44 protein-coding genes are annotated in these 45,820 nt (G+C 69.4%); 23 read left to right on the top strand and 21 right to left on the bottom strand.

Going from position 1 to position 45,820, the window contains the following annotated elements:
- Positions 1-466 precede the first annotated feature (466 nt).
- The 4 genes from ON30_RS22895 to ON30_RS22910 all read right to left on the bottom strand — a co-directional run bounded on the left by ON30_RS22895 (position 467) and on the right by ON30_RS22910 (position 4,734).
- Positions 467-961 carry a MogA/MoaB family molybdenum cofactor biosynthesis protein gene (locus ON30_RS22895; RefSeq protein WP_218006296.1) on the bottom strand — a complete coding sequence of 165 codons (495 nt, stop codon included), beginning with the start codon at positions 959-961 and terminating at the stop codon, positions 467-469.
- 122 nt (positions 962-1,083) lie between these two features.
- Positions 1,084-2,448 (bottom strand): S1C family serine protease, encoded by a 1,365-nt coding sequence (locus ON30_RS22900; protein ID WP_083911609.1) that lies wholly within the window; start codon positions 2,446-2,448, stop codon positions 1,084-1,086.
- A gap of 121 nt (positions 2,449-2,569) precedes the next feature.
- Positions 2,570-4,045 carry an ATP-binding protein gene (locus tag ON30_RS22905; RefSeq protein WP_040710021.1) on the bottom strand — a complete coding sequence of 492 codons (1,476 nt, stop codon included), beginning with the start codon at positions 4,043-4,045 and terminating at the stop codon, positions 2,570-2,572.
- 2 nt (positions 4,046-4,047) lie between these two features.
- Complete coding sequence (locus ON30_RS22910; protein WP_040710023.1) at positions 4,048-4,734, bottom strand: response regulator transcription factor; 687 nt, start codon at positions 4,732-4,734, stop codon at positions 4,048-4,050.
- 491 nt (positions 4,735-5,225) lie between these two features.
- On the opposite strand from ON30_RS22910, the gene ON30_RS22915 reads away from it, so the two are divergent.
- The 6 genes from ON30_RS22915 to ON30_RS22940 all read left to right on the top strand — a co-directional run bounded on the left by ON30_RS22915 (position 5,226) and on the right by ON30_RS22940 (position 10,529).
- Positions 5,226-7,832 carry a sensor histidine kinase gene (locus tag ON30_RS22915; protein ID WP_245554173.1) on the top strand — a complete coding sequence of 869 codons (2,607 nt, stop codon included), beginning with the start codon at positions 5,226-5,228 and terminating at the stop codon, positions 7,830-7,832.
- Positions 7,829-8,239: a roadblock/LC7 domain-containing protein gene (locus ON30_RS22920; protein ID WP_040710026.1), complete on the top strand. Its 411-nt coding sequence runs from the start codon at positions 7,829-7,831 to the stop codon at positions 8,237-8,239. The genes ON30_RS22915 and ON30_RS22920 overlap by 4 nt, the downstream gene beginning before the upstream one ends.
- A gap of 7 nt (positions 8,240-8,246) precedes the next feature.
- Complete coding sequence (locus ON30_RS22925) at positions 8,247-8,621, top strand: DUF742 domain-containing protein (RefSeq protein ID WP_051029813.1); 375 nt, start codon at positions 8,247-8,249, stop codon at positions 8,619-8,621.
- The gene (locus ON30_RS22930; protein WP_373282619.1) at positions 8,602-9,231 is read left to right on the top strand and encodes a GTP-binding protein; all 630 of its coding nucleotides are present in this window, start codon (positions 8,602-8,604) and stop codon (positions 9,229-9,231) included. The genes ON30_RS22925 and ON30_RS22930 overlap by 20 nt, the downstream gene beginning before the upstream one ends.
- A 12-nt stretch (positions 9,232-9,243) precedes the next feature.
- Positions 9,244-10,014, top strand: coding sequence for an MHYT domain-containing protein (locus tag ON30_RS22935; protein ID WP_063719927.1), 771 nt, complete (start codon positions 9,244-9,246; stop codon positions 10,012-10,014).
- A gap of 68 nt (positions 10,015-10,082) precedes the next feature.
- Positions 10,083-10,529, top strand: coding sequence for a hypothetical protein (locus ON30_RS22940; protein ID WP_157183811.1), 447 nt, complete (start codon positions 10,083-10,085; stop codon positions 10,527-10,529).
- Between the two features lie 397 nt (positions 10,530-10,926).
- Here the strand turns inward: ON30_RS22940 and rpmF are convergent, their stop codons facing one another.
- Genes rpmF through mrf form a run of 3 tightly spaced genes read right to left on the bottom strand, consistent with a single transcriptional unit; the run spans position 10,927 to position 12,663 of the window.
- Entirely contained in the window at positions 10,927-11,100 is a 174-nt protein-coding gene (gene rpmF, locus ON30_RS22945) for a 50S ribosomal protein L32 (protein WP_040710028.1), read from the bottom strand.
- Between the two features lies 1 nt (position 11,101).
- Positions 11,102-11,368, bottom strand: a complete 267-nt coding sequence (locus ON30_RS22950; RefSeq protein WP_040710029.1) for a type B 50S ribosomal protein L31 — start codon at positions 11,366-11,368, stop codon at positions 11,102-11,104.
- A complete protein-coding gene (gene mrf / locus ON30_RS22955; protein ID WP_245554174.1) occupies positions 11,365-12,663 on the bottom strand; it encodes a ribosome hibernation factor-recruiting GTPase MRF in 1,299 nt (432 codons plus the stop codon). Before mrf ends, ON30_RS22950 begins: the two co-directional genes overlap by 4 nt.
- A gap of 101 nt (positions 12,664-12,764) precedes the next feature.
- On the opposite strand from mrf, the gene rpmB reads away from it, so the two are divergent.
- The 6 genes from rpmB to ON30_RS22985 all read left to right on the top strand — a co-directional run bounded on the left by rpmB (position 12,765) and on the right by ON30_RS22985 (position 16,205).
- Complete coding sequence (rpmB, locus tag ON30_RS22960; RefSeq protein WP_040710030.1) at positions 12,765-13,001, top strand: 50S ribosomal protein L28; 237 nt, start codon at positions 12,765-12,767, stop codon at positions 12,999-13,001.
- Positions 13,002-13,010: 9 nt separating this feature from the next.
- Positions 13,011-13,181 carry a 50S ribosomal protein L33 gene (gene rpmG, locus ON30_RS22965; protein WP_040710031.1) on the top strand — a complete coding sequence of 57 codons (171 nt, stop codon included), beginning with the start codon at positions 13,011-13,013 and terminating at the stop codon, positions 13,179-13,181.
- Positions 13,181-13,486, top strand: coding sequence for a 30S ribosomal protein S14 (rpsN, locus tag ON30_RS22970; RefSeq protein WP_040710032.1), 306 nt, complete (start codon positions 13,181-13,183; stop codon positions 13,484-13,486). Before rpmG ends, rpsN begins: the two co-directional genes overlap by 1 nt.
- A 26-nt stretch (positions 13,487-13,512) precedes the next feature.
- Complete coding sequence (gene rpsR / locus ON30_RS22975) at positions 13,513-13,767, top strand: 30S ribosomal protein S18 (RefSeq protein ID WP_011211513.1); 255 nt, start codon at positions 13,513-13,515, stop codon at positions 13,765-13,767.
- Positions 13,768-14,207: 440 nt separating this feature from the next.
- Positions 14,208-15,182 carry a beta-ketoacyl-ACP synthase 3 gene (locus ON30_RS22980; RefSeq protein WP_051029817.1) on the top strand — a complete coding sequence of 325 codons (975 nt, stop codon included), beginning with the start codon at positions 14,208-14,210 and terminating at the stop codon, positions 15,180-15,182.
- A gap of 33 nt (positions 15,183-15,215) precedes the next feature.
- Complete coding sequence (locus tag ON30_RS22985; RefSeq protein ID WP_040710034.1) at positions 15,216-16,205, top strand: AvrD family protein; 990 nt, start codon at positions 15,216-15,218, stop codon at positions 16,203-16,205.
- Here ON30_RS22985 and ON30_RS22990 read toward each other — a convergent pair.
- Positions 16,179-16,784 carry a TetR/AcrR family transcriptional regulator gene (locus ON30_RS22990; protein WP_063719928.1) on the bottom strand — a complete coding sequence of 202 codons (606 nt, stop codon included), beginning with the start codon at positions 16,782-16,784 and terminating at the stop codon, positions 16,179-16,181. The genes ON30_RS22985 and ON30_RS22990 overlap by 27 nt on opposite strands.
- Positions 16,785-16,933: 149 nt before the next feature.
- Here ON30_RS22990 and ON30_RS22995 point away from each other — a divergent pair, with 149 nt between their 5' ends.
- The 5 genes from ON30_RS22995 (at position 16,934) to ON30_RS23015 (ending at position 21,277) form a co-directional block, all read left to right on the top strand.
- Positions 16,934-17,560 (top strand): AAA family ATPase, encoded by a 627-nt coding sequence (locus ON30_RS22995; RefSeq protein ID WP_040710035.1) that lies wholly within the window; start codon positions 16,934-16,936, stop codon positions 17,558-17,560.
- A 69-nt stretch (positions 17,561-17,629) separates the two neighbouring features.
- Positions 17,630-19,234: an MFS transporter gene (locus tag ON30_RS23000; protein WP_063719929.1), complete on the top strand. Its 1,605-nt coding sequence runs from the start codon at positions 17,630-17,632 to the stop codon at positions 19,232-19,234.
- Positions 19,235-19,237: 3 nt separating this feature from the next.
- Entirely contained in the window at positions 19,238-19,909 is a 672-nt protein-coding gene (locus ON30_RS36315) for an HAD family hydrolase (protein WP_051029819.1), read from the top strand.
- A gap of 18 nt (positions 19,910-19,927) precedes the next feature.
- Positions 19,928-20,716 carry an AAA family ATPase gene (locus ON30_RS23010; protein WP_051029820.1) on the top strand — a complete coding sequence of 263 codons (789 nt, stop codon included), beginning with the start codon at positions 19,928-19,930 and terminating at the stop codon, positions 20,714-20,716.
- A 90-nt stretch (positions 20,717-20,806) separates the two neighbouring features.
- Positions 20,807-21,277 carry a hypothetical protein gene (locus ON30_RS23015; RefSeq protein ID WP_040710036.1) on the top strand — a complete coding sequence of 157 codons (471 nt, stop codon included), beginning with the start codon at positions 20,807-20,809 and terminating at the stop codon, positions 21,275-21,277.
- Positions 21,278-21,343: 66 nt separating this feature from the next.
- Here ON30_RS23015 and ON30_RS23020 read toward each other — a convergent pair whose 3' ends face one another.
- The 7 genes from ON30_RS23020 to sucC all read right to left on the bottom strand — a co-directional run bounded on the left by ON30_RS23020 (position 21,344) and on the right by sucC (position 30,255).
- Complete coding sequence (locus ON30_RS23020; protein ID WP_040710038.1) at positions 21,344-22,234, bottom strand: TIGR01777 family oxidoreductase; 891 nt, start codon at positions 22,232-22,234, stop codon at positions 21,344-21,346.
- 323 nt (positions 22,235-22,557) lie between these two features.
- Positions 22,558-24,153, bottom strand: coding sequence for a bifunctional phosphoribosylaminoimidazolecarboxamide formyltransferase/IMP cyclohydrolase (gene purH / locus ON30_RS23025; protein WP_051029821.1), 1,596 nt, complete (start codon positions 24,151-24,153; stop codon positions 22,558-22,560).
- On the bottom strand, positions 24,140-24,817 hold the full coding sequence (gene purN, locus ON30_RS23030) for a phosphoribosylglycinamide formyltransferase (protein ID WP_051029822.1): 678 nt from the start codon (positions 24,815-24,817) through the stop codon (positions 24,140-24,142). Before purN ends, purH begins: the two co-directional genes overlap by 14 nt.
- 103 nt (positions 24,818-24,920) lie before the next feature.
- Positions 24,921-26,756 (bottom strand): cell division protein PerM, encoded by a 1,836-nt coding sequence (locus tag ON30_RS40410; protein WP_051029823.1) that lies wholly within the window; start codon positions 26,754-26,756, stop codon positions 24,921-24,923.
- A gap of 122 nt (positions 26,757-26,878) precedes the next feature.
- Complete coding sequence (locus ON30_RS41775; RefSeq protein WP_040710040.1) at positions 26,879-27,985, bottom strand: DUF5336 domain-containing protein; 1,107 nt, start codon at positions 27,983-27,985, stop codon at positions 26,879-26,881.
- 174 nt (positions 27,986-28,159) lie between these two features.
- On the bottom strand, positions 28,160-29,074 hold the full coding sequence (sucD, locus tag ON30_RS23045; RefSeq protein WP_040710042.1) for a succinate--CoA ligase subunit alpha: 915 nt from the start codon (positions 29,072-29,074) through the stop codon (positions 28,160-28,162).
- Positions 29,075-29,088: 14 nt separating this feature from the next.
- Positions 29,089-30,255, bottom strand: a complete 1,167-nt coding sequence (gene sucC / locus ON30_RS23050) for an ADP-forming succinate--CoA ligase subunit beta (RefSeq protein WP_040710044.1) — start codon at positions 30,253-30,255, stop codon at positions 29,089-29,091.
- Between the two features lie 597 nt (positions 30,256-30,852).
- On the opposite strand from sucC, the gene ON30_RS23055 reads away from it, so the two are divergent.
- Together ON30_RS23055 and ON30_RS23060 are read left to right on the top strand one after the other, a co-directional pair.
- Positions 30,853-32,202: a M23 family metallopeptidase gene (locus tag ON30_RS23055; RefSeq protein ID WP_040710045.1), complete on the top strand. Its 1,350-nt coding sequence runs from the start codon at positions 30,853-30,855 to the stop codon at positions 32,200-32,202.
- 73 nt (positions 32,203-32,275) lie between these two features.
- The gene (locus ON30_RS23060; RefSeq protein ID WP_083911610.1) at positions 32,276-33,667 is read left to right on the top strand and encodes a DUF1731 domain-containing protein; all 1,392 of its coding nucleotides are present in this window, start codon (positions 32,276-32,278) and stop codon (positions 33,665-33,667) included.
- 93 nt (positions 33,668-33,760) lie between these two features.
- Here the strand turns inward: ON30_RS23060 and pcrA are convergent, their stop codons facing one another.
- Positions 33,761-36,430, bottom strand: coding sequence for a DNA helicase PcrA (gene pcrA / locus ON30_RS23065; protein ID WP_040710046.1), 2,670 nt, complete (start codon positions 36,428-36,430; stop codon positions 33,761-33,763).
- 395 nt (positions 36,431-36,825) lie between these two features.
- On the opposite strand from pcrA, the gene ON30_RS23070 reads away from it, so the two are divergent.
- Positions 36,826-37,119 carry a chorismate mutase gene (locus tag ON30_RS23070; protein WP_040710071.1) on the top strand — a complete coding sequence of 98 codons (294 nt, stop codon included), beginning with the start codon at positions 36,826-36,828 and terminating at the stop codon, positions 37,117-37,119.
- Between the two features lie 139 nt (positions 37,120-37,258).
- Here ON30_RS23070 and ON30_RS23075 read toward each other — a convergent pair whose 3' ends face one another.
- Entirely contained in the window at positions 37,259-38,713 is a 1,455-nt protein-coding gene (locus ON30_RS23075; RefSeq protein ID WP_040710047.1) for an NAD-dependent succinate-semialdehyde dehydrogenase, read from the bottom strand.
- 65 nt (positions 38,714-38,778) lie between these two features.
- On the opposite strand from ON30_RS23075, the gene pgi reads away from it, so the two are divergent.
- Positions 38,779-40,419, top strand: coding sequence for a glucose-6-phosphate isomerase (pgi, locus tag ON30_RS23080; RefSeq protein WP_040710048.1), 1,641 nt, complete (start codon positions 38,779-38,781; stop codon positions 40,417-40,419).
- A 3-nt stretch (positions 40,420-40,422) separates the two neighbouring features.
- Here the strand turns inward: pgi and ON30_RS23085 are convergent, their stop codons facing one another.
- Positions 40,423-40,983: a potassium channel family protein gene (locus tag ON30_RS23085; RefSeq protein WP_051029824.1), complete on the bottom strand. Its 561-nt coding sequence runs from the start codon at positions 40,981-40,983 to the stop codon at positions 40,423-40,425.
- Positions 40,984-41,155: 172 nt separating this feature from the next.
- Here ON30_RS23085 and ON30_RS36325 point away from each other — a divergent pair, with 172 nt between their 5' ends.
- Together ON30_RS36325 and ON30_RS23095 are read left to right on the top strand one after the other, a co-directional pair.
- Positions 41,156-41,509 (top strand): hypothetical protein, encoded by a 354-nt coding sequence (locus ON30_RS36325; protein WP_051029825.1) that lies wholly within the window; start codon positions 41,156-41,158, stop codon positions 41,507-41,509.
- 252 nt (positions 41,510-41,761) lie between these two features.
- Entirely contained in the window at positions 41,762-42,421 is a 660-nt protein-coding gene (locus ON30_RS23095; protein ID WP_157183812.1) for a hypothetical protein, read from the top strand.
- 119 nt (positions 42,422-42,540) lie between these two features.
- On the opposite strand, the gene ON30_RS23100 is transcribed toward ON30_RS23095, so the two are convergent.
- The 3 genes from ON30_RS23100 to ON30_RS23110 form a co-directional block, all read right to left on the bottom strand.
- On the bottom strand, positions 42,541-43,197 hold the full coding sequence (locus tag ON30_RS23100) for a nucleoside/nucleotide kinase family protein (protein ID WP_245554175.1): 657 nt from the start codon (positions 43,195-43,197) through the stop codon (positions 42,541-42,543).
- 239 nt (positions 43,198-43,436) lie between these two features.
- Positions 43,437-45,059 (bottom strand): acyl-CoA dehydrogenase family protein, encoded by a 1,623-nt coding sequence (locus ON30_RS23105; RefSeq protein WP_040710050.1) that lies wholly within the window; start codon positions 45,057-45,059, stop codon positions 43,437-43,439.
- Positions 45,046-45,684 (bottom strand): TetR/AcrR family transcriptional regulator, encoded by a 639-nt coding sequence (locus ON30_RS23110; protein ID WP_040710051.1) that lies wholly within the window; start codon positions 45,682-45,684, stop codon positions 45,046-45,048. Before ON30_RS23110 ends, ON30_RS23105 begins: the two co-directional genes overlap by 14 nt.
- Positions 45,685-45,820 lie beyond the last annotated feature (136 nt).

The raw sequence follows: 45,820 nt of genomic DNA on the forward strand, positions 1-45,820 counted from the left end.
AAACCGTGCGTAACGGGCTGGCAACGCGAGTGCGTGATTGACCCGATTGTGATGTAGGTCACGGTACATAATCCGTCAAATGACTTGACGTGCGAAAACGCTTTTCCGAGTCCGCGGAATTTGCCGTCGCGAAATCTCGGGTTCGCGGAAAGGTCATCCGACGATTACTACAGAAATGCGGACATGATGGTCCGCATCACAGCGAGTCCTCGGGCGCGTCCAGGCGGCTTACGATCCCCATACGTACGTCACTACGGAGTAGATGCGTAGATGACGGTCAGCCGTGGTGCGGCGGCACCTGGGCGCGGTACCAGTCGTCGGGATCGGAACGAGCGGCCGAGTCGGCGTCGCGCTCGTCGGAGGTGGTGTCGGGCAGCGACTCCCCGAAGATCCGGGCCAGTCGCGCGGCGTCCCGCGCCCGGCGCTGGGCCGGGCGCGGATCGTCGGAAGAATCGGCGGCGGAGATCTATTCGACCAATCCGGACAGCTCGCCGATGACCTTCACGGCCAGCGGGCCGAGGGTTGCCATACCGTCGCGGACGGCGGCGCGGGTGCCCGGCAGATTCACCACGAGGGTGCTGCCGGAGATGCCCGCCAGGCCGCGGGAGAGACCCGCGTCCAGGGAGCCCGCGACCCGCCCCGAGGCGCGCAGGGCTTCGCTGATGCCGGGCAGTTCCCGGTCGAGCACCTGCGCGGTGGCCTCCGGGGTGACGTCGCGCGGGGACATGCCGGTGCCGCCGACCGAGATCACCAGGTCGACGCCGCCGATCACCGCGGTGTTGAGGGCGTTGCGGATCTCCACCTCGTCGGCCTGCACCGACACCGAGGCGTCGACAAGGAATCCCGCTTCGGTGAGCAGCTCGGTGACCAGCGGGCCGAGCGAATCCTCACCTCCGTGCGCTGTCCGATCATCGACCACCACAACCAGTGCGCGCCCCGCCACAGGAGCATCGATTTCCATGGTGCTCACCGTAGCGCCTGCGGTGAGCAGGTCGACCGCGGCGCTGGTCAACTCGGGTTCCAGGCCGGTGGCGCCGGCCAACTCGGCCGCCAGGCGCGGGTAGCCGTCGCGGGTCGCCCGCCTCACCGGGCGCCGTCCACGGGCGCGGCGGACAGCGTCACCTCGACGGTCTTCGGGTTCGCGCCGCGTTCGTCGGTGTAGGTGACCTTCACCTTGTCGCCGGGCTGATGCGAGCGGACCGCGGCGATGAGCGCGTTGCCGGAGTCGATGGGCCGTCCGTCGAGCGAGGTGATGACCGCGCCCTCCGGGATGCCCGCGGCGGCGGCCGGTCCGCCCTGGGTGGATTCGAGGACCTGCGCGCTGGTGTCCTGCGGGCGCAGCTTGATGCCGATCTGGGCGTAGGTGGCGTGCCCCTTGTCGATCAGTTCGGTCGCCACCCGGCGGGCTTGGTCGACCGGGATGGCGAAACCGAGGCCGATGGAACCGCTCTGGGCGCTGGCGTCCGCGCCGAGGCTGGCGATGGCGGTGTTGATGCCGATGAGTTTGCCGTCGCCGTCGACCAGCGCGCCGCCGGAGTTGCCGGGGTTGATCGCGGCGTCGGTCTGGATGGCGTCGATGACCGGGTTGACCTGACTGGTGGCGGCCTCGCCCTGGGTGGAGACCGGCCGGTTGAGCGCGGAGACGATGCCGGTGGTGACCGTGCCCGCCAGTCCCAGCGGCGAACCGATGGCGATGACCGGTTGACCCACCTGCAAGCCGCTGGACGCGCCGAGTTCGATCGGGGTCAGCCCGGTCTTGCCCTGCACCCGGATGACGGCGAGATCGGAGACCGGGTCGGCGCCGACGACGGTCGCGGGCGCGGTGCTGCCGTCGGAGAAGACGACCTCCATCTTCGCGTTCGCGCCGCCGCCCGCCGCGACGTGGTTGTTGGTCAGGATCAGGCCGTCGGAGGACAGCACCACGCCGGAGCCCTCCCCCTCCGCGCGATTGCCGGCGACCTTGATCATGACCACGCTGGGCAGGACCTTCTGGGCGACCGCCTGGGTCGAGCCCGCGGGCGCGTTGGACACGTTGTTGACGTTCGGGCGGGGCGCGTTGAGCGCGTTGCTGACCGAACCGCCCGGATTGTCACCGTCCGCGACCAGCGCGCCGACCGCACCGCCGACACCGCCGCTGACCAGGGCCAGCGCGACCGCGCCCGCGATCAGTCCGGTGCGCAGTGGACGGCGCGGCGAAGAACCGGCGGGTGTGGCCGCGAGGGGCGCGCCCGGCGGCGGGTAGGCGGGCGGCGGATAGGACGGCCCGGGGTAGGGCCCGGGCCGCGGTGCGGCGTACTGCGGAGCGGTGTGCTGGGTCTGCCCGCTCCAATAGGCGTGCTGGTCGGTGTGCGATGCCGAGGCGGGCGGGAACTGTTCGGTCGGGTGGCCGCCCGTACCGGACTCCGCGCCCTTCGCCTCGCCCTGGCGGTTCTGGAAATCCTCGGTCATGGCATCTCGTTTCTCGTCGACATCTGTCTCCCAGCGTGCCGAGGACGGCTTAGAGCGAACTGAGACGGCGCTTGCAGTTGTCCGAGATCTCGACGCTACCCGGCGGAAAACGCGGGGTGCGCTACTCGGCGTCGACGCCGGCGACGTCGGCGGGGACCGAACCCTCACCGGGCAGCACCATCCGCATGAGCGTGCCGCCGCGCGCGGAGGTGTCGATGGTGATGGTGCCGCCGTGCTTGGTGACCACCTGTTTGACGATGGCCAGGCCGAGCCCGGAACCGGGCATCGAGCGGGAGGCGGTGGTCCGGTAGAAGCGCTCGAAGACCAGTTCGCGTTCGGGGCCTGGGATGCCCGCGCCCGCGTCGTCCACGGACAGTTCCAGCAAGCCGCGGCCGGTCTCGCGCATGCTGACGAAGACCTGGGCGCCCGTCGGACTCCACTTGGCCGCGTTGTCGAGGATATTGAGGACCGCGCGTTCGAGTCCGGCCTCGTGGCCGTAGACGAACCAGGGCCGCAGTTCGGCGACGAAATCGATGCCCGCGCGGCGGCGTCGGGCGCGTTCCAGAGCCCGTTCGGTGACCTCGCCGAGGTCGACGCGCTCGTAGATGGCCTCGGGCGCGTCCTCGCGGGCCAGGTCGACCAGATCGCCGACCAGCGTCGAGAGTTCCTCGATCTGGGCCATGACGTCGGAGCGCAGTTCGGCCATGTCCTCGTCGGGCACGCTCGGCGCGCCGGGGCGACTGGAGGCGATGAGCAGTTCCATGTTGGTGCGCAGCGAGGTGAGCGGTGTGCGCAGTTCGTGGCCCGCGTCGGCGATGAGCCTGCTCTGCCTGTCGCGCGATTCGGCCAGCGCGCGCAGCATGGTGTTGAAACTCTCGGTGAGCCGGGCCAGTTCGTCGTCGCCGGTGACGGGGATCGGGGTGAGGTCGTCGGTGCGGGCGATGCGTTCGGTGGCGGCGGTGAGCCGGGCGACCGGGCGCAGGCTGGTGCGGCCGACGGCGGTGCCCATCGCGGCGGCGGCGATGACGCCGCACCCGCCGACGACGAACAGCAGCCACGACAGCCGGTCGAGGACTTCGCGGGTGGGTTCCAGACGTTGGGAGATGACCAGCGTCGGCCCGGAATTCGCGCGCACCGCGAGCACGCGCTGGTTGTCGGCGGTGCGCAGCGAGGAGTTGCGCTCGCCGCGGGCGACGTCGATCTCCGGTTCCCCGACGGGCGGGGTGGTGCGCTGCGGCGGGGCGTAGGGCCGGTATTCGGGGCCGTAGATCATCGCGATGCCGCTGTCGGTGTAGAAGGCGGCGGCGACCATGACGTTGAGGGTGTTGAACCCGTAGGCGTTGCTGGCGATGATCGCGTTGGCGCGGTCGTGCAACTGCTGGTCGACGTCGGCGTAGAGGGCCCGAGCGACCAAGGCGTAGGCGGCGATCGAGGTGACCGCGACGGCCACGGCCACCAAGGAGGCCGCCAGCAGCGTGACCCGCCAGCGCAACGACACCGAACGCGTCAGCGGCATGGGCGGGCGCATGTCCGCCGGTTCGGGCGAGCGCGGCCCGAGGGGCGCGATGGTGGTGCGCCGCGGGACGGTGCGCCCCATCATCACGGCGGTGTTTCGCGCAGCACGTAGCCGACCCCGCGCACGGTGTGGATCAGTCGGGGTTCGCCTTCGGCCTCGGTCTTGCGGCGCAGGTAGCCGATGTAGACCTCGAGGGCGTTGCCGGAGGTGGGGAAGTCGTAGCCCCACACCTCCTCGAGGATGCGACTGCGGGTCAGCACCCGGCGCGGGTTGGCCATCAACATCTCCAGCAGCGAGAACTCGGTGCGGGTCAGGCTGATGGAGCGTTCGCCGCGCGAGACCTCGCGGGTGACCGGGTCCAGGCTCAGGTCGGCGAACTGCATCGCCTCCGAACCCTCGCCGGGATCGGCGGCCCGACGGCGCAGCAACGCGCGTAGCCGGGCCAGCAATTCTTCGAGCGCGAAGGGTTTCGGCAAATAGTCGTCGGCCCCGGCATCGAGTCCGGCAACCCTTTCCGAGACCGAATCACGCGCTGTCAAAACCAGAATCGGCAGATCGTCGCCGGTGCTGCGCAGCCGCCGGCAAACTTCGAGCCCGTCCAGCCGGGGCATCATGACGTCCAGCACGAGGGCATCCGGCCGCTGCGCGGTGGCTTTCTCCAGGGCGTCGACGCCGTCCACGGCGAGGTCGACCGAGTAGCCGTTGAAGGTCAGCGACCGGCGCAGCGATTCACGGACGGCGCGATCGTCGTCGACTACCAGAATGCGCATGCCACCAGTTTGACCGCACCGACTGAGAGTCGACTGAGAGGGTCGGGTGCGACACGCCGCGCGGCCGGCGGCACGACGGCAGACACCCGGCTACCCCGGATGACCAGCGGCTTTCTAAGGCATCGGCCGATTCACCCGAGCGAGCAAACCTCATTGTGCACGAAACATGTTCTGTTCAGCCATATTCGAGATTAATCAATGGGGGTGCCCCAGATTGCCGTTGCCCAGCTCGCACGGTATGTTCCCTGCGGTAAAAAGAAGACCTCGAGTTGGTTCTCAGCAGGTTCATCCCATACTTATGTTGAACAGCCACAAGCCACCGGGGACCCCGCGCGGAGTGGAGGCGACGGAAGCGGATGGAATCATCACCGCGTTCCAGGCAATTCAGGCTGTCCAACTGGTCCGTCACCCGCAAGGTCGGGGTCGTACTGCTGCTACCAGTGGTACTCGCCTCGACATTCGCGGTGTTGCGAATCAATGACGAACTTCGGATGATCTCCGAGCTGGACGCGGCCGCGGAACAGGCACGGATCATCCGTCCGATGCTCGCGTTCGGCTCGGCCACCGAGCAGCTCGCGGTAGCCGCGGCGACCTCGTGGGAGGAACAGCCGGAATCCGCGATCGACAAGGTCGCGGGCAAGTTCGACCAGGCGTCGGCCGATCTGGAGACGGCGCTGAAATCGACCAAGGCGCCCGAGAGCGTCAGCAAGGAACTCGATCTGGCCCTGGTGGCCGGTCGGGCCATGCGCAACAACCTGCGCAACTCCTCACCGGTCACGCTGGCCCAGCAGTCCGACGACGTGGCGGCCCGCATCGGTAACGCGATCGCGGTCTCGACCACGATCGAGGAGCTCACCATTCAGCGATACTTCCTGCAGCTGGGTGTGACGACCAACGCTCGTCGCCTGCTGACCCAGCAGTATCTGCTGATCGGATCACCGGGCGCCGACCGCAATCCCGCGGTCCGACCGACCGTGCTCACCACCGCCGGTGGCGAGCTCGTGTTGGTCATGCAGTTCGCCCAGCTGCAACCGTCCTCGGCGTTGAACGCCAACACGTTGACCGACGCCATCAACACCCGGCTCGGCGCGTTCGGCCAGAACCTCGGCGACCCGACGACCAATCCCGCCGTCGTCGAATCACTGCGCACCAGCGCCACCGCCTACGACCAGACCACGGTCAGCCTCGTCGACATCATCGACTCCAAGCTGACCGACCGGACCGCCGAACTGCGCGGCATCGTGCTGCGCGATATCGCGATCGTGGTCGCGACCCTGCTCGCCGGTCTGGCCCTGGCCCTCGCGGTCGCCCGCTCGCTGGTCGTCCCGATCCGCCGCCTGCGGCACGGCGCGTTGCAGGTCGCCCACGTCGACCTGCCCAACGAGATCGAGGTCGTGCGCTCCGGCGGCGCGACACCCGACACCTCGCGCATCGACGTGCACACCACCGAGGAGATCGGCCAGCTGGCCCGCGCCGTGGACGACATCCACAACGCCGCGCTCCACCTCGCCGGTGAACAGGCCCGTCTGCGCCTGCAGATCGGCAGCATGTTCGAGACCCTGTCGCGGCGCAGCCAGTCGCTCGTGGAGCAGCAGCTCACCCTCATCGAGGAACTCGAACACGACGAGGACGACTCGGACCGGTTGCAGAGCCTGTTCCGCCTCGACCACCTCGCCACCCGCATGCGCCGCAACGGCGACAACCTGCTGGTGCTCGCCGGTACCGCGCTGCGGCGCGGACACCTGCCGCCGGTGCCGCTCTCGGACATGCTCTGGAGCGCGGTCTCGCAGGTCGAGGACTACCAGCGCGTGGAGATCGGCGCGGCGCCGGACGGCATCGTCCCCGGTGAACCCGCCGTCGACATCGAGCACCTGCTCGCCGAACTGATCGACAACGCGCTGCGCTACTCGCCGCCGACCACCCCGGTGGCGGTCTCGGTGGCCCGCGCGGTGGACGGCGGCTACCTGATCGAGATCATCGACCGCGGTCTGGGCATGTCCAACGAGGACCTGCAGACGACCAACGACCATCTCGCCTCCGGTGGTGAGGTCACCGTCGAGACCGCCCGCCGCATGGGTCTGTTCGTCGTCGGTCGCCTCGCCAAGCGCCACAACATCACGGTCAACCTGCGCCGCACCGCGGCGATGGCCCAGCAGCCCGGCATCACCGCGAGCGTGCACCTGCCCGGGACCTTGGTCTCGCCGGTGCCGATCTCGCCGGAATCCGGTCCGCAGCACGCCCCGCCACAGCAGATCGCCCCGCCGGAGTCGACCGCGCCGCAGCCGCGCATGTTGGTCCCGGTGCCGAGTCCGGCGCTGCCCGAGCACACCTCCTCCTTCGAGGTGAGCGGCGCGGGTCTGCCGCAGCGGCGGCCCGCGATCCGGGTGGCGGCGCCCGCCGAACGCGAGCACTCGGGCCCGCACGCGGTGGTCGACGTCGAGACCACCGATCCGGGTCGCGCCCGCGGGTTCGACCGGCGCGAGGACCGTGACCGCGGCCACGAACCGCTGGCGCTGCCCTCCAAGACCGGCAACGACCGCCGGGCCCCGGAGCCCGCCCCCGCGGTCGACGTGTGGGCCGAGACCTCGACCTACGCGACCGAGAGCTACGCCAACTACGGGCGCGAGACCCGTGACGGCTACGCCACCGAGAGCTACACCCCCGAGAGTTACGCGCCGGAACCGGCGTCGCGGACCCCCGAACCGGAACCCGTCCCCGCCACCGTCACCGCGACGGGGCTGCGGCCGGTGAATCCGGAGTCGCCGACGCCGATCTACCAGCGCATGGTCTCCGAGTGGCTGGTCGAACCGGCTTCCTCGGGTTCGGAGAACAACGAGCCCGCCGAATCGTGGAGTTCGCCCGCCGACGCGGGCTGGGCGGCCGCCGCCGAGGCGAGCAACCCGACCACCTCGGGCCGCACGTCCGGTGGACTGCCGATCCGTCAGCCCGGAGCCCAGTTGGTGCCCGGCGGGCTCGCTCCCGTCGAGGAGGCCAACACCCGGAATCCGGATGAAATTCGTAACAGCCTGACCAGGCATCTCAGCGGGGTCCGCAGTGGACGGGCCGACGCCCAGTACAACGATGGAGGGCTTGCATGAGCGACAAACCAAGCACCACGACGGACGAGAACCTGAACTGGCTGGTCACCCGGTTCACCCGGGACGTTCCCGGTGTGACGCACGCGGTCCTGGTCTCGGCCGACGGTCTGCTCCAGGCCACCAGCCCGCACCTGCCCAGCGACCGCGCCGAGCAGTTGGCCGCCGTGACGGCGGGTCTGGCGAGTCTGTCCGCGGGGGCGGCGCAGTTGTTCAACGGCGGCAAGGTCATGCAGTCCATCGTCGACATGCAGCGCGGCTACCTGCTCGTGATGACGGTCGGCAACGGCTCGCACCTGGCCGTACTGGCGAACAAGACCCACGACATCGGACGTATCGGATACGAGATGGCACTGCTCGTGGACCGGGTCGGGTCGGTGGTCTCGGCCACCGCCCGTACGGCTGTCTGAGAGTGCGATGTCCAATCCTTCCGGCGGGGGGCCGGGAATACCCCCGACCCGTGTCCGCCCTTATGCGCTGACTTCCGGACGTACCGAGCCGGCGGTCGACCTTCCCTTGGAGGCGGTCATCGAGACCGTCTCCTACACTGCCCATTTCGAATGGCCGGTCGGCGATCTACGCACCGATATCGTGCGGCTGGGAACCGCGCGTCTGTCGGTCGCCGAGATCTCGGCCAAATTGCAGCGGCCCCTCGGCCTGGTCCGGGTCGTGATCGGTGATCTCGTGGTCGCCGGAACGCTGCGGGTGCATTCGACGCTGAGTGACCAAGCTACCTATGACGAGCGCCGAATACTGATGGAGAGGACATTGCGTGGACTCCGCGCCCTATAACGCCCAGCCCTACGGCTCGGTCCCGGTGGACAACCGCACCGCCTCGACGAAGATCGTTGTCGCCGGCGGTTTCGGCGCGGGCAAGACGACCTTCGTCGGCGCGGTATCGGAGATCGTCCCGCTGCGCACCGAGGCGATGGTGACCGGTTTCTCCGACGGCATCGACGATCTCGCCGCCACGCCGGGCAAGCAGACCACGACCGTCGCGATGGACTTCGGTCGCATCGTGCTGCCGGGCAACCTGGTGCTGTACCTGTTCGGCACGCCGGGGCAGCGCCGGTTCTGGTTCATGTGGGACGACCTGATCCGCGGCGCGATCGGCGCGGTGGTGCTGGTCGACACCCGCCGTATCGAGGACAGCTTCGCCGCGGTCGACTTCTTCGAGGCGCGCGGCCTGCCGTTCCTGGTGGCGGTCAACCGTTTCCCGGACGCGCCCCGCTTCCCGGTCGGCGAACTGCGCGAGGCGCTGTCGGTGCGCTCGGGTGTGCCGATCGTCGACATCGACGCCCGCAACGCGATGGAGGTGCGCCAGTCCCTCGCCGCGGTCACCGAATACGCCATCCAGCGCCTGGCCGATCAGCAACGTGAACAGCCCGTCGGCCAGGGGTAGAGGAAACCGTTCGTGAGCTATTTCGCTATGGGCTATTGGGTTCTGGCCCTGTCGGTGCTCGTCTCGGCGGCGGGCGCGCTGGTCGGATTCACCTGTATCAGGGAGTCCAGGAAGTCGGTGACCGCCCGGTTCCGGACCGTGTGGTTGACCGCCGCCGCCGTGTCCATCGGCGCCATCGGTGTGTGGCTGGCGATCTTCGTGTCCATGCTCGGGGTCAACGGCCCCGGTGAGACGGTGTTCCGCTACGACGTGACCCGATTGCTCGGCGCGGCCGTGCTGTCCGGGCTGTCGATCTTCGCGGGTCTGATCTTCCTCGGCCGCACCGTCCAGTGGCCGCGCCTGGTGGGCTGCGCGGCGGCGATGACGGTGGGTCTGGCGCTGACCATGCACGTCGGGATGGACGCGATCCAGGTCCGCGGTTCGATCGAATTGAACTGGGGCCCCGTGATCGCTTCGATCGCGCTGCTGGCGGCGACCTCGGCGCTGGCGCTGTGGTTCGTGCTGCACACCTGGCCGGTCCCCGCGATGGGCGGCGCGGCGATCGTGTTCGGCTTGGCCGTGATCGGCGCGCACTACCTGTGGCTGGCCGGTCTGGATGTCCGCGTCGACACCCGTATCTCGGTGCCCGACGGGGAGGATCTGTTCACCTTCCTCGTCCCGATGTTCGTGGTGGGCATGCTCTCGCTCGCCATCCCGATCACCGCGGTGCTGGTCGCGCCGGACCGTCGCGGTGTGCCCTCGGCTTCGGCGAGTACACGCAACGAACCCGAACCGGCTCGCTGATCCGGTCCCGTGTGGACGCGGGCGCGGACCGGATCGGCCAGGACCTTTTCACACGGGAGGAACCGGACGTGACGCCGGAGCAGGAGGCCGTACTGCGCGACATCCAGACCCAGTTGCGCGGACCGGATCTCGAAGGGTGGCCCCAACTCGGCGCGGAGGCCGACGGACAGGCCCGATCCCTGGTGGAAGGTGTCGCGGCGGCGCTGGGCCGTATCGAGGAACTGGAATCGCATGCCGCGGCGCTGCGCGCCCAGGTGGGCGAACTGCGCACGGAGATCAGCGAATTGGAGGCCACCGCGGCCGAACTCGCCGATGAGGTGCGTCGCCTCGAACAGCGTCGCCTGCCGTGGCCGCTCTCGCTCGTGGAGGGCCCCGCGGAGTTCGTCGGCGCGCAGTTGGGCCGCTTGGAGGCGTTGGTCGCGGAACTTTCCGGCAACTCCGAGGCCGCGAAGACCGCGGCGGTGGCGCCGAAGCGCTCGGATCGGGAGACGGGCGCCGGATCGGGCGATCGGTAGGTTCGCGGCGGGCGGGCCCGCGTCCGCTCGGCTTTGGTCGATCGCCGCGGTCCTGTGCTCGCGCCCGCACCCGCACCGCACGCGAAAAACACCGGCTACCAGGGTGTTTCGAAGAAGCGGGGCGACCAGCCCCGGACTTTGGCGATGAGCGGGTTCTCGCGGTGATCGGGAGAACCCGCCCTCTCGCATGAGGGTACGCGCCCGGAACAGCGATTTCATCATTTCTCGAAGACTTTTACCGAGGCCGAAATCAAACTCCGAGTATGTATTTCATCGCAAGGTTACCGAGCCGCAAGCAGCAATTCAGAATACGTGCATGTGATCCACATCATAGCGATAACCGAAGTGTTGCCCGCTCTTTCATGATCGACATGCCCGGATGCCAGACACGCCGGAGTTATCGGCGATCGAGGTCGACCAACCCCCGCTGAACGGCCTTCACCAGTCGCCGGGGCACCCGATACTCGACGCCCGCGACCGTCACCGTGACGAGATCCGGTGCGACCGCTTTCCACTGCGACCGCCGACTGCGGGTGTTGGACCGCGACATTCTGCGCTTGGGAACCGCCATCTCAGCCCTCCCCTCCCCGGCGCGCGCGCCTGCCGTACTTGCGCTCGAACTTCTCCACCCGGCCCTGGGTGTCCAGCACGCGGTGCGCGCCGGTCCAGAACGGATGCGAATCCGCGGTGACGTCCACGACGATCAGCGGATAGCGCTGCCCGTCCGACCATTCCACGGTCCGCTCGCTGGTGACCGTGGACCGGGTGAGGAACCGCTTGCCCGTCCCCGAGTCCTCGAAGACCACCGGATGGTAGTCCGGATGAATCCCTGCCTTCACTGTCCTTCTCCTCTCTGCCGATTCGGCTGGGCCGCCTCGGTCGGTTCGCCGTCCCCGCACGGGTCGGCATGCCAGTCGCCGAACGGGTCGTCCCACAGCGCCACGCGCTCGGGCGCCCGATCCACCAGGCGCAGTTCGTCGTCCTCGACCAGCGCCCAGTGCAGCGCGGTGCGGATCTCGGCCGGATCGGCGTCGTGGACCAGCACCACCAGCGAGATGTCCCGGTCGCCGAAGCGCTCGTCCCAGCGCAGCGCCGCCAGCGCGCGCCGCGTCGGATCGGCCTGGGCGATCTCCTCGGCATCCATCGCCGCCAGCCAGCGCCCCGCGCCGCCCACCCGCAGGCCGCCGCCCGCGGACTCGAGCCACACGACCTCCTCGGGTTGGGTCGCCAGCCACATCCGGCCCCGCGCGGTGACCACGCCGTCGAAGAGCACGTCGAGGGCCTCGTGCAGGCGCGCGGGATGGAACGGCCGGTTCGCGGCGAATTCCAGCAGTGTCACACCACATTCCGCGCCCAGCGGCGGCTGACCGCGCAGCAACGGGGCATGCGCGTCGAAGATCCGCCCCCGGCGCGCGTCGGCGGGCACGCGCGTCAGCAGGTCCTCGATCTCGGCCGACCCGCACGCCGCGGAGTCGTCGAGCCAGGCCACCGGGGCTTGCGGGGCCAACCGTGCGAGCACCGCGCCGAGACGCTCCCGATCGTCGCCGCCCGCGACCGCCACCGCGTCGGCGAAATCCACTTGCCCGACGGCGACCTGGGCCACGGTCCGGTCGTCGTCGGCGGTGGCCAGTCCACGGTCGGCGAGGGTGTCCTCGCCGGTGGCGTCGGCGAGCCAGTGCGCGCCGTCGAGGCAGGCGAGCACGGCCTCGACGCGGACGTCGCGACCCGCGGGGCCGTCGACGCGGCCCACGACACCGCCGATCACGACCTCCTGGATCGCCCGGCAGACCGCCTCGGCCTCGAAGGCCGGGTCCAGCGCCAGCACGATGCGCCGCACCGAGTCGCGGGCCGCCAGACGGATCAGCAAGGGCAGCAGATCGGCGCGCAGCGTGCACGAGACGCATCCGTGGGCCAGTTCCAGCACCTCGGTGGTCTCCGCGTCACCGTCGCGCACCGTCCGGCGGACCACGCCCTGCCCCAGTTCGGCCAGGTCGTGGCGGACCACGACGGTGCCCGCGGCCGCGAGCAGCGCCCCGGCGGCGCGGTCGACCAGGGCGACGGCGGGCACCGAGAAGCCCGTGACCAGCACGACGGGTGTGCGGCGATCGGGTGCGGCCGGTTCGGACACCACCACGGGAACCCCTTTCGATAACGATTTTCATTTGCCGGACGCCGAGAGTACAGTCTCGAACGGTCGTTGTCGAAAATGATTTTCATCTACCGGAAGGAGTCGGGATGTCGGCCCACTGCCAGGTCACCGGGCGCGCCCCGGGCTTCGGCAAGTCCGTCTCGCATTCGCACAAGCGGACCAGCCGCCGCTGGAACCCCAACATCCAGCGCAAGACCTACTACCTGCCCAGCGAGAACCGACGCGTCACGCTGACCTTGTCGACCAAGGGCATCAAAACCATCGACCGGGACGGGATCGAGGCCGTGATCGCCCGCATCCGCGCCCGGGGCGAGAAGATCTAGGAGTCCGCCATGGCGTCCAAGTCCACCGAGATCCGGCCCGTGATCCGCATGCAGTCCACCGCGGGTACCGGCTACACCTACGTCACCCGCAAGAACCGGCGCAACGATCCCGACCGCCTCGTGCTGCGCAAATACGATCCCGTCGTGCGCAGGCACGTCGAGTTCCGCGAGAGCCGCTGATGGCCAAGAAGTCCAAGATCGCCCGCGATCGGCAGCGCCGCGAGGTCGTGGCCCGCTACGCCGAGCGACGTGCCGAGCTCAAGGAACTGCTGCGGAATCCGACCACTCCCGCACCCGAGCGGGACCGTGCGCGCTCGGCACTACAGCGACTGCCGCGTGATGCCAGTCCGGTACGCTTGCGCAATCGGGACGCCGCGGACGGACGTCCGCGCGGTCACCTCCGGAAGTTCGGACTCTCCCGGGTGCGTGTGCGCGAGATGGCCCACCGGGGCGAGCTCCCGGGCGTGCGCAAGTCGAGTTGGTAACCACCGATCCCGCAGAAGGAAACCACATGGCAGTCAAGCGAGCACCGTCGAAGAAGGTACGCGCCGAGCAGGCCCGCCGTCCCAAGAAGAACCCGCTGATCGCCGCGGGCATCGAGACCGTGGACTACAAGGATGTGAACCTGCTGCGCACCTTCATCTCCGACCGCGGCAAGATCCGCAGCAGGCGGGTGACGGGGCTCACACCCCAGCAGCAGCGTCAGGTGGCGGTGGCTGTCAAGAACGCCCGCGAGATGGCCCTGCTGCCATTTACCAGCCGGTAACCGGCCCGCGGACACGAAAGCGAGCCCGCACGGCGGGGGTGCGGGTGATGTTCACCCGCACCCCCGCCGTTGCCGTATCCGCCCCCCGGGGCGAAAACACCCGATCAGGGAATACATAGTTATCGATCGAGGTCGCGCCAATTCGCCCGATGCGACTTCGTGATCTGGCAGAACTCCCCCCGACCGACTCGACCACCCTGGACAGACGACCATTCGGTTAACTTTTCGCAAGCGTTAGCCGACCGCCCGACCGGGTGCCGATTATCGAGCGATGTCAATGGTCTATGAAAAAACGTGACCTTCATCACAGTATGTCGTTATACAGGCGTTATAGCGATGTGATCTGATTCCGTAAATGAACGGCAGTGATACATTGATTCATACATAATTGACACATATCACCTCTCGGGGGTGGAAATATGACGGCGCTTGCGGCCGGAATGTTGACGATCGGTACCTATCGTCCCGATCGTGTCGTTCCGAATTCCGAACTCGCACCCGAACTCGGGGTTGACGAAGAATGGATAATAACGCGTACCGGAATAACTGAGAGAAGATTTGCGGGGGGGCACGAAACCGTAATCTCGATGGCGACCGAAGCCGCTCAATCGGCTTTGTCCGCCGCACGCATGTCCGCTCGTCAGGTCGATGTCGTGATGCTCGCGACCTCCACCCATCTGAATCAGACCCCGGCGGCCGCGCCCATCATCGCCGCGGCACTCGGCTGTGACCGCCCCGCGGCCTACGACATCTCGGCCGGTTGTTCGGGATACGCCCACGGCGTGGGCCAGGCCACCGCACTCATCAACTCCGGTCAATCCGACACGATCCTCGTCATCGGTTCCGAAAAGCTCAGCAACGTCATCGATCTCGGCGAACGCTCGGTCGCCCCGATCTTCGGTGACGGCGCCGGAGCAGCCCTGATCACCCGTACCGAGACCGGTCACATCCGGCGCACGGTGTGGGGCAGTCTGGGCGAGCAATCGCATCTGATCCGCCAGGAACCCACCTGGGAAGACCAGCGCGCCGATCCGGAGACGACCCCCACGCCATTCCTGCGAATGGAAGGGACAGAAGTTTTCCGTTGGGCCACCGTCGCGGTTCCGAAGATTGTTTCGGAAATCGCCGAAGCCGGTGGGGTCCCTTTGCGGGACATCGAAGTCTTCGTGCCGCACCAGGCAAATCTCCGCATTATCGACGGGGTGGCACGGAAATTGGGTTGGCAAGACGAATCCGTGGTCATCGCGGACGATGTCCGACGTGCCGGAAACACCTCGGCCGCCGCACTTCCGCTGGCCATCGAGGACCTCGTGTCATCCGAACGAGCCAAACCGGGACAACTTGCGCTGCAGGTTTCCTTCGGCGCGGGCTTGTCTTATGCGGGTCAGGTTTTCGACCTTCCACGGGTCGCCTGACCGATTTGTTCGAATCGGAAAGTTGTCAGTGCGATGAGCGTTTTATTCTCCAGTTACGACGAGCCTCTCGGACCCCGCTCCGACCGTTATTTCGGCGAGGGTTACAAGAAAGTCAGCCCGGAGCTGTCCCACTTGCGCCTCGGCCGGTCGATTACCCCCGGCGCCGAACACAGCGGGGTTGCTCGCCTCACCTATCCGGCGGCCTGGTCGCGTAAGCAACACGGGGAACTGGTTCCCCACGTGAGCAGCGTCGACACCATCATGCTGGCGGCCTCGCTGTGCGACGCGGCCACCTCGCGGGCCCGTGGCCTCGCGCCCGAACAGTCCGCGCGGATGTGGGTCAGCCACGCTTCGGTGCGCGCGGGCGCCGCGCCCCACGAGGACCTCGACAACATCCCGGTCACCGCGACCGTCACGGCCACCACCGACGTGGCCGACGACGAGTCCGAGACCACCTTCAAATTCCAGGTCGGCAACCTCGCCGGCAATCTCACCCTGGTCCACCCCACCGGCGTCGCCCGTGCCGATGACGGCGGGTTCGAGGAGATCGCCACCCTCGGCGACCTGTACGGCCCCGCGCCGCACTACTACCTCAACGGCGTCAAGGACCACACGCTGACCGCCACCGATCTGACCGTCTCGCCCGACGCCACCCGCATCACCGGCCATCAGCGGGTCAGCACCGGTGTCGAGGGCGGTTACGTCGGCGCGGAGTCGGCCTACTGGGATTCGGTGTCGCCGATCGACGCGGTCGTGGGCGCGGCGCAGCTGTCCCAGATCCTGCTGTACCAGATGGATTCGCTGACCCGCACCAGCAGCAACACGCTGTGGATGCGCAAGCTCGAGTTCTTCGCGGTCCGTCCGGCGCGCCCCTCGGCCGACACCTTCGACGGCACGGTGGAGTTACGACGCGGCTCGGTCATCGATCGGGGCGGTCAGCGCTGGCGCAGCGCCGACCTGCTGATCAAGGAGTTCCAGGGCGTGACCGGCTCGTGCCTACTTGCCCATCAGCTTCCGGACTGAGGGACCGTAGGTATAGCCGACGTGCTGCCCCAACGCGCAGTCCGCGAGCGCCGCGAGCGCGGGTTCCTCGCTCGCGTGCTCCGGCGCGTCCATCGCCAACAGGGCGTTGAGCAGCATGCCGTTGGCGATGAACTGCTGAACCTGTTGGGGCGGACTGCCGGTGCGCTCCACCAGCAGGTTGAACAGCGTCACCAGGCAGCGCCGGGCGGCCGCCGCGATCTGCGGATGCGCGGCGGCGGCGCTGAAACCCTGCAACAACACCACGAGGACGTCACGGTCCTCGACGAGGCGGCTGTAGACCGCGCCGAGCCTGTCCCACACGTCCGGGGCGGTGGCCGCCGCCGGATCGTCGAGTTCGACGGCGAACGCGGTGATCATCTCCTCGACCGCGCGGTCGAACACTTCCTGGAACAGGTCGGCCTTGCTGCCGAACATGCGGACGACGTAGGGCTGGGAGACGCCCGCCTCGAGCGCGACCAGATCGGTGCTGGTACCGGCATAGCCGCCCCGCGAGAAAGCTCGCCCCGCCGCCTCCAGAATCCTCTCGCGCCGCTCCACCGCGCTCAGTCTGGCCATCATGTTCTCAAGTTACCACGGCCAAATATTGACAAGTTATCGTTTGATTACTACATTTCGCGGGACATTGTGAAGCAACTCGGACGAGTCGCGCCTTTCGCGCGCCCGATGCGAGTTCAGCGGAGCGATCACCGCGATACGAGGACTCCCCGATGAAGGATTCACCCGCGTTACGACTGGCCGTCACCGGTGCCCCGGGCAGTGGGAAGACCGCGGTGTGCACCGCGTTGTCCTTGGCCACCGGGCTGTCGTACGCGACCATATCCTCGGCCTCCGCGACAGCGGCGGCCGACCGTAGGCTCGCGGCCACCGTCGACGCGCCGATCAGGGGTTTCGAGCAGCGGGTGGATTCCGAGGCCAGATTCGGCTCCGGATTCGTCTCGGACGGTTCGGTCCTGCACGAGTGGGCGGTCGCCGAGACCGTGCGCCGTACCCGGCGACTCGGCCACTGGCTGCGTCGCCCGCAGGACCTGCCGTACCGAATCTTCGAACAGCGTTACCTTCTCGCGCACGCGGGCATCGTGGCCCGACGCGCGGGCATCGCCTACGACGGTTTCGTCCACCTGCGACTCGACCGGGACACCAGCGCGCCGCGGGATTCGGAGTTCCGCGCCGAACTGGACAGGATCCTGCTCGACACCCTGCACGACACCGGTATCCCCTACCTGGTGATCGGCGGACCGCTGGAGGAGATCGTCACCCGGGTGGCCGGGATGTACCAGCTACCGCACGTCATTCCGGTGACGGATGCGGTCAACGCCGCGCTCAAGGCCGCCTGAAGCCTCCTCCCGAACGTCCCGACCACGTTCGGTTCCTCCCTCCCGCACCGTAATTCAGAAGGGTTACCCATGGCCACACCCGGTGCCTACGCCCGAACACCACAACGATCCGACAGCGCGATCTGGACGCTGGTCGTCGTGGCGCTGGCGACCTTCATGCTCATGTTGGATCTGACCGTGGTCAACGTGGCGCTACCGGATATCCGCGCGGCCTTCGACTCCTCCTTCGAGGCGTTGCAGTGGATCCTGGACGCCTACGCGCTCGGCCTGGCCGCGGTGCTGCTGGCGGCGGGCTCGCTGGCCGACCGCATCGGCCGCAAGAAGGTCTTCGACGCGGGCCTGGTCATCTTCGTGTTGTCCTCGCTGGCCTGCGGTCTCGCGCCCAACGACGTGGTGCTGATCCTCGCGCGCCTGGTGCAGGGCCTGGGCGGGGCGATCCTGTTCGCCGTCGGCCCGGCCCTGCTGGGTCACGAGTTCCGCGGCAAGGACCGCGGCATGGCCTTCGGCGTGTTCGGCGGCGTGGCCGGTCTGGCGATCGCCTTCGGCCCGCTGATCGGCGGCGGCCTCACCGAATCGCTCGGCTGGCGCTGGATCTTCCTGGTCAACATCCCGGTGACCATCGTCGCCTTGGTCATCGGCTACCTGAAGATGCGCGAATCCCGCAGCGACGCACCGCCGCCGGTGGACTGGCCGGGCATGCTGAGCTTCTCCTTCGGCCTGTTCTTCCTGGTGCTGGGCTTCATGCGCGGTCAGGCCGACGGGTGGGGCAGCGCGCGGATCATCGGTTGCTTCCTGCTGGCCATCGCGCTGCTCGCGCTGTTCGCCTGGTTCCAGATCAGCCGTCCCGGCCGGGCCATGTTCGACCTGAGCCTGTTCGAGAATCGGACCTTCAACGGTCTGTCCGTGGTGACCGCGCTGTGCGCGCTGTCGGTGATGCCCGCACTGTTCCTGCTCATCTCCTACGTGCAGAACCTGCTCGGGTACTCGGCGCTGGCCTCCGGCGTGCGCTTCCTGCCGTTGACGCTGCTGCTGTTCGTGGCCGCGGCGCTGGCGGGCAGCCTGGTCGCCAAACTGCCGCCCGCCCTGCTGGTCGGCGCGTCCCAGTTGCTCATCGCCGCGGGCCTTTTCGCGGTGCTGCTGGTCGACGTCGGCGACAGTTGGACCGCGCTCATCCCCGGCATGATCCTGATCGGGCTCGGCATGGGCCTGTTCAACCCGCCGCGCGCGGCGTTCTCCATCGCGGTCACCACCTCCGACAAGGCGGGCGCGGCCTCCGGCATCAACGAGACCTTCCAGCAGGCGGGTCTGGCGATCGGCATCGCCGCGGTCGGCGCGTTCTTCCAGAACCGGGTCGGCAGCGCGTTCACCGAGAACGAGACGGCCACCGCCGTTTTCGGCGACAAGGCGAGCGAAGCGGGCGACGCGGTCGCCGCGGGCGGCCCCTCGGTGCTGGCCGGTCCCGACCTGGGCGCCGCGGCGGAGGCCGTGCGCTCGGCCGCGGAGTCGGCGTTCGTCAGCGGTCTGCACAACACGATGGTGCTGGCCGCGATCGTCGCCGCGGTCTCCGGCGCGATCGCGCTGACCACCCTGCGCAGCCGGGATCTGGACGAGGCCGCCCTGGCCACACCCGGCGTGCCGACCGAGGACCCGTTGGCCAAGTCCCCGGTGGCCTGACCCATGCTCGCGACCAGGCCCCGTTTCGCGTTCACCGATGTCGACCACACCCTGCTGCGGGTCAGCACGCTGCACCATTTCGCCGAGTTCTTCTTCGCGGCGACACGGCGCGGCGCGGTGTTGGAGACCCATCGCACGCGGATGCGGGTCCTGGCCGAGACCGGCGCGGACCGGGCGGAGTTGAACCGGAGCTACTACCTGCTCTGGGCCGACATCCCGGTCGCCGAGGTCGACGAGGCCGCGGTGGCATGGCACGAACAGCTGTGCGCCGCGGACCTCTACCGGCACTCGGTGCGCACCCGGTTGCGCGAACTCCACGCGGAAGGGGTCAGGACCGTGCTGGTCTCGGGTTCCTTCCACGCCTGCCTGCGCCCGATCGAACGGGAGCTGGACTGCGCGGGCGTCCTGTGCACCGACCTGGAGGAACGCGACGGCGTGTTCACCGGGCAGGTGCGCAGATCGCTGATCGGCCCGGCCAAGCGCGCCGAGGTCGAGACCTTCGTCACCTCCTACCCCGGCCACGACCTGGCCGAGGACTTCGGCTTCGGCGACCACATCAGCGATGTGCCGGTGCTGGAGAGCGTCGGACATCCCACGGTGATACCCGTGGACCCGGCCCTGGAGACGGTCGCGCGCGAGCGCGGCTGGGAGGTCCTGCGCGATCATGAGCGCTGATCGATCGGAGACAGCACGGTGTACCTAGTCGGCGGACAACAACGCGACCACATCAAACTCGCGATATCGGGGACCTACGGAACCGGGAAGAGCACCACCACCGAGGCGCTGTCCATCGCGACCGGCATCCCCCGCACCCACGCGCTCACCTCGCGCGAACTGCTCGTCGACCTCGCACCCGGCAAGACCGTCATGGAGCTGAACTCCATCGAACTGCTGCAACTGGGCCTGCGCCGCTTCGAGGAGCGGGTGCACAACGAATCCCTGGACGGCTCGTTCATCTCCGACGGTTCGGTGGTGCACGAATGGGTGTACGGCACGGCCCGGATGGCGGTCGGCATCAACCCCGGCGCGGGGTTCGCGTTGCGCGCGATCAAGAAGGTCGCGGGCATCGGGCGCAAACGGCCGCTGCTCGAGTACACCGACATCTTCGGCGACATCGTCAAGGAGCGGGCGCGCCACCTCTACGACGCCTACGTCCACCTCCCGGTGGAGTTCCCGATGAAGGCCGACGGGCACCGCCCCGTCTCCGAACCGTTCCGCAACCTGTCCGACGACAGTCTGCTGAAGGTCATCAGCGAACTCGGCCTGCCCTACGAGGTGGTCGGCGGCACGGTGCAGGAACGGGTCAGCAAGATCATCGACCTGTTCGACCTGGACACCGTCATGCCGGTCGAGGACGCCATCGCCGAATCGAAGCGGCGGGTGGCCGAGGCCACCGCGGTCCTCGAGGAGGACGACCGCTTCCAGGCCGCCCAGCGCAAGAAGTCGTTGTGGCGCAAGCTGTCCTACGCCATGCGGTATTGACAGCACCCCGAACCAACTCTCCGCCGACGTGGGACCCCGAGGGACAGCACCGGGGTCCCACGTCATTTTCTCTGGTCTAGGGTGAGGCCCATGGATCGGACCACGAGGACACGTCCGGCCGTCGGCCGAGCGGCGGCAGGCATCGCGGCGGTCGCCGCCTTGGTCGGACTGGTGAGCGGATGCGGCGACGCGGCGGACGACGCCGCCGTCACGACCGCCCCCACCGGCACGCACAGCACACCGACCGAGAGCGCGGACGCCGCGCAGGGCCGCGTCTTCACCGCCGATCCCACCATCACCCGACCGCACGCCGTCCCCTTCACCACCTGGACGCCGGTGGGCGCGGATCGGATCGCGATCGGGTTCGAGACCGGATCGCCGGAATGCTACGGGGTGGACGTCTCGGTGACCGAGAGCGCGCAGGCCGTCGTCGTCGAATTGCGTTCGGGCGCACGGGCCGACGCGGCGGGCCGGATGTGCACGATGATCGCGGTGTTCGGCACGCTCGAGGTGCCGTTGTCCTCCCCCGTGGGTGAGCGCGCGGTACTCAGCGCGGTGTGACGCGCCGTCCCCCGGATTCCGACACCGGCCCCCACCGGCCCCCGGACATCCACGGCGCGGCGCCGATCAGCGCGGCAGCGCCCAGGACAGCGCGCTGTCCAGCGTCTCGTGCTGGAAGCGGAATCCGTTGCTCTCCAGGATCTTCGTGCGCATCTTGTGGCCGTGCAGCAGTTCGGCCCCGGCCTCGCCGCCGATCATCTTCAGCACGCCGCCGGGCAGGGTCAGGAACACCGGGCGGCGCAGCGCGGCACCGAACGCCTTGGCGAACCGGGCGTTGGTGACGGCTTCGGGCGCGACCAGGTTGACCGGGCCCGCGACCGTGCCGGTCATCAACAGCTTGACCGCGCCGATCCAGTCCGGCAGCGAGATCCACGGCATGTACTGCTTGCCCGAGCCGAACTTGCCACCCAGGCCGAGCTTGAAGATCGGACTCAGTTTGGTCAGGACCTCGGAATCGGCGGCCAGCACATTCGAGGTGCGCAGCAGCACGACCCGCGCGCCCGCGGCGACGGCGGGCGCGGTGGCCTCCTCCCACTCCTTGCACATCGTGCCGAGGAAATCCGCGGCGGGCGGATCGGTCTCGTAGACCTCGCGTTCGCCGGTGTCGCCGTAGTAGCCGGCCGCCGATGCGTTGAGCAGCACCGGAACACCGGTCGCGGCGACGGCCTCGGCGAACACGCGCGTCGCGCCGATCCGGCTCTCGCGCAGCAGTTCCTTGTATTCGGGGGTCCAGCGGTCGCCGGCGATGGCCGCGCCGCACAGGTTGATCGCGACGTCCGCCCCGCTGAGGGCGTCGCGGTCGAGAACGGGGGTTTCGGCGGTGGGGTCCCACCGGAGTTCACCGGGCTCGGTCGGCTCGCGTCGCACGAACCGGACCACCTCGTGGCCGTCGGCCCGCAGGCTGGTCACCAGGTGATTGCCCAGGAAGCCGGAAGATCCCACTACAACTATGCGCATGACCGATATTGTGCACCACGACAAATCGGACTCGCGCGTCGTGTGACCGGCTCCGAGCCCCGCGATCGAGTGCGCCAATCGTGCAGGTGCACAATGGTACCCAGCGGGATACCCGGTCAAACACCTACTTCGCGCGCGGTGATCGCGACGGTTGTGAATAGTCATGGTCCCGCGCGAATCCCGCCCGCGCGGCGAGCGGATGCGCTGCCCCGCACGCGAGCGCATACTCCCGAACGGAGGCGACGGTGGCCCGGTGTTCGCCCGGCCCCGGGACGACGAACGCCACGCCGCACGAGGCGACGTGGCGTCCGGAACGGGATCGCTCAGTGCGCGAAGTGCCGCGCACCCGTCAGATACAGCGTCACCCCAGCCGCGCGGGCGGCGTCGATGGTCTCCTGATCGCGCACCGAACCGCCGGGCTGCACGATCGCGCGCACCCCCGCCTGGATCAGGTGCTGCGGGCCGTCCGGGAACGGGAAGTAGGCGTCGGAGGCAGCCACCGACCCCTTCGCGCGCTCACCCGCGCGCCGCACCGCAAGATGCACCGCGTCGACCCGGTTGACCTGCCCCATGCCCACACCGACCGACGCGCCGTCGTCGGCGAGCAGGATCGCGTTGGACTTCACCGCGCGGCAGGCCCGCCACGCGAAGACCAGATCGGCCAGCGTCGGCTCGTCGGCGGGATCACCCGCGACCAGCGTCCAGTTGGCCGGATCGTCGCCCTCGGCGTCGAGCACGTCGCGCTGCTGCACCAGCAGGCCACCGCTGACCGGACGCCATTCCGCGCCGACCCGACGCGGCGGTTCGGCGATCAGGATGCGCACGTTCTTCTTGCGCTGCAGCACTTCCACCGCGCCGTCGGCGTAACCCGGCGCGACGATGACCTCGGTGAAGATCTCGGCCACCTGCTGGGCCATCTCCACGGTGACCTCGCGATTGGCGGCGATCACACCGCCGAACGCGCTCACCGGATCGCAGGCGTGCGCCTTGCGGTGCGCCTCGGCCACATCGCGGCCGATCGCGATACCGCACGGGTTGGCGTGCTTGACCACGGCCACCGCGGGCGCGTCGTGGTCGTAGGCGGCGCGACGGGCCGCGTCGGCGTCGGTGTAGTTGTTGTACGACATCTCCTTGCCGTGCAACTGACGGGCCTGCGCGAGCCCCACCTCACCCGCCGCCGTGTACAGCGCCGCGGACTGATGCGGGTTCTCGCCGTAGCGCAACACCGCCGAACGCTCCCAGGTGCCACCGAGCCAGGCCGGGAACTCCGCCGTGTCCTCCGCACCGGGCACCAGCGTGTTCACCATCCAGCTCGCCACCGCCACGTCGTAGGCGGCGGTGTGCTGGAACGCCTTGGCCGCCAACGCCGTCCGCTCCGACAGGGTGAACCCGCCGGACTTCACCGCCGCGAGCACCTCCTCGTAATCGTCGGTGTCGACCACCACCGCCACCGACGGATGATTCTTGGCCGCGGCCCGCACCATCGACGGCCCGCCGATATCGATCTGCTCGACGCACTCGTCGGCGCCCGCGCCGCCCGCCACCGTCTCGGTGAACGGGTACAGATTCACCACCACCAACTCGAAGGCCGCCACACCGAGATCGGCCAACTGCTCGAGATGTTCGGGCCTGCGGGTATCGGCGAGGATGCCCGCGTGCACCCGCGGGTGCAGAGTCTTCACCCGGCCGTCGAGAGTCTCCGGGAAACCGGTCAGATCCTCGACCCGGGTGACCGGAACGCCCGCGTCGGCGATCCGCGCCGCGGTGGAACCGGTGGAGACCAGTTCGATCCCCGCGTTGTGCAGACCCGTCGCGAGCTCGACGAGCCCGGTCTTGTCGTACACGCTGACCAGCGCCCGCGCGATCGACTTGCGCTCGCCACCCGTGCTCGCCCGTTCGCTGCCCTCAGTCACCGGCATACTCGCTCACTGGAATAACTGCCTTTCGTCCGTCGGAGACAATGCCTCGCGTAGCGACGGCGGCGACGACCTCCGCCAACAGCCGTCGCTCGACAACCTTGATGCGCTCGTGCAGGGTGGCCTCGTCGTCCTCGGCCAGCACCGGCACCGCCTCCTGCGCCAGGATCGGCCCGGTGTCCACGCCCCCGTCCACCAGGTGCACCGTCGACCCGGTGACCTTCACCCCGTAGGCCAGCGCGTCACGCACACCGTGCGCGCCCGGGAACGAGGGCAGCAGCGCGGGGTGGGTGTTGACGATCCGACCGCCGAAACGGTCGAGGAAGACCGGGCCCAGGATCTTCATGAACCCGGCCGACACCACCAGATCCGGCGCGTACGCGGCCACGGCCTCGGTCAACGCGACATCCCAGGCGGCGCGGTCGGGGAAATCCTTCAGCGCCACCCGGAAACGCGGCACTCCCGCGGCGTCGGCGTGCTCGGTGGCCGCGCACGCGCGATCCACACCGACCGCGACGATCTTCGCGGGATAGTCGGCCGCCGCGGCGGCCTCCAGCAGCGCCCGCAGCAGCGAACCGGTACCGGAGGCGAGCACGACGACGGTGGCCGGAGCCGCGGACGGCTTCCACGGGGCGTTCGAGGAACTCAGCGCTCCCCTCCTGGTCATAGGTGTCGGACGACAGGGGTTTCGGACGGCGGGGACTGCACCGCCGCGTCCAAGCCTAGTGGTGTCGGTCAGCTCACTCTCGACCGGTAGGAGCGTGCGCCGCTCAGCGTCGCCGCCGCCGTTCGCGGACGTCGGCGTCGGTTTCCACCACCTCGGCGTCCACGATCTCCGGTGCCTGCGCGCCGCGCGCGGGCCGGATTCGCGCCGGGAACTCGTCGTCCTCGATCAGTTCGCCCACGACGATCTCGCGGTCGTCGTCCTCCAGGTAGCTGTCGGCGCGGTCGCGGCGATCGCGGGTGTCGGCGGCGAAGTGGTCGTCGTCCCGAGCGCCGTAGCCGTGATCGTCGTGACCGCGGTCCTCGTCGTCGCGAACGTCGTAGTGGCGGTCCCGATCGTCGTGAGCGTCATACCCGCGGTGGCGATCGTCGTAGCCGTCGTGGTCCGCGTCCTCGCCGTAGGGATCGTCGTGGTCGTCGGTCTCGTACTCGTCGTCGTAGTCGTCGTAGTGGTCCGACTCGTAGTCGTCGTCCTCGGGGCGGTATCGGCCCTCGTCGTCGCGGTAGTGGTCGTCCTCGTCGCGATAATCCTCGTCGTGGTAGCCGTCGTCGTAGTGGTCGTCGGCCTGGTAGTCCTCGTGGTGGTCGTCGTCCGGGGCGATGCCACGGGCGGGACGAAGGGTGCGCACCCCGCCGACCGGGACGAGGAACCGGCGGGCGAAGACCAGACCGGCGTAGCCGGCCGCGGCCAGCCAGGCGAAGCAGACCACCGCGAAGATCGGCAGATCGACGCCGACGCGGCCGAAGCTGCCCAGATCACCGCTCGCGACGGCGGCGAGCAGGAGCAGGAGCAGGGTGGCGGCGGCCGCGGAGGTGAGCGTCGCCCAGGGGGTGCGCGGGCGGTCGGTGGAGGTGCGCGCGGTGTCGAGGCCGCCGAGGACCCCGACGGCGGCGGGGACGAGCAGCAGGACCGGCCACCACCCGGCGGCGGGGCCCGGCGGAATCGCCGCGATCAGCGGGACGGCGGGCACCGGTCCGCCGACGACGGAGAACAGGCCGACCGAGGCGTCGCCGACCTCGAAACCGGAGCCGACGAGCACACTCACCCCGCCGACGACGAGGTTGGGCAGGTACCCGAGCGAGAGCAGCGTCAGGCCGAGGAAGCCGACGGCGCCGCCCGCGGTCGCGTAGGTGTCACCCAGGCGGGACCAGTGCCCCAGCAGCGAGATCAGCGTGACGGCGGTCGCGCAGCCGAGCAGGCGCAGCACCGTCCGGCCCGCGCCGTGCAGTCCGGCGATCGCCCACTCCGGCAGCGCGGGCAGACCGGCGAGCGCGGCGGGCGACCTGGTCGCGATGCCGATGCCCGCGGCGGCCGTGTAGAGCACGATCACCCAGGCGAACGCGGCGAAGGAGTTCGGCGGTTGCAGCGCCACCACCGCGGAGGCGTCCTCGGCGACCGCCAGGCAGACGGCGGTCACCAGCAGCGGTCCGGCCAGCGCGGCGGCGACCAGGCGGGCCAGGTCGGCGCGGGTGCTGTCCGGTTCCACCGCGCGGGCGCAGTCGCGGGCGGTGGACCACAGGAGCAGCAAGGTGGGCAGCAGCGGCAGCAGGCCCAGTGCGGTCTTGCCGATAACCAGCGGGACCTGGTGGGCCGCAAGCCAGCTCGCGGCGATGGCGCCGGAGATGCCGTCCATGCCGCCGTCGGCCGACAGCAGCACCACCAGCACCAGCGCGGCCACCACGACCAACGCGGTCGTGGTGGTGCGGGCCGCGACGAACAGCAGGGTGCGGGCCAGTTCCGGAGTGAGCGACAGGAATCCGGCGTCGTCGGTTTCCCCGGCGCGTCGCCGCGGTCGCCGGGGCGGCGCGGCTCGCCCGGGGGATTCGGCCGCGCCACGTGTTCCCGCGGACCGACGAGCGGGGGAATTTCTCGTGGAGCTCATGGCGATTCAGCGTGTCAGCTCGGCGGTCCCCGGCGACGCAGGCGCGCCGCCGGGGGCCGAGGAAGGCGATCCACGACACGAGCGCCCGGATCCGCGCGGGATCCGGGCGCTCGTCGGGGTGCCTACTTGTTGTCCTCGGAGGGACGGAAGGCCTGGGTCGCGTCCGAGGACGGGTCCTTGCCCTGCTCGCCGCCGAAGGGCTGCTGACCGCCCTGCTGGGCCGGGGACTGCTGCTGCGGCTGACCGTAGCCGCCGCCGTACTGCGGCTGACCCTGCGCGCCGCCGAAGTGCTGGGTGGCGCTCTCGTCGGGCCGGGGCTGGGCCGACTGCCCGCCCGCGTAGGGCGAACTCTGCTGCGGGGCTCCGTAACCGGGCTGCTGACCGTAGGCGGGCTGCTGCTGGCCGTAGGGCGACTGGCTCTGTTGCGGCGCGCCGTAACCGGACTGCGCGGGCTGCTGGCCGTAGGGCTGCTGGCCGGGTTGGGACTGGCCGTAGGGCTGCTGCTGCACCGGGTACTGCGGGGAGGACGGCTGCTGGCCGCCGCCGTAGGCGGGCTGGCCGTACTGGCCCTGCTGCGGCTGCCCGTAGGCGCCCGGCTGGCCCTGACCGTACTGCTGCTGCGCACCACCGTAACCCTGGCCGCCCTGGGCGTAACCGCCCGCGGGCTGCTGCGGGGCCGCCGGACGCGGCGGCTTGGGCGCGGGCACGCTCAGGATGCCCGTCTCGAACAGCACCGCGACCACCGCGGCGCCCGCCTGCACCAGCGCGAGCAGGATCAGCAGGTACGCACCCCACTTCAGCTCGAAACCGTCGGGCAGGAAGAAGGACTGGAAGATCAGGCCGAGCGCGCCCGCCACGGCCGCGGCCGCCGCCGCGCCGGTCCAGTTCTGCTTGGGCAGCAGCGACAGACCGGCCAGCACGCCCGCGAGCAGCAGCAGGGCGAGCAGTTCGGTGATCCGGCCCTCGAAGGAGTTGACGGTGCCGACGGTGGTGACCGCGCCGTTGACCGGATTGGTGAACTGCTGGCCCGCGTAGGGCAGGAAGCCGAGCAGGAAGATGACCGCGCCGAGTGCCGCGACGCCGGCCGTCAGGAGGAACGGCAGACCCTTCGTCTCGGAACCGGAAGTGCTCGCACCGGCGCCCGCCCCGCTCGAAGTCTGGCCGAGATCGGCTGGTGCGGAGGGCGTCGCGGGTGTGTTGTACCCGGAGCCCCCGGTCGGGTATGACATGTCGTCGTCTCCTAGGTCGAATCGTGCGTCGTGTTCGGCTGGATCCCTTCTGACGCTACTGCACCGTTCGGCGCGGGTCACCCTCGACGAACTGGCCCGACCGGGCGCGGCGGCACCGAACGACGAAGGCCGCCGCGGATGTCCCGACGGCGGCCTCGTGCGCGAAAGGGCGGATCAGGCGGTGATGCTGGCCTTCTCCAGGATCTCGCGGGCCAGCGCGGCGGTCTCGGACGGCGTCTTGCCGACCTTCACGCCCGCGGCCTCCAGCGCGTCCTTCTTGGCCTGCGCGGTACCGGCCGAACCGGACACGATCGCGCCCGCGTGGCCCATGGTCTTGCCCTCGGGCGCGGTGAAGCCCGCGACGTAGCCGACGACCGGCTTGGTGACGTTGGCCTTGATGTAGGCCGCGGCCCGCTCCTCGGCGTCGCCGCCGATCTCGCCGATCATCACGATCAGCTTGGTCTCCGGGTCCTTCTCGAACGCCTCGATGGCGTCGATGTGGGTGGTGCCGATGACCGGGTCGCCGCCGATGCCGATGGCGGTGGAGAAGCCGAAGTCACGCAGTTCGTACATCATCTGGTAGGTCAGGGTGCCCGACTTGGACACCAGGCCGACCGGGCCCTTGCCGGTGATGTTGGCCGGGGTGATGCCGACCAGCGCCTCGCCCGGGGTGATGATGCCGGGGCAGTTGGGGCCGATGATCCGGGTCTTGTTGCCCTTGTCCACGTTGTAGGCCCACGCGAACGCGGTGTCCTGCACCGGGATGCCCTCGGTGATGACCACCAGCAGCGGGATCTCCGCATCGATGGCCTCGATGATGGCGTCCTTGGCGAACTTCGGCGGCACGAAGGCGATGGAGACGTCGGCGCCGGTCTCCTTGATGGCCTCGGCGACGGTGCCGAAGACCGGCAGCTCGACCGCGTTGCCGTCCTTGTCGGTGTGCGCGACGGTGGTGCCCGCCTTGCGCGCGTTCACACCGCCGACGACCTGGGTGCCCGCCTTCAGCATCAGGGCGGTGTGCTTGGTGCCCTCGCCGCCGGTGATGCCCTGGACGATGACCTTGGAGTCCTTGTTCAGGAAGATAGACATATCAGGGGTTTCCTTTACTTGGCAGCTGCCAGTTCGGCGGCCTTGTCGGCGCCTTCGTCCATTGTCTGCGCAAGCGTGATCAGCGGGTGCGCGGCATCGACCAGGATCTGACGGCCCTCGTCGACCTTGTTGCCGTCCAGGCGCACGACCAGAGGCTTGTTGGCCTCGTCGCCGAGGATCTCGAGCGCCTTGACGATGCCGTTGGCGACCGCGTCACAGGCGGTGATGCCACCGAAGACGTTGACGAACACACTCTTGACCTGCGCGTCGCCCAGGATGACGTCCAGACCCGCGGCCATGATCTCGGCCGAGGCGCCGCCGCCGATGTCGAGGAAGTTGGCGGGCTTGACGCCGTTGTGCGCCTCACCGGCGTAGGCCACGACGTCCAGGGTGGACATGACCAGACCGGCGCCGTTGCCGATGATGCCGACCTCGCCGTCGAGCTTGACGTAGTTGAGGTCGTTCTCCTTGGCCTTGAGCTCGAGCGGGTCGGTGGCGTCGATGTCGGCGAAGGCCGCGTGATCGGGGTGCCGGAACTCCGCGTTCTCGTCCAGGGTGACCTTGCCGTCGAGGGCGAGGATCTCGTTGTCGGGGGTGCGCACCAGGGGGTTGACCTCGACGAGGGTGGCGTCCTCGCCGATGAAGACCTCCCAGAGCTTCTGGATGGTCACCGCGGCGGCGTCGAGCACGTCGGCGGGCAGGTGGCCCTGCTCGGCGATCGAGCGCGCGAACGCGAGGTCGACGCCGGTGACGGCGTCGACGGCGACCTTGGCCAGGCGGTCGGGCTTGGTCGCGGCGACCTCCTCGATCTCCATGCCGCCCTCGACCGAGCACATGGCCAGGTAGGTGCGGTTGGAGCGGTCGAGCAGGAAGGAGATGTAGTACTCCTCGGCGATGTCCTTGGCCTCGGCGACCAGGATCTTCTTGGTGATGTGACCCTTGATGTCCAGGCCGATGATGTTCTGCGCGTGGGTGAACGCGTCCTCGGGGGTGGCGGCGTACTTCACGCCACCGGCCTTGCCGCGGCCACCGACCTTCACCTGGGACTTGATCATCACCGGCTTGCCGATTTCCTCGGCGATGGCGCGGGCGTCCTCGGCCGTGTCCGTGACGCGGCCCTCGGACGAAGGCACTCCGTGCTTAACGAAGAGCTCCTTCGCCTGATATTCGAAGAGATCCATGTACTCACCGTCTCGTCTGCGTTGTCATGACAACGTCTTTGTTGGCGGCCCGACGTCGGAAGCGGGTCGGGTCGGACTCTAACCAGTCACATGGAGGGCCGATCGGCCACGTTCATCCTAAGTGGCGCAGGTCACGGACCGATACGGGACACCGGGAAAACCCCCGGTCAAGGCTACTGGCGAGTAGCTTGTTGACCGTACGCCAGGTGAGCCCGGGTAAGGCGGGAGCCGCCGGCGCGAGGGGGTGCGACGGGGGTCACGGGCCTCACTCCGACCCCCGGATTGCGGTGAGCGAATCCGTTCCGTTATCGTGATCAATGTCACATGTTCGATTAGTTCCAGGTACACCGCTTGCGGGGGACGCAATCATTTCGTTACCGTCATTGCGGTCGATGTCACAACTAGATCACGACTCCGTTGTTCCAGCAGATGAGGAGGACGGCAAGCCTTGATGCAGAAGCAGTACAGCGCTCCGCAGGTGGTGAGCCGTTCCGTGGTGGACAGAACGACGGGCGATCGGACATCGCAGACAGGCCGGGCCGCCGGCGACGGGTCCCTATGGGCCGCCCATTCCAGCTTCACGATGTGGCATCGCCGATGAACAATCGCTCCACCCTCGCCTCCGGTAGCCGTTCCCGTTCGGGACACCGATATCGCGACGACGACGAACCGTTCGCCCACGCCGATCACCCGGCCCCCTCCGATCACGGCACCCGCTCCGGTCACCGGTACGCGGCCGCGGCCCCCGCCGCCGCCGGATTCGAGGCGGCGCACGACGGCGGCCACTACGCCGAACAGGCCCCGCACTCGGGCGCCGAGAACGGCTGGGCCACCGACTGGTCGCACACCGACTCCTGGGCGGGCGGGGCCGCCTGGTCCGACGGCGACGCCTGGAACGACGGCGGCGCGTGGCAGGGCGAGGCGGGCGAGAACGCGTGGCAGGGCGAGAACGCCTGGAACGCGGACAGTGCCTGGAACACCGACAACGCGTGGACCGAATCCGATCCGAACTGGACCGCCGCGGCGGACGATTCGTGGACCCCGGAATCCAACGCCTCCTGGACCCCGGACACCGACGGCGCCTGGACGCCCGGCCAGAACGGTTCCTGGACCTCCGACACCGGTTCCTGGACACCCGACGCCGACGGTTCGTGGACCACGGACGCCGCCAAGGCGGGCCCGACCGTCATCCCGGCCCGCGACGGACGTCGCGGCGGAGCGCACCGGATGCCCGCCCCGCCCGCCTCGCTCAAGGGTCGCGCCGCGGTCGTCGCGGTGGCCGCGGGCGCGGTCGTCGCCGCCGGGCAGGCCGCCTTCGCCTCCCCCGGCCAATCCGCCTCCACCACCATCGATTACGAAGCGGCGGGCCAGGTCCACGAGATCGCCGCGCAGTCGATGAGCGTCGCCGATCCCGCGCTGGACTCGGAATCGCCGCAGGTGCTCACCGTCTCCTCGCCCGCCAACCTGGGCCAGTTCGACGACATGCTCCAGAAGGGGCAGAAGTTCGCCGAGGATCTGGCCGCGCAGGAAGCCGCGAAACTGCGGCCGCTGTTCACCAAGTTCGCCGCGGGCACCTTCACCTCCGGGTACGGCGCGCGCTGGGGCGTGCAGCATCTCGGCGTCGACATCGCGGGCCCGATCGGCACCCCGATCTACGCCGTGGCCGACGGCACCGTCATCGAATCCGGCCCCGCCGCGGGCTTCGGCATGTGGGTCCGTCTGCTGCACGACGACGGCACCATCACCATCTACGGCCACATCGACACCTCCACCGTCTCGCAGGGCGAGCGCGTGATGGCGGGCGACCAGATCGCCACCATCGGCAACCGCGGCTTCTCCACCGGCCCGCACTGCCATTTCGAGGTGTGGCAGAACGGCACCGACAAGATCGACCCGCTGCCCTGGCTGGCCAGCCGTGGCATCAGCCTCGGCCCGCGCGGCGACTGACCTCCACGGAGTAGCGCGCGGGGGTGAGCAAGCGCACCCCCGCGCGATCCCGCCCCCGGATTAGCGTGGGGTCATGGCACGTACGACGACGTACACGCAATTCCTCGCCCTGCCACCGGAATCGGTGTGGGCGGTACTCGGCAATCCCGGGCGCTGGTCGGAATGGAATCCCGCCGTGGTCTCGGCGGTGCTGGACGGTCCCGTGGTCGCGGGCACCGGCGGTCGCTACGTGCCGCGTGGACGAACCCTGTCGGCCATGCACCGCCGGTTGGCGAAACCGTTCGTCCTGACCTCGGTGGACCCCGGCCGCGCAGTGACGTTGCGGCAGCCCGAACCCGCCGGATCGATGCGGGTGCGCTGGACGCTGACCCCCGAAGGCGCGGGCACCGTCGTCACCCAGCGACTCACGTTTACCGGGCCGTCCGCACCCGTCACCCGCGCGGTCGTGGGTCCACTGGTGGAGAGCGACGGGCGCGTGATGTTCGCGCGGTTGGCGCGGGCCGCCGGTCTCGAACCCACCGTCGACGCAACCACGGTGGTGATCGCCGGCGGGTCCGGCGCGCTCGGACGCCATCTCGCCGCGGACCTGGTCTGCCGCGGGCAGCGGGTGCGGGTTCTGACCCGCCGCCGCGATCCCGCGCTGCCCTTCGACCAGATCGAATGGGACGGCGCGACCGTGGGCGACTGGGCCGAGGCGCTGCGCGTCCCCGGCCCGCTCGCCGTGGTCAACCTCGCGGGCAAGATCGTCGACTGCCGTCCGACGGCCCGCAATGTCGCCGAGTTGCGTGACAGCCGGGTCGAGGCGACGCGCGCCCTGGTCACCGCGGCCGCGCTGCGAGCTGAGCCGGTCGATCACTGGGTGCAGGCGAGCACCACCGCCATCTGGTCCGACGCGGGCGAAACCCGTTGCACGGAAACGACTCCGCTGCCGGTCGGCCTGCCGCAGATGACGGGCGTCGCCCGACCGTGGGAGGAGGCGTTCGACCCCGCCGTGGCCGCGCATTCGACGATCCTGCGCACCTCCATCGTGCTCGACCCGCTCGCCCCGGCGCTGCGCCGACTGGTCCAGTTGACCGCCGCCGGGCTCGGCGGACGGGTGGGCGGCGGGGACCAGTGGTTCAGCTGGATCCACGTCGAGGACTGGCTGGCCATCGCGCGCGCCGCCCTCGGTCTCGATCCCGACCTGACGCTGCCCGACGGAATCCTGGTCGCCGCCACCGACTTCCCGGTCCGCAACCGCGACCTCATGGCCGCGCTGCGCCGCCACCTGCGTCGCCCGCCCGCGCCGCCCACGCCCGCAGCGGTCCTCGCGCTGGGCGCGGTGGTGCTGCGCACCGATCCGGCCCTCGGCCTCACCGGCCGGCACGCCACCTCGGAAGTCCTGCGCGCCGCCGGATTCCGCTTCCGCTACCCGACCCTGGACGAGGCGCTCACCGACCTGCTGCCGGGACGCCGAGCGGACTGAAATAGCACGCACGCGCAATCGCGCGGGCGACGGTGTCCATGCCGTGGACCCTACCCAGCGGACCGACCGCACGGGCAGGGCCGTTCGGCCCGACTACAGCTTGACCAAGGTCCGGCTGTACTGCGGGATGAGGCGGATCTTGCCCGCCGAACCGAAATCGATCGTCACCGTGGCCAGCGGGCCGAAACCCTCCGCGGCGATGACCTTGCCGAGGCCGTATTTGTCGTCGCTGACCCTGTCGCCCACCGCCAGCACCAGATCGGTGTTGTTGCGCGCGGCGCCGCCCGGCGCGGGCCTGCGCGGCCCCTTGCCCTGCACGCCGGGCCGCTGCGGCGGCCATCCGTCACCGCGCGTCCAATCCCGTTCCAGACCTTCGTCCTCGCCGCGCCGGCGCAACCCGCGCGAGGCGGGCGATCCGGCCGGTTCCAGGCGACGCCAATCCATCAGGTGGCCCGGGATCTCCTGGAGGAAGCGCGACTCCGGATTCGACACCGGCTGCCCCCACCCGGAACGCACCACCGCGCGACTCAGGTACAGCCGCTGCCGCGCACGGGTGATCCCGACGTAGGCCAGGCGGCGTTCCTCGGCGAGTTCGGTGGGATCGCCCAGGGCCCGCATGTGCGGGAACTGGCCGTCCTCCCAGCCGGTCACGAAGACCACCGGGAACTCCAGGCCCTTGGCCGTGTGCAACGTCATCATCGTGACCACGCCGGAGCCCTCGTCGGGGATCTGGTCGGTGTCGGCCACCAGCGACACCCGCTCCAGGAACGCGGCCAGCGAGCCGGGTTCGGGTTCGCCGTCGGCCGCTTCGGGCAGCAGACCCTCCTCGCGGGCCGCTTCGGCGTTGTTGTGCGCCTCGGAGCTGAATTCGCGGGCCACGCTGACCAACTCGTTGAGGTTGTCCAGGCGCGCGCCGTCCTGCGGGTCGTCGGAGGACTCGAGTTCGGCGCGGTAGCCGGTGCGATCGAGCACCGCCTCCACGACATTGCCGACGTCGGGGAAATCGCTGTCGGCGCGCTGTCCGGCGGCGCGGATCTCCTCGAGCAGATCCACGAAACCGGCGATGGCGCGCTGGGCGCGGGTGTTCAGCAAGGCCACCTTGCCCTCGGCGGCGTCGCGCAACGCGGCGGCGAAACCGATGTCGCGCTGTTCGGCGTGTACCGCCACGCACGCCTCGGCGCGGTCGCCGATCCCGCGGCGCGGGGTGTTCAGGATGCGACGCAGGCTGACCGCGTCGTCCGGGTTCTCCAGCACGCGCAGGTAGGCGACGATGTCGCGTACCTCCTTGCGCTCGTAGAAGCGCACGCCGCCGACCACCTTGTAGGGCAGCCCCATCCGGATGAAGATCTCCTCCAGCGCGCGCGAATTGTTGTTGGTGCGATAGAAGACCGCGACATCGCCGTAGTTCGCCTCGCCCTGATCCACCAACCGGTCGATCTCGCGGGCCACGAACGACGCCTCGTCGTGTTCGTTGTCGGCGACGTAGCCGACGATCAGATCGCCTTCGCCGGAATCGGTCCACAGCTTCTTGTCGCGCCTGCCCTCGTTGCGTGCGATGACCGCGTTCGCGGCGGACAGGATGTGCTGGGTGGACCGGTAGTTCTGTTCGAGCAGAATGGTTTCGGCGTCGGGGAAGTCGCGCTCGAATTCCTCGATATTGCGGATCGTCGCGCCGCGGAAGGCGTAGATGGACTGGTCGGCGTCGCCGACCACGCACAATTCGCTGGGCGCGACCGCGTCCGCGTCGCGGGCGGCATCGATCTCCGGGTCGGCGGCCGCGGCGCCGGCGTCGGTGTCGTCACCGGCCTCGGTGCGGGCGTGGTGGCCGACCAGTTCCCTGATCAGCACGTACTGGGCGTGGTTGGTGTCCTGGTACTCGTCGACCAGGACGTGGCGGAAGCGCCGCCGGTAGTACTCGGCCACCTGGGGATGACGTTGCAGCAGCGCCACCGTCTCCCCGATCAGATCGTCGAAGTCCAGCGCGTTGGCCGCGCGCAGTCTGCGCTGGTATTCGGTGTAGACGCGGGCCACCAGGGCGGGCAGTTCGGTGTCGTCGGATTCGGCGTCGGCGGTGGCCTGTTCCGGGCCGACGAGTTCGTTCTTGAGATTCGATATCGCGGTAGCCAACAATCGCGGCGAATATTTCTTCGCGTCGATGTCGAGATCGCGGCCGATCATGGTGAGCAATCGGCGGGAATCGTCGGCGTCGTAGATCGAGAAATTGGAATTCAGGCCGGCCAGCAACGCCGCCTGCATCCGCAGGATGCGCACACAACTGGAGTGGAACGTCGAAACCCACATGCTGTTGGCGCGCGGCCCGACCAACCCGGTGACCCGCTCGCGCATCTCCGCGGCGGCCTTGTTGGTGAAGGTGATGGCCAGGATCTGGCCCGGGGTGGCCCCGCGCGCGGCGAGCAGGTAGGCGATGCGCCTGGTCAGCACGGCCGTCTTGCCCGACCCCGCGCCTGCGACGATCAGCAGCGGTGCCCCCGCGTGCACGACGGCGGCGCGCTGCTGGGGGTTGAGGCCCTCCAGGAGTCGGTCGGCTTCCTCGGCGCGGTGCTGATCCCTGTCCTCGTGACGGCGGCCGCGCTCGTCGGCCCGGCGCTGGGCGCGTTCGGCGAGGGAGTTCGGCGGCGCGGCCCCGGCCCCGTCGGCGGCCCCGCCCGCGCCCGCGGACGTGCCGTCGGCCCCCGCGGCGGGGGTTGCGTCTCGATGCCGGTCCCGCCCGGCCTGCGTCTGGGGAGCCACCGTGATGTCCATTGCCCATCCACGCTACCGGCGGCCACCGACAGAGATGAAGTCCGTGACCGCCGCCACCGCCCGATCAGGCCCGCGGCTACCTTCCGGCGAACCATTCCGCGGTCGACCATCGCAAATCCGCGCGACGTTCTCAGCCGATTCACAAATGCAATCGTTTTGCACAACCCCGAGCCCGTGGCACACTGGCCACATGGTCAGCATCGCCGCGACATGTCGGATTCGACTATCGGTCGGATATCGCCGATCGCGGTTCGGTAGCTGAACGCACTTTTCTGGGGGAACATGGATACCCCACAGGTCTGTTTCACGGTGAAAGAACACGGGCGGCGACGGGCGAGGCCGGTAACGAGCGAGGCCCGCGACCCGATCCAGGTTCTGACACGAGGAGATGAATGATGAGCACCCCCGCACCTACGACCGGGTCCGATGCGGCACTGCCGCAGACCGAAGCGGAGATCGACAAACTCCGCAAGGAGATCGACCAGCTCGATGCCGAGATCCTCGCCGCCGTCAAGCGTCGCACCGAGGTCTCGCGGATCATCGGGCGGACCCGGATGGCCTCCGGCGGCCCGCGCCTGGTGCACAGTCGCGAGATGAAGGTGCTCGAACGTTTCAGCGAGCTGGGCCAAGAGGGTCACACCCTGGCGATGTTGCTGCTGCGCCTCGGACGAGGACGTCTGGGCCACTAGGCCCTCTCGGCCGTCGGGGAGGCGGCCCTTCGGGGGACGAAAACACGAGACCACGCGGTGATCCTCGGATCATCGCCTCCCGATGGCCGCCCCGGGTGTGCAGACCCCGGGGCGGTCGCCTCGTTTCCGGGCCGATCGTCTAGGTCAGGGCGATGTACTTGGTGGACAGGTACTCCTCGATCCCCTCGCTGCCGCCCTCGCGGCCGAAACCGGACTCCTTCACGCCGCCGAACGGGGCGGCCGGATCGGAGATCACGCCGCGATTCAGGCCGACCATGCCCGATTCCAGTCCTTCGGCGACCCGCAGCGCGCGGTCCAGATCCCGGGTGTAGACGTAGGCGACCAGGCCGTAGCGGGTGTCGTTGGCGGCGGCCAAGCCCTGCTCTTCGGTGTCGAACCCGACGATCGGCGCCACCGGGCCGAACACCTCCTCCTCGAGAATGCGCGCGTGCGCGGGCACGTCGGCCAGGATCGTGGCCGGGTAGAACCAACCGGGGCCGTCGGGGGCCTTGCCGCCCAGGCGCAGCGTGGCTCCCGCCGAGACGGCGTCCTCGACCAGGTCGGAGACGATGCCGAGTTGGTCCTCGTTGATCAGCGGGCCCAGCGTGGTGTGCGGATCGGTGCCCGGCCCGAGCACCACCGAATCCGACATGGCGGCGACCAGTTTGTCGGTGAACTCCGCGAGCACCCCGCGCTGGACGTGGAAGCGGTTGGCCGCCGTGCACGCCTCGCCGCCGTTGCGCAACTTGGCCAGCATCGCGCCCTGCACCGCCGCGTCGACGTCGGCGTCGTCGAAGACCACGAACGGCGCGTTGCCGCCGAGTTCCATCGACGTGCGCAGCAGGCCGTTGGCCGCGGACGCCACCAGCTTCTTGCCGACCTCGGTGGACCCGGTGAAGGTGAGCTTGCGCAGGCGGGGATCATTGATCAGCGGCTGTGTCACGGCACCGGAACGCGAGGTCGTGATCACCGAGAGCACCCCGTCCGGCAGTCCGGCCTCACTGCACAGCTTCGCCAACAGCAGCATGGTCAGCGGGGTCTCCGAAGCCGGTTTGACGATCATCGTGCACCCCGCGGCCAGCGCCGGGCCGATCTTGCGGGTGCCCATCGCGAGCGGGAAATTCCACGGCGTGATCGCCAGACACGGCCCCACCGGTTGCTTGTGCACCATGATCCGGCCCGCACCCGAGGGCGCGTGCAGATAGCGGCCGTGCACGCGCACCGCCTCCTCGCTGAACCAGCGGAAGAACTCCGCGCCGTAGCGCACCTCGTTGCGGCTCTCGGGCAGCGCCTTGCCCATCTCCAAGGTCATCAGCAGCGCGAAATCCTCGGCCCGCGCGGTGATGCGCTCGAAGACCTCGCGCAGGATCTCCCCGCGCTGCCGCGACGGCGTCGCCGCCCAGTCGGCCTGGGCCGCGACGGCCGCGTCCAGCGCGCGCAGCCCGTCCTGTTCGGTCGCGTCGGCGACCTCGGTCAACACCTCTCCCGTCGCCGGATCGCGGACCGGGAAGGTGGCTCCTCCGGTCGCGTCGACCGGACCACCGATCCACAGCGCCGTCGGTACCGATTGCAGAATGTCATTCTCGGAGGCCATGTGAGCCAGCCTAGAGGGCGACTAGTCCGTGCGGCGGCGCTCGCGTGCTTGTACTGTCGGCGAGTGTGAGCAGCGACATCACCGCGACGGCGGCCTGGCGGAAACTGCACGAACACTACGACGACGTCGCCGGACGGCACCTGCGGGAGATCTTCGCCGCGGACCCGGCGCGCGGGCGGGAACTGACCGTCGCGGTCGGTGACCTGCACATCGACTACAGCAAGCACCGCGTCACGCGGGAAACCCTCGCGCTGCTGGTCGAATTGGCGCGCGAGGCCGGGGTCGAACAGCGCCGCGACGCGATGTTCGCGGGCGAGCACATCAACACCTCCGAGGACCGCGCGGTCGGTCACGTCGCGCTGCGACTGCCCGAGGGCGAGGAACTCGAGATCGACGGTGCCGACGCGGGCCGCGAAGTGCACGAGGTACTGCGCCGGATGGGCGAATTCACCGACGCGCTGCGCTCGGGGGAATGGCGCGGCGCGACCGGCGAGCGCATCGCCACGGTCGTCAACATCGGCATCGGCGGTTCGGATCTGGGGCCGGTGATGGTGCACGGCGCGCTGCGCCACTACGCCGACGCGGGGATCGCGGCCCGTTTCGTGTCCAACGTCGACCCCGCCGACCTGGTCGCGACACTGGCCGATCTGGACCCGGCCACCACGCTGTTCATCGTCGCCTCCAAGACGTTCTCCACGCTGGAGACCCTCACCAACGCCACCGCCGCGCGCCGCTGGCTGGTCGCGGCGCTCGGCGAGGACGCGGTGGCCCGCCACTTCGTCGCGGTCTCCACCAACGCCGAACGGGTCGCCGCGTTCGGCATCGACACGGCCACCGCCATGTTCGGCTTCTGGGACTGGGTCGGCGGACGCTACTCGGTCGATTCGGCGATCGGGCTGTCGGTGATGGCCACCGTCGGCCGCGAGCGGTTCGCGCAGTTCCTGGCCGGAATGCACGCCGTCGACGTCCATTTCGCGACCCGGCCGCTCGAATCCAACGCGCCGGTGCTGCTCGGACTGCTCGGTGTCTGGTACTCGAACTTCTTCGGCGCGGAATCGCGCGCGGTGCTGCCGTATTCGAACGATCTGGCGCGCTTCCCCGCCTACCTGCAACAGCTGACGATGGAATCCAACGGCAAGTCGGTGCGCGCCGACGGCACCCCGGTCACCACCTCGACCGGCGAGATCTTCTGGGGCGAACCCGGCACCAACGGCCAACACGCCTTCTACCAACTGCTGCACCAGGGCACCCGGCTCATCCCCGCCGACTTCCTCGGATTCGCCCGGCCCACCGACGATCTGCCCACCGTCGACGGGTCCGGCAGCATGCACGACATCCTGATGAGCAACCTGTTCGCCCAGACCAAGGTGCTCGCCTTCGGCAAGACCGCCGAGGAGATCGCCGCCGAAGGCGCCGATCCGGCCGTGGTGCCGCACAAGGTGATGCCCGGCAACCGTCCCAGCACCACCATCCTGGCCCCGCTGCTGACGCCGTCGGTGATCGGACAGCTGATCGCGCTCTACGAACACCAGGTCTTCGTGGAAGGCGTCATCTGGGGCATCGACAGCTTCGACCAGTGGGGCGTCGAACTCGGCAAACAGCAGGCCCTCGCGCTCGAACCCCTGCTCACCTCGACCGAAGAACCGGCCTCGCAGGGCGATTCGTCCACCGACGGGCTCATAGACTGGTACCGCGCGCACCGCTGACCGTCACGGCGTCTCCTCGGCGCGCGGGGGCGCTGCGCGTTCGGCCACGGCCTCCAACCTGCGCGCGATACCGGTGCTGGCCACCGCCAGCAGAGTGCCGATGACGACCAGGTCGAACACGATCTGGATCATCGTGGCGATGCGCGCCGCCTGCCCCGTCGCGCTGATGTCGCCGTAGCCGACCGTGCCGAGGGTGACGATCGTGTAGTAGAGGGCGTCGGTGCGCGTCACCAAGCCGTCGAACTGGTCCGGGTAGGTGATCGCGAGCCGGTAGTAGTAGATCGCGAAGAACATCACCACCACCGACAACAACAGCAGGATGCCGTCGACCCGCCCGCCGGTGGCGGCGGGATCGGCGATGAAGCGCCGCAACCGCCGCCAGGTCAGCCAGATCAGGCCGCCCACCCCCACCAGGAACACGACCAAACCCACGATCCGGCTCGCGATCGGATCGTCGGCGCTCCACTTCAACGGGATGCCGTAGAAGATGAGCAGCGCACACACGATGCTGAGCGCGTTGTGCAACGCATGCTTGCCCTTGGAGGTCCTCCGGTGCCGCCTCATCCGTCCATGATCACCCCGCTACCCCCCGGCAACCGGGAACACGCGGGTCATCCGGCGTCATCGGCGGGCGGACAGGGGTATCGAAGGGTCGGTCCTACAGTCCGACCACCCGGTCTACGCCGCCTATGTCGGCAAGCCCGGCCCGGAGAAGGCACTGGCCTCACGCAATCCCGTGACCTACCACGAAGACGTCACCCCGGGACTGGGACGACAGTGCTTGTGCGGGTGCGGCACCGAGGTCCGCGGATCGCACTTCGTCCCCGGCCACGACCAGATCGCCTTGCACAAGCGCGTGGCCCAGATCGGAAGTATCCCGGAGTTCATCGAGTGGTTCGACACGCTGTGGGAATCTTCGACGCCGAGACTCGGCGCCACCCACACGCTGCGCTCTCCCGGCGTAGCCGAGATCACGATCCATCCGGACGGCACGGTGGGGCTCACTTTCACGCCGTCCGAGTCCGCCGGAGCACTCACGGAGGCCGACGCCGACAGGTCCCGTCGCGACCGCGGCGGAACGCCCGGATAGGCCGTCCAGAGCACCTGCCCGTAACGAAAAAGACCCCCAGGCCTGCTGGCTCTGGGGGTTACTTTTCATGCTTTCGCGAGGTATCAAGCCCTCGCCTCTGACAGCCAGGGTAACAAGGAGTCCGTCGTGCTACAAGACCAGTCGGTCGCCGTCATCACAGATCACATCGCGACCGCACGATACGCCACCTACCTCGCACCTACGGGCGGCGACGACCGCCGAGCGCTCGCCCTGTACCGATGGAACATCGAGATGAGCGGTGCCCTACAGGAGGCGACTGGTATCGCCGAGGTCTTCCTTCGCAATGCGATGGACGCACAACTGCGCCGCTGGAACGCGGCCCAACCGCCCCGCGGAACCCTGATCTACAACCATGAGTGGGTTCGGAACCCCGCGGGCTCGCTCTACGCGATCTTGAACCCGAATTCGCGGAGGAAGCTGTCCGACGGCAGGACGATCAAGATCCAGCACGTCACCTACAACGACGTTCTGAGCCGAGCCCAAGATGCCGCGCACACTCGCCTGCCGGGGCATCGTCGACACGGACATCCCATCGACCACGACGACATCGTCGCGCACATGAACTTCGGCACTTGGACGAAATTGCTCCCCCGCAAGGACCTCACCGACTCCTCGGGTATCGGCCCCCGTGCGCAGCGGACGCTGTGGATCGACGCACTCGACAAAGCGTTTCCGAATCATTCCGACCCCTTGGTGGTCAGGTACTGGGTCGAACGCCTGCACAAGCTGCGGAATCGCGTGGCGCACCTCGAACCCCTCTGTGACACCGATGTCATGGGTTACCACCGCACGGTCGCCCGCCTCCTCAACGCCATCGAACCATCGTTGGGCTCTTGGTATTCGGGGATCAGCCGCGTCCCCATGGTGTACAGACAGAAGCCCGTGCCCTGATCTCTCCGGGGGCCGGCGCGGCCGAATCACACGAATCCACAGGGCCGGCAAGGGTGTCACGTGCCCGGCATTCTTCGCCCGGCAGCGCTGGTCGAGCACGGTTCGGGCGCATGCCCGGATCAGCCGAGAAGTCGGTAGTGGTCGGCGTCGGGGCGGAGGACGAGGTCGGCGCGGTGACGGGTGCGGGCGACCAGGTCGGCGTTGGGTAGGTCGCTGTCGTGGACCTTCGTGTGGGCGGCGGCTGGGGTTCGGCCACCGCGCAGATGACGGTCGAGCAGGCGGCGTTCGAGGTCGGGACGGTCGGCGTCGAGGTACCAGCACGCGTCGAGCAAGGGGCGGACCGGTGCCCACGGTCCGTCGGCGAGCAGGTAGTTGCCTTCGGTGACGGCGATCGGTTCGTCGGTGAAGACCACCCCCGCCTCGGTGGGTTCTTCGAGGGCGCGGTCGAAGGTCGGCCAGGGGACGGGGTCACCGAGCAGGCGCAGGCGGCGCAGGGCCGCGACGTAGCCCGCCGCGTCGAAGGTGTCCGGTTCGCCCTTGCGCGCCAGCGCGGCACGCGCCCGCAGTTCCGCGTTGGTGAGGTGGAAGCCGTCCATGGGCGCGATGCGCGCGGTCGCGGGTCCGAGTTCCGCGCAGAGCGCTTCGGCCAGCGTGGATTTCCCCGCGCCGGGCGGGCCGGCGATTCCGAGCACGTACCGCTGATCCGCCGGGCGCGCGCTCGCCGCGGCCCGCACCCGCTCGGCCAGGTCCGTCACCGACTCCACGCGCCCACTCACCGGCCGAAACTACCGCACCCAGGGCTACCGCCCATCGCGGTGACTCGCACCGGGACGGTCAAACACCCGCGGTCGGGTCGATCGCCACGCGGCTGTCCGTGGCGAACCGTCGGCGGCCGACCGAACCACGACCCGCCCCTAGCCACGCACCCCTCCAGGCGGACGTCAGCGGCCAACCGAACCCACGACCCGGCCCCGTAGTCATGCGCCTGTCCGGCGAACCGTCATCCACCCGGGCCTCAGGCGACGAACGCGCGCTCCACGATGGCGGCGGTGTCGACGCCGGTGGGCAGGGTGCCGAAGGCGATGCCCCAGTCGTCGCCGAGACGGCTCGCGCAGAAGGCGTCGGCGACGGCGGGGTGACCGTGGCGGACCAGTTGCGCGCCTTGCAGGACCAGCGCCATCAGTTCGACCACGCGGCGGGCGCGGTATTCGATGTCCTCGAGGTCGGACAGTTCTTTGCCGAGGCGGGCGATGGCGTCGTCCAGGCGCGGGTTCTCGCCCTTGGCGCGGGTGACCTCCTCGAAGTACGCCTCGACCGTCTCGGGTTGGCGTCCCATCGCGCGCAGCGCGTCGAGGGCGGCGACGTTGCCGGAGCCTTCCCAGATCGACATGAGCGGGGCCTCCCGGTAGAGGCGGGGCATGCCGGATTCCTCGGCGTAGCCGTTGCCGCCCAGGCATTCCAGGGCTTCGGCGGCGTGCGCGGGGGCGCGTTTGCAGACCCAGTACTTGGTGACGGCCAGCGCGATGCGGCGCAGCGCCGATTCCTTCGCGTCCGTGCCCGCCCGGTCGGTGGCTCCGGCCAGGCGCATCATCACCGTGGTGGCGGCGTCGGATTCGATGACCAGGTCGGCCAGGACGTTGCGCATGGCGGGTTGGTCGATCAGCTTCGCGCCGAACGCTTCCCGGTGTCGGGCGTGGTGCACGGCGTTGACCGCGCCGACCCGCATGCCGGTGGCGGATCCGATGACGCAGTCGAGTCTGGTCATGTTGACCATCTCGATGATGGTCTTGACGCCCGCGCCCTCGCCGCCGACCAGCCAACCGGTCGCGTTGTCGTATTCGATCTCGGCGGAGGCGTTGGATTTGTTGCCGAGTTTGTCCTTGAGCCGTTGGATGCGGATCGGGTTGCGGGCGCCGTCGGGCAGGACGCGCGGCAGCAGGAAACAGGACAGTCCGCCGGGAGCCTGGGCGAGGGTGAGGAACATGTCGGACATGGGCGCGGAGGTGAACCACTTGTGCCCGACGATCCGGTAGCTGCCGTCGGGCCGGGGTGTGGCGGTGGTGGTGTTGGCGCGGACGTCCGAGCCGCCCTGTTTCTCGGTCATCGACATGCCCGCGATCAGTCCGGCCTTGGTGGACGGTTCGCGCAGCCCGAACTCGTAGACGCGACTGCCCAGCAGGGGTTCGTAGCGGGCGGCGAGTTCGGGGTTGTGGCGCAGCGCGGGGATCACCGCGTAGGTCATCGAGATCGGGCACATGTGGCCGGCGTCGGCGAAACCCCAGGTGTAGAACTTGGCGGCGCGGGCGACGTGCGTGCCGGGGCGGTCGTCGAGCCACGGACTGCCGTGCAGTCCGGCGCCGACCGCGACCCGCATCAGTTCGTGCCAGGACGGATGGAATTCGACCTCGTCGACGCGGTGGCCGTAGCGGTCGTGGGTGCGCAGGACCGGCGGGTATTCGTTGGCCAGGCGTCCCCGGTCCTGGACCTCGGCGGTGCCGGCGAGTTCGCCGAGTTCGCGCACCTCGGTCTCGGCCCAGCCCGCGCCTTCGCGGTGCAGGCCCTCGAGCAGCGCGGGATTGCGGCCGGTGTCGAACGGGGTGATCGGCGGGACCTGGTTGAACACTTCATGCGTCGACATCGGGGTCTCCTGTTTCCTGGGCGAGACGGCCCTCGCGCACGCCGAGCGCGCGCAGGGCGAAGGACACGAGTTCGGGGATGACGGATTCGCCCTGCGGGGCGGCGGCGAGCGGACCGACGAGCACTTCGCCGATCGCGCCGACCAGGGCGGTGGCGGTGGTGCGCGGGTCCTGGGCGGGCAGTTCGCCGCGCGCGACGCCCTCGGCGACGGCCGATTCGAAGGATTCGGCGAAGGCGAGGCGGAAGCGCAGACGTTCGGCGTCGACGGCGGCGTCGACCGGTTCGGCCAGCAGCACGTAGGCCAGTCGGGGGTTCTTCAGGGCGCGGCCGGCGAAGGTCTCCACGGCCGCGACGACCCGTTCCACGGCGCCGCCGGTGGCCGCGGCGGCCGAGACGGCGGCGACTTCGCGGGCCACCACGGTGCGGAAGACGGCGGTGACCAGATCGGCTTTGCCGTCGTGGTGCCGGTAGACGGTGCCGGTCGCCACGCCCGCCTCTTGGGCGACCGCGGCGACCGACAGCCCGGCGAAGCCTTCGCGGGACAGCACGCGCGCGGCGGCCTGCACGATCTGTGCGGCCTGCGCGTCGAGTCGAGCCTGGACGGCGGGGGTCCTGCGGTACGCCACGCAAGAAGTGAACCATCGATTCACTTCTTCACACAAGGGCGGCCGCGCCGTAGGGTCGGACTGTGATGTGCGCCGCGGCACCGCGCGGCCCGACAGCGACCAGGAGCGCCCGATGCCAGTGCGAGTCGAACGATCC

The sequence above is a fragment of the Nocardia takedensis NBRC 100417 genome (assembly GCF_000308695.1).
GTDB classification, from domain to species: domain Bacteria; phylum Actinomycetota; class Actinomycetes; order Mycobacteriales; family Mycobacteriaceae; genus Nocardia; species Nocardia takedensis.

What these genes read in the sequence shown, in the direction of transcription:
- ON30_RS22895 (WP_218006296.1), bottom strand. Translation starts at nt 961, where the DNA reads ATGGAAATCGATGCTCCTGTGGCGGGGCGCGCACTGGTTGTGGTGGTC.
- ON30_RS22900 (WP_083911609.1), bottom strand. Translation starts at nt 2,448, where the DNA reads ATGACCGAGGATTTCCAGAACCGCCAGGGCGAGGCGAAGGGCGCGGAG.
- ON30_RS22905 (WP_040710021.1), bottom strand. Translation starts at nt 4,045, where the DNA reads ATGGGGCGCACCGTCCCGCGGCGCACCACCATCGCGCCCCTCGGGCCG.
- ON30_RS22910 (WP_040710023.1), bottom strand. Translation starts at nt 4,734, where the DNA reads ATGCGCATTCTGGTAGTCGACGACGATCGCGCCGTCCGTGAATCGCTG.
- ON30_RS22915 (WP_245554173.1), top strand. Translation starts at nt 5,226, where the DNA reads ATGATCTCCGAGCTGGACGCGGCCGCGGAACAGGCACGGATCATCCGT.
- ON30_RS22920 (WP_040710026.1), top strand. Translation starts at nt 7,829, where the DNA reads ATGAGCGACAAACCAAGCACCACGACGGACGAGAACCTGAACTGGCTG.
- ON30_RS22925 (WP_051029813.1), top strand. Translation starts at nt 8,247, where the DNA reads ATGTCCAATCCTTCCGGCGGGGGGCCGGGAATACCCCCGACCCGTGTC.
- rpmF (WP_040710028.1), bottom strand. Translation starts at nt 11,100, where the DNA reads ATGGCGGTTCCCAAGCGCAGAATGTCGCGGTCCAACACCCGCAGTCGG.
- rpmB (WP_040710030.1), top strand. Translation starts at nt 12,765, where the DNA reads ATGTCGGCCCACTGCCAGGTCACCGGGCGCGCCCCGGGCTTCGGCAAG.
- rpmG (WP_040710031.1), top strand. Translation starts at nt 13,011, where the DNA reads ATGGCGTCCAAGTCCACCGAGATCCGGCCCGTGATCCGCATGCAGTCC.
- rpsN (WP_040710032.1), top strand. Translation starts at nt 13,181, where the DNA reads ATGGCCAAGAAGTCCAAGATCGCCCGCGATCGGCAGCGCCGCGAGGTC.
- rpsR (WP_011211513.1), top strand. Translation starts at nt 13,513, where the DNA reads ATGGCAGTCAAGCGAGCACCGTCGAAGAAGGTACGCGCCGAGCAGGCC.
- ON30_RS22980 (WP_051029817.1), top strand. Translation starts at nt 14,208, where the DNA reads ATGTTGACGATCGGTACCTATCGTCCCGATCGTGTCGTTCCGAATTCC.
- ON30_RS22985 (WP_040710034.1), top strand. Translation starts at nt 15,216, where the DNA reads ATGAGCGTTTTATTCTCCAGTTACGACGAGCCTCTCGGACCCCGCTCC.
- ON30_RS22990 (WP_063719928.1), bottom strand. Translation starts at nt 16,784, where the DNA reads ATGATGGCCAGACTGAGCGCGGTGGAGCGGCGCGAGAGGATTCTGGAG.
- ON30_RS22995 (WP_040710035.1), top strand. Translation starts at nt 16,934, where the DNA reads ATGAAGGATTCACCCGCGTTACGACTGGCCGTCACCGGTGCCCCGGGC.
- ON30_RS23000 (WP_063719929.1), top strand. Translation starts at nt 17,630, where the DNA reads ATGGCCACACCCGGTGCCTACGCCCGAACACCACAACGATCCGACAGC.
- ON30_RS36315 (WP_051029819.1), top strand. Translation starts at nt 19,238, where the DNA reads ATGCTCGCGACCAGGCCCCGTTTCGCGTTCACCGATGTCGACCACACC.
- ON30_RS23015 (WP_040710036.1), top strand. Translation starts at nt 20,807, where the DNA reads ATGGATCGGACCACGAGGACACGTCCGGCCGTCGGCCGAGCGGCGGCA.
- ON30_RS23020 (WP_040710038.1), bottom strand. Translation starts at nt 22,234, where the DNA reads ATGCGCATAGTTGTAGTGGGATCTTCCGGCTTCCTGGGCAATCACCTG.
- purH (WP_051029821.1), bottom strand. Translation starts at nt 24,153, where the DNA reads ATGCCGGTGACTGAGGGCAGCGAACGGGCGAGCACGGGTGGCGAGCGC.
- purN (WP_051029822.1), bottom strand. Translation starts at nt 24,817, where the DNA reads ATGACCAGGAGGGGAGCGCTGAGTTCCTCGAACGCCCCGTGGAAGCCG.
- ON30_RS40410 (WP_051029823.1), bottom strand. Translation starts at nt 26,756, where the DNA reads ATGAGCTCCACGAGAAATTCCCCCGCTCGTCGGTCCGCGGGAACACGT.
- ON30_RS41775 (WP_040710040.1), bottom strand. Translation starts at nt 27,985, where the DNA reads ATGTCATACCCGACCGGGGGCTCCGGGTACAACACACCCGCGACGCCC.
- sucD (WP_040710042.1), bottom strand. Translation starts at nt 29,074, where the DNA reads ATGTCTATCTTCCTGAACAAGGACTCCAAGGTCATCGTCCAGGGCATC.
- sucC (WP_040710044.1), bottom strand. Translation starts at nt 30,255, where the DNA reads ATGGATCTCTTCGAATATCAGGCGAAGGAGCTCTTCGTTAAGCACGGA.
- ON30_RS23055 (WP_040710045.1), top strand. Translation starts at nt 30,853, where the DNA reads ATGAACAATCGCTCCACCCTCGCCTCCGGTAGCCGTTCCCGTTCGGGA.
- ON30_RS23060 (WP_083911610.1), top strand. Translation starts at nt 32,276, where the DNA reads ATGGCACGTACGACGACGTACACGCAATTCCTCGCCCTGCCACCGGAA.
- pcrA (WP_040710046.1), bottom strand. Translation starts at nt 36,430, where the DNA reads ATGGACATCACGGTGGCTCCCCAGACGCAGGCCGGGCGGGACCGGCAT.
- ON30_RS23070 (WP_040710071.1), top strand. Translation starts at nt 36,826, where the DNA reads ATGAGCACCCCCGCACCTACGACCGGGTCCGATGCGGCACTGCCGCAG.
- ON30_RS23075 (WP_040710047.1), bottom strand. Translation starts at nt 38,713, where the DNA reads ATGGCCTCCGAGAATGACATTCTGCAATCGGTACCGACGGCGCTGTGG.
- ON30_RS23085 (WP_051029824.1), bottom strand. Translation starts at nt 40,983, where the DNA reads ATGAGGCGGCACCGGAGGACCTCCAAGGGCAAGCATGCGTTGCACAAC.
- ON30_RS23095 (WP_157183812.1), top strand. Translation starts at nt 41,762, where the DNA reads ATGAGCGGTGCCCTACAGGAGGCGACTGGTATCGCCGAGGTCTTCCTT.
- ON30_RS23105 (WP_040710050.1), bottom strand. Translation starts at nt 45,059, where the DNA reads ATGTCGACGCATGAAGTGTTCAACCAGGTCCCGCCGATCACCCCGTTC.